This window comes from Bdellovibrio bacteriovorus (assembly GCF_001592735.1).
GTDB classification, from domain to species: Bacteria; Bdellovibrionota; Bdellovibrionia; order Bdellovibrionales; family Bdellovibrionaceae; genus Bdellovibrio; species Bdellovibrio bacteriovorus_D.
Genome location: NZ_LUKE01000001.1, coordinates 230,556 through 286,267 on the forward strand (window position 1 = coordinate 230,556; position 55,712 = coordinate 286,267).

The 55,712-nt window shown below is 45.5% G+C and carries 62 protein-coding genes (2 of these 62 cut by a window edge); 32 read left to right on the forward strand and 30 right to left on the reverse strand.

Features of this window, described 5'->3' with window-relative positions:
• Window positions 1–873, reverse strand: the 5' portion of a protein-coding gene (locus tag AZI86_RS01080) for a MerR family transcriptional regulator (protein WP_081111738.1). 42 nt of this gene lie to the left of the window's left edge; only the first 873 of its 915 coding nucleotides appear in the window; the start codon lies at window positions 871–873; the stop codon falls past the left edge of the window.
• Window positions 874–988: 115 nt separating this feature from the next.
• Between AZI86_RS01080 and AZI86_RS01085 the strand changes: the two genes are divergently transcribed.
• From AZI86_RS01085 to AZI86_RS01115, 7 genes are all read left to right on the forward strand, one after another.
• Entirely contained in the window at window positions 989–2,026 is a 1,038-nt protein-coding gene (locus tag AZI86_RS01085; RefSeq protein ID WP_061833244.1) for a polyprenyl synthetase family protein, read from the forward strand.
• Window positions 2,027–2,210: 184 nt separating this feature from the next.
• Window positions 2,211–2,768 carry a sterol desaturase family protein gene (locus AZI86_RS01090; protein ID WP_172797988.1) on the forward strand — a complete coding sequence of 186 codons (558 nt, stop codon included), beginning with the start codon at window positions 2,211–2,213 and terminating at the stop codon, window positions 2,766–2,768.
• On the forward strand, window positions 2,765–4,249 hold the full coding sequence (gene crtI, locus AZI86_RS01095) for a phytoene desaturase family protein (RefSeq protein WP_061833246.1): 1,485 nt from the start codon (window positions 2,765–2,767) through the stop codon (window positions 4,247–4,249). The genes AZI86_RS01090 and crtI overlap by 4 nt, the downstream gene beginning before the upstream one ends.
• Window positions 4,246–5,127, forward strand: a complete 882-nt coding sequence (locus tag AZI86_RS01100; RefSeq protein WP_061833247.1) for a phytoene/squalene synthase family protein — start codon at window positions 4,246–4,248, stop codon at window positions 5,125–5,127. Before crtI ends, AZI86_RS01100 begins: the two co-directional genes overlap by 4 nt.
• On the forward strand, window positions 5,124–5,861 hold the full coding sequence (locus AZI86_RS01105) for a lycopene cyclase domain-containing protein (RefSeq protein ID WP_061833248.1): 738 nt from the start codon (window positions 5,124–5,126) through the stop codon (window positions 5,859–5,861). Before AZI86_RS01100 ends, AZI86_RS01105 begins: the two co-directional genes overlap by 4 nt.
• Complete coding sequence (locus tag AZI86_RS01110; RefSeq protein ID WP_061833249.1) at window positions 5,858–6,334, forward strand: sterol desaturase family protein; 477 nt, start codon at window positions 5,858–5,860, stop codon at window positions 6,332–6,334. The genes AZI86_RS01105 and AZI86_RS01110 overlap by 4 nt, the downstream gene beginning before the upstream one ends.
• Window positions 6,335–6,472: 138 nt before the next feature.
• Window positions 6,473–8,077: a tetratricopeptide repeat protein gene (locus AZI86_RS01115; protein WP_253715566.1), complete on the forward strand. Its 1,605-nt coding sequence runs from the start codon at window positions 6,473–6,475 to the stop codon at window positions 8,075–8,077.
• On the opposite strand, the gene AZI86_RS01120 is transcribed toward AZI86_RS01115, so the two are convergent.
• Entirely contained in the window at window positions 8,078–8,464 is a 387-nt protein-coding gene (locus tag AZI86_RS01120) for a VOC family protein (RefSeq protein ID WP_061833251.1), read from the reverse strand. It lies immediately after the preceding gene.
• A gap of 23 nt (window positions 8,465–8,487) precedes the next feature.
• Window positions 8,488–9,492 carry an NADP-dependent oxidoreductase gene (locus AZI86_RS01125; protein ID WP_061833252.1) on the reverse strand — a complete coding sequence of 335 codons (1,005 nt, stop codon included), beginning with the start codon at window positions 9,490–9,492 and terminating at the stop codon, window positions 8,488–8,490.
• Window positions 9,493–9,669: 177 nt separating this feature from the next.
• On the opposite strand from AZI86_RS01125, the gene AZI86_RS01130 reads away from it, so the two are divergent.
• Window positions 9,670–10,668, forward strand: coding sequence for an alpha/beta fold hydrolase (locus AZI86_RS01130; RefSeq protein ID WP_061833253.1), 999 nt, complete (start codon window positions 9,670–9,672; stop codon window positions 10,666–10,668).
• Between the two features lie 136 nt (window positions 10,669–10,804).
• Entirely contained in the window at window positions 10,805–11,824 is a 1,020-nt protein-coding gene (locus AZI86_RS01135; RefSeq protein ID WP_061833254.1) for an alpha/beta fold hydrolase, read from the forward strand.
• Here AZI86_RS01135 and AZI86_RS01140 read toward each other — a convergent pair.
• The 4 genes from AZI86_RS01140 to AZI86_RS01155 form a co-directional block, all read right to left on the reverse strand.
• Window positions 11,821–12,195 carry a lipocalin family protein gene (locus AZI86_RS01140; RefSeq protein WP_061833255.1) on the reverse strand — a complete coding sequence of 125 codons (375 nt, stop codon included), beginning with the start codon at window positions 12,193–12,195 and terminating at the stop codon, window positions 11,821–11,823. The two genes, AZI86_RS01135 and AZI86_RS01140, sit on opposite strands and share 4 nt — an antisense overlap.
• Window positions 12,192–13,544 (reverse strand): hypothetical protein, encoded by a 1,353-nt coding sequence (locus AZI86_RS01145; protein WP_061833256.1) that lies wholly within the window; start codon window positions 13,542–13,544, stop codon window positions 12,192–12,194. The genes AZI86_RS01140 and AZI86_RS01145 overlap by 4 nt, the downstream gene beginning before the upstream one ends.
• Before the next feature lie 49 nt (window positions 13,545–13,593).
• Window positions 13,594–14,001: a hypothetical protein gene (locus AZI86_RS01150; protein ID WP_061833257.1), complete on the reverse strand. Its 408-nt coding sequence runs from the start codon at window positions 13,999–14,001 to the stop codon at window positions 13,594–13,596.
• A 203-nt stretch (window positions 14,002–14,204) separates the two neighbouring features.
• Window positions 14,205–14,552: a DoxX family protein gene (locus AZI86_RS01155; RefSeq protein WP_061833258.1), complete on the reverse strand. Its 348-nt coding sequence runs from the start codon at window positions 14,550–14,552 to the stop codon at window positions 14,205–14,207.
• Between the two features lie 76 nt (window positions 14,553–14,628).
• Between AZI86_RS01155 and AZI86_RS01160 the strand changes: the two genes are divergently transcribed.
• Window positions 14,629–15,084 (forward strand): DUF2062 domain-containing protein, encoded by a 456-nt coding sequence (locus tag AZI86_RS01160; protein WP_157684597.1) that lies wholly within the window; start codon window positions 14,629–14,631, stop codon window positions 15,082–15,084.
• Complete coding sequence (locus AZI86_RS01165) at window positions 15,050–15,880, forward strand: DUF1295 domain-containing protein (protein WP_216635880.1); 831 nt, start codon at window positions 15,050–15,052, stop codon at window positions 15,878–15,880. The genes AZI86_RS01160 and AZI86_RS01165 overlap by 35 nt, the downstream gene beginning before the upstream one ends.
• A 48-nt stretch (window positions 15,881–15,928) precedes the next feature.
• On the opposite strand, the gene AZI86_RS01170 is transcribed toward AZI86_RS01165, so the two are convergent.
• Window positions 15,929–16,375, reverse strand: coding sequence for a hypothetical protein (locus AZI86_RS01170; protein WP_061833260.1), 447 nt, complete (start codon window positions 16,373–16,375; stop codon window positions 15,929–15,931).
• 182 nt (window positions 16,376–16,557) lie between these two features.
• Here AZI86_RS01170 and AZI86_RS01175 point away from each other — a divergent pair, with 182 nt between their 5' ends.
• Window positions 16,558–17,310: a hypothetical protein gene (locus AZI86_RS01175; protein WP_061833261.1), complete on the forward strand. Its 753-nt coding sequence runs from the start codon at window positions 16,558–16,560 to the stop codon at window positions 17,308–17,310.
• On the opposite strand, the gene AZI86_RS01180 is transcribed toward AZI86_RS01175, so the two are convergent.
• From AZI86_RS01180 to AZI86_RS01205, 6 genes are all read right to left on the reverse strand, one after another.
• Window positions 17,307–18,110 carry a polyphosphate polymerase domain-containing protein gene (locus AZI86_RS01180; RefSeq protein ID WP_081111740.1) on the reverse strand — a complete coding sequence of 268 codons (804 nt, stop codon included), beginning with the start codon at window positions 18,108–18,110 and terminating at the stop codon, window positions 17,307–17,309. The two genes, AZI86_RS01175 and AZI86_RS01180, sit on opposite strands and share 4 nt — an antisense overlap.
• Window positions 18,110–19,330 (reverse strand): hypothetical protein, encoded by a 1,221-nt coding sequence (locus AZI86_RS01185; RefSeq protein WP_061833262.1) that lies wholly within the window; start codon window positions 19,328–19,330, stop codon window positions 18,110–18,112. The genes AZI86_RS01180 and AZI86_RS01185 overlap by 1 nt, the downstream gene beginning before the upstream one ends.
• Entirely contained in the window at window positions 19,327–21,090 is a 1,764-nt protein-coding gene (locus tag AZI86_RS01190; protein ID WP_061833263.1) for an HlyD family secretion protein, read from the reverse strand. The genes AZI86_RS01185 and AZI86_RS01190 overlap by 4 nt, the downstream gene beginning before the upstream one ends.
• Before the next feature lies 1 nt (window position 21,091).
• Window positions 21,092–21,775: a DUF4956 domain-containing protein gene (locus AZI86_RS01195; RefSeq protein ID WP_061833264.1), complete on the reverse strand. Its 684-nt coding sequence runs from the start codon at window positions 21,773–21,775 to the stop codon at window positions 21,092–21,094.
• Between the two features lie 123 nt (window positions 21,776–21,898).
• On the reverse strand, window positions 21,899–23,197 hold the full coding sequence (locus AZI86_RS01200; RefSeq protein WP_061833265.1) for an alpha/beta fold hydrolase: 1,299 nt from the start codon (window positions 23,195–23,197) through the stop codon (window positions 21,899–21,901).
• Between the two features lie 143 nt (window positions 23,198–23,340).
• On the reverse strand, window positions 23,341–23,844 hold the full coding sequence (locus AZI86_RS01205; RefSeq protein ID WP_061833266.1) for a hypothetical protein: 504 nt from the start codon (window positions 23,842–23,844) through the stop codon (window positions 23,341–23,343).
• A gap of 269 nt (window positions 23,845–24,113) precedes the next feature.
• On the opposite strand from AZI86_RS01205, the gene AZI86_RS01210 reads away from it, so the two are divergent.
• The 5 genes from AZI86_RS01210 (at window position 24,114) to AZI86_RS01230 (ending at window position 27,332) form a co-directional block, all read left to right on the forward strand.
• Window positions 24,114–25,262 carry a hypothetical protein gene (locus tag AZI86_RS01210; RefSeq protein WP_061833267.1) on the forward strand — a complete coding sequence of 383 codons (1,149 nt, stop codon included), beginning with the start codon at window positions 24,114–24,116 and terminating at the stop codon, window positions 25,260–25,262.
• 74 nt (window positions 25,263–25,336) lie between these two features.
• Window positions 25,337–25,669 carry a KH domain-containing protein gene (locus tag AZI86_RS01215; protein WP_061833268.1) on the forward strand — a complete coding sequence of 111 codons (333 nt, stop codon included), beginning with the start codon at window positions 25,337–25,339 and terminating at the stop codon, window positions 25,667–25,669.
• A gap of 92 nt (window positions 25,670–25,761) precedes the next feature.
• The gene (locus tag AZI86_RS01220) at window positions 25,762–26,373 is read left to right on the forward strand and encodes a hypothetical protein (RefSeq protein ID WP_061833269.1); all 612 of its coding nucleotides are present in this window, start codon (window positions 25,762–25,764) and stop codon (window positions 26,371–26,373) included.
• Window positions 26,374–26,377: 4 nt separating this feature from the next.
• On the forward strand, window positions 26,378–27,073 hold the full coding sequence (locus AZI86_RS01225; RefSeq protein ID WP_061833270.1) for an RluA family pseudouridine synthase: 696 nt from the start codon (window positions 26,378–26,380) through the stop codon (window positions 27,071–27,073).
• Window positions 27,074–27,143: 70 nt separating this feature from the next.
• Window positions 27,144–27,332, forward strand: a complete 189-nt coding sequence (locus tag AZI86_RS01230; protein WP_061833271.1) for a DUF1328 domain-containing protein — start codon at window positions 27,144–27,146, stop codon at window positions 27,330–27,332.
• A gap of 33 nt (window positions 27,333–27,365) precedes the next feature.
• Here the strand turns inward: AZI86_RS01230 and AZI86_RS01235 are convergent, their stop codons facing one another.
• Window positions 27,366–28,259 carry an NmrA family NAD(P)-binding protein gene (locus AZI86_RS01235; protein WP_061833272.1) on the reverse strand — a complete coding sequence of 298 codons (894 nt, stop codon included), beginning with the start codon at window positions 28,257–28,259 and terminating at the stop codon, window positions 27,366–27,368.
• 91 nt (window positions 28,260–28,350) lie between these two features.
• Window positions 28,351–29,487 carry a patatin-like phospholipase family protein gene (locus AZI86_RS01240; protein ID WP_061833273.1) on the reverse strand — a complete coding sequence of 379 codons (1,137 nt, stop codon included), beginning with the start codon at window positions 29,485–29,487 and terminating at the stop codon, window positions 28,351–28,353.
• Between the two features lie 216 nt (window positions 29,488–29,703).
• On the opposite strand from AZI86_RS01240, the gene AZI86_RS01245 reads away from it, so the two are divergent.
• The 3 genes from AZI86_RS01245 to AZI86_RS01255 all read left to right on the forward strand — a co-directional run bounded on the left by AZI86_RS01245 (window position 29,704) and on the right by AZI86_RS01255 (window position 32,845).
• Complete coding sequence (locus tag AZI86_RS01245) at window positions 29,704–30,630, forward strand: hypothetical protein (protein ID WP_061833274.1); 927 nt, start codon at window positions 29,704–29,706, stop codon at window positions 30,628–30,630.
• Window positions 30,631–30,734: 104 nt separating this feature from the next.
• Window positions 30,735–31,673, forward strand: coding sequence for a hypothetical protein (locus AZI86_RS01250; protein WP_061833275.1), 939 nt, complete (start codon window positions 30,735–30,737; stop codon window positions 31,671–31,673).
• 68 nt (window positions 31,674–31,741) lie between these two features.
• Window positions 31,742–32,845 carry a calcium:proton antiporter gene (locus tag AZI86_RS01255; RefSeq protein ID WP_061835009.1) on the forward strand — a complete coding sequence of 368 codons (1,104 nt, stop codon included), beginning with the start codon at window positions 31,742–31,744 and terminating at the stop codon, window positions 32,843–32,845.
• Between the two features lie 27 nt (window positions 32,846–32,872).
• Here AZI86_RS01255 and AZI86_RS01260 read toward each other — a convergent pair whose 3' ends face one another.
• A complete protein-coding gene (locus AZI86_RS01260; RefSeq protein WP_061833276.1) occupies window positions 32,873–34,666 on the reverse strand; it encodes a methyl-accepting chemotaxis protein in 1,794 nt (597 codons plus the stop codon).
• A gap of 80 nt (window positions 34,667–34,746) precedes the next feature.
• Window positions 34,747–35,151, reverse strand: coding sequence for an NUDIX domain-containing protein (locus AZI86_RS01265; RefSeq protein ID WP_061833277.1), 405 nt, complete (start codon window positions 35,149–35,151; stop codon window positions 34,747–34,749).
• Between the two features lie 155 nt (window positions 35,152–35,306).
• Between AZI86_RS01265 and AZI86_RS01270 the strand changes: the two genes are divergently transcribed.
• The 5 genes from AZI86_RS01270 (at window position 35,307) to AZI86_RS01290 (ending at window position 38,826) form a co-directional block, all read left to right on the forward strand.
• A complete protein-coding gene (locus AZI86_RS01270; RefSeq protein ID WP_061833278.1) occupies window positions 35,307–35,960 on the forward strand; it encodes a DUF3943 domain-containing protein in 654 nt (217 codons plus the stop codon).
• Between the two features lie 3 nt (window positions 35,961–35,963).
• A complete protein-coding gene (locus AZI86_RS01275) occupies window positions 35,964–36,620 on the forward strand; it encodes a hypothetical protein (protein ID WP_061833279.1) in 657 nt (218 codons plus the stop codon).
• Window positions 36,621–36,633: 13 nt separating this feature from the next.
• A complete protein-coding gene (locus AZI86_RS01280) occupies window positions 36,634–37,206 on the forward strand; it encodes a phosphatase PAP2 family protein (protein WP_061833280.1) in 573 nt (190 codons plus the stop codon).
• Complete coding sequence (locus AZI86_RS01285; RefSeq protein WP_061833281.1) at window positions 37,203–37,931, forward strand: phosphatase PAP2 family protein; 729 nt, start codon at window positions 37,203–37,205, stop codon at window positions 37,929–37,931. Before AZI86_RS01280 ends, AZI86_RS01285 begins: the two co-directional genes overlap by 4 nt.
• 109 nt (window positions 37,932–38,040) lie before the next feature.
• Complete coding sequence (locus AZI86_RS01290) at window positions 38,041–38,826, forward strand: hypothetical protein (protein WP_061833282.1); 786 nt, start codon at window positions 38,041–38,043, stop codon at window positions 38,824–38,826.
• A 1-nt stretch (window position 38,827) separates the two neighbouring features.
• Here AZI86_RS01290 and AZI86_RS01295 read toward each other — a convergent pair whose 3' ends face one another.
• The gene (locus tag AZI86_RS01295) at window positions 38,828–39,595 is read right to left on the reverse strand and encodes a class I SAM-dependent methyltransferase (protein ID WP_061833283.1); all 768 of its coding nucleotides are present in this window, start codon (window positions 39,593–39,595) and stop codon (window positions 38,828–38,830) included.
• 198 nt (window positions 39,596–39,793) lie between these two features.
• Between AZI86_RS01295 and AZI86_RS01300 the strand changes: the two genes are divergently transcribed.
• The gene (locus AZI86_RS01300; RefSeq protein ID WP_061833284.1) at window positions 39,794–40,465 is read left to right on the forward strand and encodes an SWIM zinc finger family protein; all 672 of its coding nucleotides are present in this window, start codon (window positions 39,794–39,796) and stop codon (window positions 40,463–40,465) included.
• A complete protein-coding gene (locus AZI86_RS01305) occupies window positions 40,462–41,166 on the forward strand; it encodes an alpha/beta fold hydrolase (RefSeq protein ID WP_061833285.1) in 705 nt (234 codons plus the stop codon). The genes AZI86_RS01300 and AZI86_RS01305 overlap by 4 nt, the downstream gene beginning before the upstream one ends.
• Here AZI86_RS01305 and AZI86_RS01310 read toward each other — a convergent pair.
• The 4 genes from AZI86_RS01310 to AZI86_RS01325 all read right to left on the reverse strand — a co-directional run bounded on the left by AZI86_RS01310 (window position 41,144) and on the right by AZI86_RS01325 (window position 44,571).
• Complete coding sequence (locus AZI86_RS01310; RefSeq protein ID WP_061833286.1) at window positions 41,144–41,893, reverse strand: endonuclease I family protein; 750 nt, start codon at window positions 41,891–41,893, stop codon at window positions 41,144–41,146. The genes AZI86_RS01305 and AZI86_RS01310 overlap by 23 nt on opposite strands.
• Window positions 41,894–42,012: 119 nt before the next feature.
• Window positions 42,013–42,834 carry a protein-glutamine glutaminase family protein gene (locus tag AZI86_RS01315; protein WP_061833287.1) on the reverse strand — a complete coding sequence of 274 codons (822 nt, stop codon included), beginning with the start codon at window positions 42,832–42,834 and terminating at the stop codon, window positions 42,013–42,015.
• 81 nt (window positions 42,835–42,915) lie between these two features.
• The gene (locus AZI86_RS01320) at window positions 42,916–44,034 is read right to left on the reverse strand and encodes a hypothetical protein (protein WP_061833288.1); all 1,119 of its coding nucleotides are present in this window, start codon (window positions 44,032–44,034) and stop codon (window positions 42,916–42,918) included.
• A 129-nt stretch (window positions 44,035–44,163) separates the two neighbouring features.
• Window positions 44,164–44,571 (reverse strand): hypothetical protein, encoded by a 408-nt coding sequence (locus AZI86_RS01325; protein WP_061833289.1) that lies wholly within the window; start codon window positions 44,569–44,571, stop codon window positions 44,164–44,166.
• Window positions 44,572–44,730: 159 nt separating this feature from the next.
• Between AZI86_RS01325 and AZI86_RS01330 the strand changes: the two genes are divergently transcribed.
• The gene (locus AZI86_RS01330) at window positions 44,731–45,288 is read left to right on the forward strand and encodes a hypothetical protein (RefSeq protein WP_061833290.1); all 558 of its coding nucleotides are present in this window, start codon (window positions 44,731–44,733) and stop codon (window positions 45,286–45,288) included.
• Here AZI86_RS01330 and AZI86_RS01335 read toward each other — a convergent pair.
• The 3 genes from AZI86_RS01335 to AZI86_RS01345 form a co-directional block, all read right to left on the reverse strand.
• Window positions 45,285–45,716, reverse strand: coding sequence for an ankyrin repeat domain-containing protein (locus AZI86_RS01335; protein WP_061833291.1), 432 nt, complete (start codon window positions 45,714–45,716; stop codon window positions 45,285–45,287). The genes AZI86_RS01330 and AZI86_RS01335 overlap by 4 nt on opposite strands.
• Before the next feature lie 97 nt (window positions 45,717–45,813).
• Entirely contained in the window at window positions 45,814–46,263 is a 450-nt protein-coding gene (locus AZI86_RS01340; RefSeq protein WP_061833292.1) for a hypothetical protein, read from the reverse strand.
• Entirely contained in the window at window positions 46,263–46,913 is a 651-nt protein-coding gene (locus tag AZI86_RS01345) for a hypothetical protein (RefSeq protein WP_061833293.1), read from the reverse strand. The genes AZI86_RS01340 and AZI86_RS01345 overlap by 1 nt, the downstream gene beginning before the upstream one ends.
• A gap of 145 nt (window positions 46,914–47,058) precedes the next feature.
• Between AZI86_RS01345 and AZI86_RS01350 the strand changes: the two genes are divergently transcribed.
• Window positions 47,059–47,559, forward strand: a complete 501-nt coding sequence (locus tag AZI86_RS01350) for an OmpH family outer membrane protein (protein WP_061833294.1) — start codon at window positions 47,059–47,061, stop codon at window positions 47,557–47,559.
• A gap of 24 nt (window positions 47,560–47,583) precedes the next feature.
• On the opposite strand, the gene AZI86_RS01355 is transcribed toward AZI86_RS01350, so the two are convergent.
• Window positions 47,584–49,260, reverse strand: coding sequence for a hypothetical protein (locus AZI86_RS01355; protein ID WP_061833295.1), 1,677 nt, complete (start codon window positions 49,258–49,260; stop codon window positions 47,584–47,586).
• 131 nt (window positions 49,261–49,391) lie between these two features.
• Here AZI86_RS01355 and AZI86_RS01360 point away from each other — a divergent pair, with 131 nt between their 5' ends.
• Together AZI86_RS01360 and AZI86_RS01365 are read left to right on the forward strand one after the other, a co-directional pair.
• Complete coding sequence (locus AZI86_RS01360; protein WP_061833296.1) at window positions 49,392–50,825, forward strand: Ada metal-binding domain-containing protein; 1,434 nt, start codon at window positions 49,392–49,394, stop codon at window positions 50,823–50,825.
• A 1-nt stretch (window position 50,826) separates the two neighbouring features.
• Entirely contained in the window at window positions 50,827–51,318 is a 492-nt protein-coding gene (locus tag AZI86_RS01365) for a methylated-DNA--[protein]-cysteine S-methyltransferase (protein ID WP_061833297.1), read from the forward strand.
• Here AZI86_RS01365 and AZI86_RS01370 read toward each other — a convergent pair.
• A complete protein-coding gene (locus tag AZI86_RS01370; RefSeq protein ID WP_061833298.1) occupies window positions 51,290–51,982 on the reverse strand; it encodes a class I SAM-dependent methyltransferase in 693 nt (230 codons plus the stop codon). The genes AZI86_RS01365 and AZI86_RS01370 overlap by 29 nt on opposite strands.
• Before the next feature lie 261 nt (window positions 51,983–52,243).
• Here AZI86_RS01370 and AZI86_RS01375 point away from each other — a divergent pair, with 261 nt between their 5' ends.
• Complete coding sequence (locus tag AZI86_RS01375) at window positions 52,244–53,506, forward strand: hypothetical protein (RefSeq protein ID WP_061833299.1); 1,263 nt, start codon at window positions 52,244–52,246, stop codon at window positions 53,504–53,506.
• A gap of 6 nt (window positions 53,507–53,512) precedes the next feature.
• On the opposite strand, the gene AZI86_RS01380 is transcribed toward AZI86_RS01375, so the two are convergent.
• Window positions 53,513–55,156 (reverse strand): hypothetical protein, encoded by a 1,644-nt coding sequence (locus tag AZI86_RS01380; protein WP_061833300.1) that lies wholly within the window; start codon window positions 55,154–55,156, stop codon window positions 53,513–53,515.
• Window positions 55,153–55,712 carry the 3' portion of a hypothetical protein gene (locus AZI86_RS01385; protein WP_061833301.1) on the reverse strand. The gene runs 142 nt beyond the window's last position, so 560 of the gene's 702 nt are visible here — the last part of the coding sequence; its start codon lies off the right edge, out of view; its stop codon occupies window positions 55,153–55,155. The genes AZI86_RS01380 and AZI86_RS01385 overlap by 4 nt, the downstream gene beginning before the upstream one ends.

The following is a 55,712-nucleotide window of genomic DNA, read 5'->3' on the forward strand; positions in this document are numbered from 1 at the left end:
AAAAATATAAAAGGATCGTTCCATTTTTAGCGAGAGCCCTTGCCCGCCAGGACCTCCCACCCACAATGCGATAGAGGCAGGAATATGACGATCCACAAAGTTCAAATATTTAAGAATACTTTCCCGATAAAACTCTTGAGAACCAAAACTTGTCCCAATAATAACGTGCGTGGGACGCAGGCGCACGCACGCCTCGCTCAGCTCTTTTTTAGGAACATGACTTCCCAAGTAAACGCACTCATGCCCATGAACGTCGGCGATCACCTTGGCAATAAGCAAGCCCAAATCATGATGATCCCCTTCGATCGTCGCAAAGATCATCTTGAACTTATTTTTTTTGCGCGAAGGTTTAACGGACAAAGAGTAAAGGCTTTCTTTAATCAAAGACGTCAGTAAATGTTCCTGGATGATATCAATGCCATTGTTCAATGACAGAAGAGACATGTGCTGCGCCACCGGAACGATAAATGTATGGACAAAATCCGCGGCAGAAAGACGCTTTCGCTCTTCATTAAAAACAGATTTTAAAGATTCCCAGTCCGTCTTCGCCAGGCTTTGAAATACTTTTTGTAACGCCCCCGTCTTTTTATTCATAGCAACCTGAGGTGATTTTAAGCCGTGAGTCTTCACCTCAAGCTCTTGGAGTTCGCTTAAATTAAGCGAAGACAGCTGACTAATTTTAAAACCTTGTCTGGTGAGCTGCATGATTTTAGAGATTTTCATCACATCCGCATCTGTGTACATGCGGCGCCCTGTCTTTGTGCGCTTAGGACGCACGACTTTGTAACGCAACTCCCAAGACCGCAACAGGAATTCTGTTGCCCCCGTGAGATCTACCATCTCTGATATAGTGTATAGCGTTTGTCGCGTCATCAGCTTCACTTTCTGTCTATTAATATATCCATATTATGCATCATTACGTTTGTATAGATTTTTCTATACAAACTCGTTTTTATACAATAACTCTCTGGATACTGGAGGAATAGCCATGCTTAACGAAGCCCCCTCAGCGGACAGCTGGAACCAGATAAGTTTTGAGTCTTATGCCTCTGTGGTGAGCGAGCTCATGGATGCGACTATCGAGGCCAATACTCTCGGGAGCTTTCGAAAAATAGTGCAAAGTCACTTCACCGCTCCGGGCAAGATGATCCGGCCCTATTTGGCATATCGCTTAGGGCATATCTTACAAACCCCTTATAATCATTCCACCGCGTGGGCGACGACTTGTGAGCTTTTGCATAATGCCACCTTGATTCATGACGATGTGCAAGACCGCGACGTTCAAAGACGCGGGAAACCCACGTTATGGACCCAGTTCGGGGATGCTCAAGCAATTAATGCCGGCGACTTTCTGATGATGTCGTCTTTTCAACCAGTACTTTTAAGTTCTGCGTCCGCCGAAATCAAAAACAAACTGATGATGCTCTTTTCAAGAATGACCTGCAAAATCGTCGGCGGGCAAAGTCTCGAACTAGAATTAAACACCCTCAAGTTCCCGGAAGTGATTTACCAACACTACCTTCATTGCATCGGCCTTAAGACGGCGGCTCTTTTTTCGGATTTGGCAGTGGGTCTTAACATGCTCTCACCTCACTCCCCTTACGCGCACGAAGATATCGATCAGCTTTTTAGCAAGATAGGGATTTTGTTCCAAATGCAGGATGATATTATAGATCTTTACGGTGATAAACAGCGTGACGGTCGTGGGTGTGATATCAAAGAAGGCAAGACCAGTTTTTTGGTGGCCACCCATATTCAAAAAAATCCTGAAGACTTCGGTATTCTTAAAAGTATTTTGGAAAAGCCGCGAGCCCTAACTACCGACGAAGATATCTTTTGGGTGGAAGAACTCTTTGCCAATAAAGGTACATTACGCACTTGCCAGATCAGGGTGTCTGAACTGAAAAAAGAAATTCTAAGTTTCGATATCGTGCGCCACTCAAGCGGAATGCAAAATTTGATCGCTGAAATGTTAAACATGATCTTTTCAGGCAAAGTCGCCGTAAACCCTGATGCCGGCCGCTAACCATTTTGAAAAAATAGAATCCTATCTGCCTTTAAATTTTTCTGCCCCGCAGGATTTTTTGATCGCCTTTGCCGTGGTCCTGGCTTTTCTGATCGTCCGGTACTTTCTCGCGGTCTTTCCGTTTTATTTTTTCTTTTGGATGAGGAATTCTCCTCCAACTCCTTTTTCAAAGGCCCAAGTTAAAATGGAAATCAAATATTCCATTTTTTCCAGCGTGCTTTTTGCCTTAGCCGGCGTGTTCATGGCCTTTTTATGGCAAAAAGGATTCACGCGGATTTATTTAAACTTTGATCGGTACGGGTACGCATATTTGCTTGGAAGCATTATTATTGTTGCCGTCATTCATGAATTCTATTTTTACTGGACGCATCGATGGATGCATCAGCCTGCCGTGTTCAAACGGGTTCATTTGGTGCATCACCTCTCGCGCGACACAAGCCCGTGGGCTTCATTTTCATTTCATCCTTTAGAAGCCGTCATCTTGGCCGCGTTCTTACCTTTGATCGTGATTTTGTTACCACTCCACCCCGTCGTGATCATCGCTTATATGGTATTTATGACGATCAGTGCGATCTCGAATCACCTGGGTGTTGAAATGTTAAAAAATCGCTGGGTTTTACAGCATTTTATTTCGGGCACCCACCATTCAGCCCACCACAAAAGAATGAACGCGAATTACGGACTTTATTTTTGTTTTATGGACCGACTGTTTCGCACTGAACATGTGACGAGGGAAAAATGAAAAAAGCCATTGTTATGGGATCCGGCTTTGGAGGATTGGCCTCTGCCGTTCGCTTGTTAAAAAAAGGTTACGACGTGACGATCCTTGAAGCTCGCGATCAATTAGGAGGCCGCGCTTCGGTTTTTAAAAAAGACGGATACACTTTTGATGCGGGTCCCACCGTTATTACGGCGCCATACTTAATTAACGAGCTTTTTGAAATGCTGGGCGAAAACCCGAAAGAATTCTTTGAACTTTTACCTATTGATCCCTTTTACCGGATTATCTTTAACGACCGTTCGGTCTTTGATTATGTCGGCGATGAGGATCGTCTGATTGAAAATATCCGCGCTTTAAACCCCCAAGATGTGGATGGGTATAGAAAACTTGCCAAGCATGCTGAAGAAATTTTTGATGTGGGTTACACCCAACTGGCCGACCACCCCTTTGATACTTTAGGCAGCATGGCGCGGGTGATCCCTGAGATGATCCGTCTGCAAAATCATAAAAGCGTTTATGCCTTGGTTTCAAAATACATCAAAGACGAAAGACTGCGCCAAGCATTTAGTTTTGAACCCCTATTAGTCGGCGGAAATCCCACCAAGATCACCTCCATTTATTTGCTGATTCATTGGTTAGAACGAAAATGGGGCGTGCACTTTATTAAAGGCGGTACTAATGAACTGGTCCGTGCCTTTGAAAAACTGTTGATTAAGCATGGAGCCAAAATTCTTAAAAACAAACCCGTTCAGCGCATTGATGTTAAGAACGGTCAAGTCCAGGGAGTCATCACCACGGATGAAACTTATTATCCTTGTGAGGTCTTAGTTTCAAACGCCGATCCGGTGCGGGTCTATAGGGATATGATTGATCCAGCAGAGAGAAGTGCCAATGCCAACTGGAAGTTAAAGTTGAAGTCCCAGTCGATGAGTTTATTTGTGGCTTATTTCGGAACTAAAAAACAGTTTCCCGATATTAAGCACCATACGATTTTAATGGGTCCTCGGTATCAAGGACTTTTAGATGATATCTTTTCAAAAAAAGTTCTACCCCAAGATTTTAGCCTTTATCTGCATGCGCCGACGCGCACAGATGCCAGCATGGCTCCGACGGGTAAAGAATGCTTTTACGTGCTAGCTCCGGTTCCGAATAACCAAAGCGGTATCAACTGGAAGCATGAACAAAATCAATTCAAAGACCGTGTGTATAACTGGCTAGATAAAAACTATCTTCCCGGAATGATCGAAAATCTAGACGTGGATTTGCATATCACACCGGACTATTTTGAAAAAGAGCTGCGCAGTGAACACGGTGCGGCCTTTGGAATTGAGCCTTCATTAAGTCAATCCGCTTATTTCCGCTTTCATAACCGCTCTAAAGACGTCGCAGGTCTTTATTTTGTGGGCGCAAACACTCACCCCGGCGCGGGAGTTCCGGGCGTTTTAAGCTCGGCTAAAGTGATTGAAAAAGTCGTTCCTGCTGCGGGGTTGGTGATGGCATGATGGAAACATCTCATTCTGCCGTCGCGGTCTTAGCCCAAAATGGTAAAAGCTTTTATTTTGCCGGCGTATTTTTACCCGCCGACCGACTCAAAGTTATTTCGGAGCTTTATAGCTTTTGCCGATATGTCGATGATTGCGCCGATGAACTTTCGCACGATCAGGCAAAGACCGCGGTGGCCCATATCAAAGAAGTGATTTTAAATTCTGATTTATCAGATCCTTTGCAAGATCAGGTGCGGCTTTTAGAAAAAAACGGCGTCGCGCGCACGCTGCTCTTGGACTTAGTAAGAGGTGCTGAATGGGATATCCACGAAGAACCCATCCACACCGCCGATGATCTGGATAAATATTGCTATCACGTCGCGGGCGTCGTCGGCTTGATGATGAATCCCCTGATGAAAGTGACTGATCCTGCAGCCGCTTCTTATGCGGTGAGCTTAGGAAAGGCCATGCAGCTAACAAATATCTGCCGCGATATTCTGGAAGATGCCCAGAATGCCCGAATATATTTACCCGCCACAGAAATAAGGTCTTTAGGCCTGGGATTAACCGCCCTTGCCACCCCGGGGGCCGCCCCGACAGAGCTTAAGACAGTTCTAAAAAAATATTTAAAACTTGCCGATGCATCCTATGAATTGGGCCAGCAAGGTCTTCCCTATATTCCGCTGCGTTGCCGTTTTGTGATTCTCATTGCGAGCGAAGTTTATCGTCATATCGGAAAGAAAATAATTAAAAATGATTTTGAAGTTTTAAAGGGGAGAATCTATTTGACGGTTTTTGAGAAAATAGTCGTTCTTTTTAAAACATCACCCAAAATGCTAAAGCCCGCATTTTGGTTAAAGCCCCTCCGCCCCAACAAGCAAGTGGTGATTTCATGACATACGCTCAATTCTTACTTATTTTTATCGTGCCATTGACCGTGCTGGGGATGGTTTACTTTTACCGGTCCTCTTATCCGCAAAAGAAAACTCTTAAAGAAGCTATTTATCTGTTGATATTTTTAGCGGTGACTTACACCACTCCTTGGGACAATTACCTGGTGATGACCGGCGTTTGGAATTATGAAGATCATAATATCTTATTTCGCATCGGTTATGTGCCATTTGAAGAATATTGCTTTTTTATTCTGCAGACGATCATGACTTCTTGTTGGGTTTTGTGGATCCTTAAGCACACCCAGATTCGCAAAGCCTCTGCTGCCGGACTTTCAAAACACCTGGGCACGTTATTGCTCTTAGGACTTTTAGCGGCCAGTATCATGATGCTGCAAAGTGAAAAGACGCGGTATTTGGGGTTGATCTTAGTTTGGGTGACGCCGGTGTTTTTATTGCAGTGGGTATCGGGGGGAGAGCATCTGCTGGCGAATTTAAAAACTTATGCCCTTTGTCTTTTCCCTCCGACTTTTTATCTTTGGATCGTGGATAATTATGCCATTTACCGCAATATCTGGGCTATTTCTGAGACTCAAACTATCGGCCTTAAGGTTTCTTATTTACCTTTTGAAGAGGCGGTCTTTTTTCTGGCTACAAATATCATGTTGTGCCAAGGTCTTTTACTGTATTTACTTTTAAAAGATGATTTCTTGCTTAAACTTAAAAAGAGACACACATGATTTCGTCAACCACTTACGCCCTTATCGTTATTGCCACGTTTGCTGTCATGGAGTTTAACGCCTGGTTTTTACACAAATACGTTATGCACGGTTTTTTGTGGAACTTGCACTATGATCACCACAACCCAGATCCGACACGTTCTTACCAATACAATGACTTTTTCGCTTTAGTGTTTGCGGTACCCAGCTTTCTTTTTATCCTGTTTGATAGCATCTATGATCTGCCCGTTTTAGGAGCGATTGGATTTGGGATTATGGCCTATGGGGCCGCGTACTTTTTTGTGCACGAGATTATCATTCATCGTCGCTGGAAATTTATGACACCTAAATCCAATTGGTACACCCGAGGTTTGAACTCGGCCCATAAAATTCATCACTCCAAAGGACATAAAGAAGGCTGTGAAAATTTCGGCATGCTCATCGTTCCTTTAAAATATTTCAACAAAAGAGCTTCGCTCAGCAAAACCAACTAGATCTCAGATTTCTTTGAACAATGATATCGCGCTGAAACCCGTTCTAGGACTAGATTTCACCGCGCTTGAACAGGATCTTCACCTAATTCATGCATATTTTGTAAAGCTTTAGGGATGCAATCTGACAAGGAGAAATCATTGAGCCGATCCTTATGCACCACCGGAAGTCTAGCTTTTCTTATGACTTTGACCGCTTGCGGAACATTGCCCGCTAACTCTAAGAAGAACCTCGCGGTGTCAAATCAAGCACGAAATATCTTTGCCCCCTCAATGACAGAAGACTTCAGCGATCGCATGCGGGCGGACTCGTTATTTATTGAAGCTGACATATACAGCCGCGAAGGAAAATCCGCACGTGCCATTGAACTTTTTGAAAAAGTGGTCACCTTGGATCCAGCCCCTTACGTGCGCCTGCGTTTAGCGGCAGAATACTATAAAGTAAATAAAAATTCCGCGGCAATCGCTCATGCCGAAAAAGCCATCAAGCAAAACCCGCAAGATGTGGATGCGTACATTCTTTTAGGCGGTTTGTATTCTGCAGATAAAAAAGACGACTTGGCGATAGCTCAATATAACCAAGCTTTGCACCTGGATCCAGAAAACGCAGAGGCGACACTTTCTTTAGGCTCTCTTTACACCCAACTTAAAGCCTATAAAAAAGCAGCGAAGCTATTCACCTCGCTTTTAAAAAACCCTGAATACAAAACCCCGCACCTTGCGCACTATAACTTAGGGCTGATGTATGCCCATCAAGGCGGCGCTAAGAATCAATCAGCAGCCATCCATGAATTTAAAAAGGCCTTAGAGTTGAGATCATGGCACACGGACTCTTTGACTTCACTTGCTAACATCTATTTAGAACAAGGGAATCAAGAGTTGGCACTTGAGATGTATGAGCGCCTGGAAGAAAACTCAGACCTTTCTATCGAATCGCAAATGAAGATGGTGCTTATTTTAATCGAACAAAAACGATTTAATCTAGCCGCTACAAAACTGAAAGACATTGTGACTGAAAACCCCTCAGCCGATGGCGCTCGTTACTATTTAGCCGCGGTTCAAGAGCAAACCGGGGAACTGGATGAAGCCATTAAGAACTACATGAAAGTTTCTGCAAAAAGTGAGAACTTCAGCCAAGCTGTCGTGCATGCTGCTTATTTATTAAAAAGCATGGGTAAAATTAAACAGGCCCTGGTGATCACCGAAAAAGGCCTTAAAGCCAACGCCGATAAGCCGCAAGTTTATACCATGCACGCCTCCCTTTTAGGGGCTAAAGCGGATTATTTGGGGGCGGCAAAGATTCTTGAACAAGGTTTGACGAAGCATTCTCAAAATAGTGAGCTGCTGTTCCAATACGCCCTGGCCATGGATCGCTTAGGCAAAAAAAATGAGATGATGGCCCAAATGAAAAAGGTTTTAGAACTAGAACCAGATCACGTGCAAAGCATGAGCTATCTTGCGTATTCAATGGCGGAACTGAATCTGCAATTGCCCGAAGCAGAAAAGCTCGCTCGCCGGGCGGTGGAACTTCAACCTCAAGATGCTTATGTCTTAGACACATTAGGTTGGGTTTTATTTAAGCAAAATAAAGTAGCGAGTGCGATTGAAGTCCTAGAACAAGCCCATCAAGCGCAGCCGAACGCAAAAATTATTGCCGAGCACTTGGCACAAGCTTATGCCAAACAGGATTTGGCGGAAAAATCCGCAGCGATGTATAAGATCGCCGCGGAGTTAAAACAGAATTAGTTATTTTGTTTTAGGTTCGTCATATCCCATCATCCAACAAACGCCGTATTTGTCGGTGACCGAGCCAAAGTAGGAGCCCCAGAAAGTATTATCAGGCTTCATCTGGTCTTGGCCGCCTTCGCCAAGACTGGTGAAAAGCTCGTCGACTTCTTGACGGCTTTCGCAGTCGATATAAATTTGCGAATTGTTTCCTAAGCGATAGTCCTTGGAATCCCAATCTGAAGCCATGATCAAAAAAGAACCTTTTTGGACACTGGCATGCATAACTCTGTTTTCATCTTTTTCTGACGGAATAATCTTAGCCTCGGTCTTAAAACACTGAGCATAATGTTTGATGGCCTCTTTGCAGCTTCCATCAAACATCAAATAAGGGGATGCGGTTTTCATAACACGTCCTTTCCGCGTTTTAGTCATTCACTGACTTGGATGACTATTTTACCCCGGGCCCGGCCCGATTCGGAATACTCAATCGCTTCTTGGCAATCTTTTAATGAAAACACGCGATCCACGGTGGGCTTGATCTTTCCTTGCATGATAAGGTTGCTAATCTGCATGAGCTGCTCGCCGTTAGATTTCATAAAAATAAATCGATAATGGGCCTGCGCCGCTTTTGCCTTCAAATTGGCCTTGAGACCCACCACTCCCAATATCAGGGTTTTAATAAAACCGAGCTGCAATTCTTGACCCGTGCGGTGATCTGGCGAGCCAGAGAGAGACACAATGAAACCGCCCGGCTTAATCACCGAGAAATCCTTCTCTAGCGAGTCACCGCCCAGCGTATCAAAAATCATATCAAGATCTTGAACCACCTCGGTGAAATTTTGTTTTTTATAATCGATCACGTGATCCGCCCCTAAGGATTTCACGAAGTCGACGTTTTTGGTGCTAGTAGTGGTCCACACCTCAGCCCCTATGTGCTTCGCCAATTGAATGGCAAAGGTCCCAATCCCGCCAGAGCCTGCCTGAATTAAAACCTTCTGCCCTGGTTTTAAATGTGCAACACCATACATGGCCTGCCAGCTGGTCAATCCCACCAGCGGGATGCTGGCCGCTTCATGAAAACCAATATTCGCGGGCATCAAGGCGACATCAGATTCATCGATGGCGATAAACTCCGCAAAAGTTCCAATGCGCTCCGTGCGAGGCCTAGAAAAAACCCGATCACCTATTTTAAACTTTTTAACCTGCGAGCCGATCTGGATCACTTCACCCGAACAATCATGACCTAATATTAATGGAAACTTTTCTTGTCGAATAAAGCGAACTTTTCCATCGCGCACTTTGAAATCAATCGGATTCACACTGGCTGATTTAATTTTTACTAAAACGTCCTGAGGTCCCACCGTCGGCATTGGAAAATCGCCGATTTTTAGTTTTTCTTCATGTCCATACTTTTCGATATAAGCAGCAATCATGCCTTATTATGCGCTTAGCATTTTGATTTAGTCACCGGCATTTCCAAGTGCTTAGTAACAATCAAAAGGGCTTAATTTGGCAGGCTGACTGTTCGCTGGACAGTCGACCCCACTTGAGACCCATTTTATTTGATCTAAAGCGGCCTAGGCCGGCACAGAGACTGCAATATATAGCGTATGAAGCTAACGCGCACTATCTGCTTAAAAATCATAGTATTTTTCCAGTTTCTAAGTCTCGTAGCGTTTGCCGAGGCGCCGGTGTGTGCGGCCGTCTTTGACTCTGAAATATTTGGTCGCACTGTCTGGATTCAAAACCCAAGATCTGCCCCGAAGCTTTTCCCCTCAACTCCGCACCTTCAATTTTCTGATTTCAACGTGAAAGTTGTCGGTGACCTTAGCTCGGGTAAAACTCCCCTGGTGCTGATTCATGGTGCGAACTCTTCGATGGAAACTTTTCTTCCCCAAGCTCAAAATTTTTATAAAGATCGCGCCGTGGTCCTTTATGACATGCGCGGATCAGGAAATACAAAAGAGCCCGGTGCTGGATATGACCTTAATGTCATGGCCGATGATTTACTAGTCGTGCTTGATGGATTAAAAATTCAAAAAGCCGTTTTACATGGCCACTCTGCGGGCGGCTCTACCGCCTTGTTATTTGCCGCCCTTCATCCTTCCCGAGTCAAAGCACTCAGCCTTGAAGACGTCTCGGGTTTGCCTTATAAAGCACGACATGACCTAAACATGTATGACACAAGCTCGACCATTCAGTTCTTGCGTTCGATGAAGAGTTCTTACAGTTCGATAGAAAATCTTGTCGCCGATGCCTCGCTCATTTTAAAAGGCCGCCCTGCCCAGACCACCGATCATCTTTTAAAGAAAAGTCGAAGGGGGACTACATTTAGCCCTCACAAGGCCGCCAGCATTGAAGAGTTGATGCTGGATGTGGGAACTCGCGATCTTTCTGAGGCTTACACTCAATATAACGGTCCTATTTTAATCATGAAAGCGGAATACACTTCGAGATATTTAAGCGAAGAACACATCAAACGAATTCAGATTCTGAGGCCAAACGCAGAAATGGTCGTGATGACCCAATCAGGTCATTCCATTCATAACGACAATCCTGTTTTGTGGGAACGAGCATTGAAAGAATTCGTCGAACGTGTTGCACCTTAGATATCGACAGGTCCCATACTTTCCAAGTATGAGATTTCTCAATTCGCATCATAAACATTACATTATTTAATGTTGCCCTCTACTTTTTATTGTTTGTTTCCGTAAAGGAGTACGCTCTTAATATTTGGAGGCAAGCATGAAGTATTGGTTCGTCTATTTAGCTCTTATCGTTTTCTCTTTGGACAGCGTTGCAGATCAAACGCTTTTCGTAAACGCGCAGCTGCGCTCAACGGCATCAGCGCAAATCAAAGTACAAATCTTAGAAAATCCCTCACCCGTGGGCAATGGAAAGAATGTCTTGGTGGTTCATGGCTTAGCCCACACGGGCAATGCGGTGAAGCCCCTGGCGCAAGCAATCTTTGCGGATGCTTCTTTAAAAAACAAAGTGGCTAATGTTATTGTTTTTGACCTTCCCGGCCATGGAGGCAGCTCGTTACCCCAAGGACTTTTATTTGGCCAGATGTCACTTGATGACTATGCCAATACTTTTTTGTCGCTGCTGGGGGAACTGCATGATCTCAACATCAATGTTGATGCCGTGGTCGGACACAGCATGGGGGCGGTCATCGTGCAATTGGCTCAAACCAAACTTTTAGCTTTGGGCGCTGATCTTAAAAATGATTTTGGTGTCAATAACGTGGTCCTTTTGGCATCGACCATGCCTCGACAACTTCCATGGGTGCTTGCAGATTCAGGACTCACGACTCTTTTAGCAATCCCAAATATTCGCCTGAGCCCTGAGCTTGGCACTTATGTGGACGTGCCGACTTTGCTTTGGCAGAACTTATGGTTCACCAATCGCCTTTATTTAATATATGCCCCGGGAACACCTTCGATCTCTAGCATTCATAACTTAGGTTATATTTCTAAAGAAGCCTTACAAGCCGCCGGCGAAGTCATTGGCCTTGTAGGATTTCATCGGGCGTCCATTCAGCAAGGGGCTTTTGCTTCGGCCAGCGGTCCAGATTTACGCCTAGTGGCGTTTAGCGAAGACCGAAACATCTCTGTCGGCGAAGAGCGAAACCTTTATCGATACTTAAGCAACGATCCCACCGATCACAAATTCACGGTGGTCACCCGTTGGGACGCGGTTCATGATATGTTGATTTCAGCGCCGAAAGCTTTGATTTCTGCCGGCGCTTTTGCGGACTTTTAGCGCACCGGCGCGTAAGGATCCCAAATATAGGTGATGTCCTCTTCACCGAGTTTTAGTTGCATGTGGATCTTGCCGTCTTTTAAAACCACCGGGGTTTCACTGACGGCACCCATCTGCATATCGGGATCTTTATCGCAGAAGTCGGCGTTACCCTCATGCACGGCCGTGATTGTTTGATGAAGCGTTTGGCCATCATAGGTATAGGTGGCCGTGCGTTCACAAAAACCCGGTTGATTCTTGCGATAATAATGCAAAACACTTTCGCTTTCAGAAAATTTAAACGTCATCATCAAATCCGGATTCGGGCGAGGTGCAGGAGTGTCGTGATAAATAATCGAAGTAAAAAGCCAAAGACCAATTAAAGAATTCATTGTGGCACCTCTCGGGTTTTTAAGATTTTTTGGATACTGTTCAATTCCTCAGGGGTGAGGTATTCAGTAAGAGCCGATCGCAACTCTTTTGCAAAGTCGGAAAACTGACTCAAAGGACTCATTCTTGAGAGCGTCTTTAAAGAAACTTTAAGAATTTTATCTTCTGGTAAAGCTTGACCCAGCTCCCATAAAAGACCGCTGACGATAAGACTGTCATTGTAAAGCCCCCCGGTCTTATCACGCCATTTTTTTGAATTTTCCAAAGTTCTTTTAAACTCTCCTTGCAGATAAGCATTTTCACCCAAGCGGGGGCGAGCCAAAAGATGAGCGGTGAAAAAATCCGCAAAGGCCTCATTCAGTGAACCGCCTTCACCTTCCGTGGGCAAATGCCCCACGAGGTCTATTAAGGCGTGAAAAATTTCATGCGAGACGATCGAAGGATCTTGAGGAATTTTACTGTAAACAACATCGTCCCCCTCTCCTAAACGCACCTTACCTTGATAGTAAAAAGCGGCGTTGGTTTTTTCGGGGTACCCCACGTGCAGTTGAACTTCTAAGGGCCGTTGCAAAGAAATACCCAGCTTATCCTGACACCAGTCAAGAACACGTTGCACGTAATAATAAACTTGCAACTGATCAAATCGTGCGTCGCTGGTGGGAAACTTTAATATTTCGTCAGATTCCGCAAAGTCCATCGGGTTTTGCGTGAAAATTGAAAATCGCTTGTTTGAAAGCGGGGGCGAAAAACTCAAGTCCCGCATGGACAGCTCTTTAAGTTCACTCAGCTTCGGCCCCTCGGGGTAAAGCACCGCGGGTCGTTCAAACCACCCGATTCCCAGTGGTTTTTTTTGGAGTATTTTAAAATCCTCACTGAAACGATACTCATAAGGACGGCCAGAATCCGGGAATCTTGTTACGACCCAAACAAGCTCTGGCTTTTGAGTGATCAACGGTTTTAAAGACTCAAGATCTTCCGAACTTAAATAAGGATGTCTTTTTTTTAATTTTTTCCGGGCCTCGGCGACATCATTAAATTCTGCAAACGGCAACGACTTCAACGCTAGGGGATTTGATAAATAGGCCGCCTGCACTGATAAGAGCTGCCCCTGTTGATGATTGATTTTTTTTACAAAACTTCCTTCAACAGCGATGTCTTTGAAAGTCTGATAAGTGTATTCTTGAGTTTCGTTGAGCACCTGCAAAGTGCTCGGCAGCGGAGCTTCAATGGCGTTCATGAATTTTAGCTCGCGGATGTCATCACCCGCGTGCCATTGAACTTCTTTGAATTCTGATTTCGGCGAGCAGGCGACTAAAAAAGCCACCACCCCGCAGATTCCAAATATTTTCATAGAAACCCTTTTCACTTAAGCTTCCAGAAACTCACTAAGCACTATGATGTTACTCAATTTTCAAAGTTTTTTCGATGTAAGTGCCGTCGCCATTCAAGAAACGCAAAGTGTGCTCACCAGAAGCAAATTTACCCAAACGCACTTCACTTTGGAATGGAACTAAGACCATGATACACATTCCTTGACTCACTTGAGCAATGGATTTGACCTCATGATGAAAGGCATCGGTGTGCGAAACTTCGGCACGTCCCCATTTATAGCAACCGCTTGGAAAAATCCCATTTACGATCACAAAAGCATCAGAGTTTGAGTCAAAACCGCCCGGCACGTAAACAGAGTTCACGCCAATTTGCATTTCTTTTGCTGGGGGTTGTTGAGCCGGTGGCTGACCTTGATTGGCTAAAGCCGGAGCAGATAGACACAAGGATGCAAGTACCGCAACGATGATGGTTTTCATAAAGATCTCCTTATCTCAATGATGATTAACAAATTTTTTTACGACGTCGGCGACTTCGTATTTTGAAAAAGAACAGAAAGCAAAGCAGGTGCCATCACGAGGCACCAGTAGATTTGATTTAATTGATCTGGTCGGGTCGAAAATCCCGATGATGAAAACTTTTGAGGCACAACGGTATAGGCAACTCGGCGCGGCAGTTTTTTCTACGTGTATAAGTAGGCCAAAAAAATAAGAACGAACTGCAATGGCAGACGCGCAATAATAATCAGGTTAGGAATTTTACGAAACACGGTGTTTCGTTCCTGATACATATAAATGTGGACTGAAAAAAATATGATCAGCATAAAGATGAGACTCCACGCCGCAAAGGATCGGGCTGGAGGCCACAATAACAAGGCTCCGAAAACGATTTCGGCCAAACCGCTAAGATAAATCATGCGTTTGGGCCCGGGGATGTAAGGGGGCATCATCGGCATATAAAAACCCGGAGCGCGGAAGTGGTTCAGCCCCGCTAAGATATAAAATGCCGACATCATATAAAGCAGAATCATTCCCACTAAAGCTCACCTCTTTTTTAAAGGTGACGGCCATTTCTTATTCCGTCAAGGCATGGTATACGATTCTTGGATGAAGAAATTTAAAGAAGTCGTTCTTAACCAGCTTACCCAAGGTGTCAGCCCGCACAGTCTGGCCCTGAGCTGCGCTTTGGCTGTGGCCCTAGCCACCTTCCCCGCGTTTGGCGTGACGACCATCATTATCTTCTTCACCGCTTTGTATTTGAACTTAAATCAGCCCATCATGCAGGCCTTAAATTACGCCATGACTCCCGTGCATCTCTTGATGCTGCCGATCTTTTTAAGAATTGGTGAATGGATTTTAGGGGAACCGCCGGTCCCGATTAATCCCGTAAAGATCGTCAGTGATTTTAACGGGGATTGGGGTTTGTTTTTCTCTCAATACGGTATGGCCGCCCTGCATGCGATGTTAGCATGGGCCTTGATAGCCCCTATCGCCGGGATTATCATTTTCTATTCGTTAAGACCGCTCTTTGAAAGGATTCAAAGAAGATACCGCTTACGTTAAGGAGTTTTTTGTGGGGGCTTACATCGGGGCTATTTTAGCCGTCGCCATTTTAATGCATGCCACTTTTCTGATCGCTTGGCGTATACGCCGCAATGACTTAGCCGACATCGTCTGGGGACCCGGCTTTATGGTCGTCGCCTTGGGCGCAATGCTGGGCCAATATCAAGCCACCGGCGAACTTGCCCTTCATTTTCGCGAAGCCGTGCTTCTAGGATGCGTGAGCCTGTGGGCTGTGCGCTTATTTTATCACATCGGATTTCGGGCTTTAAAAAAGTCTGAAGACATTCGCTATCACAATTGGCGCATCGCCTGGGGCAAGACCTGGGTGTGGCGATCTTACTTACAAGTTTTTGTTTTGCAGGGAATTATCATGCTGATCATTTCACTACCCATTATCTGGGTCGTTCGCCACGCCCCTTCGCCGGCTGACTTTAGCGTGTTCTTAGGGGCCGCGATTTGGGTGTTTGGATTTCTTTTTGAAAGTGTCGGCGATGCTCAGCTTAAAAAATTTAAAGCCGATAAAAGCAATAAAGGCAAAATCATGGATCGCGGTTTATGGAGCTGGACACGTCACCCTAACTATTTTGGCGAGGTCACTCAGTGGTGGGGGATTTTTGTGATGGTGGCTTTGTTGCCTGCGGGATGGATCACCGTCATCTCTCCCCTTGCCATCACCTATTTGATCCTTAAAGTTTCAGGCGTCCCGATGTTAGAAGAGCTTATGAAAGATCGCCCCGGGTTTTCGGAATACGCCCGCAAAACATCCAAGTTTTTTCCCTTACCACCAAAGCCTTAAATAAAAAAACCGCCTTTCGGCGGTTTTTCGTTTCTTCGCACTTCTATACTAAGAAGGCTTCGCAGCGCCTTTGCCACCTTTTTTAGCGGCAAGTTCTTCAGGCGACATCCCCCAAGGAGATCCGCCTTTTTTATCACCTTTACCACCGCCCTGACGGCCTCCTTTACCTGCAGGTTTTGCATTTTTATCAAATGCTGGTTTTGGTGCAGAAAGGAATTCTGGGATGTAGTGGTGTTCTTCGACTTTTACAGATTTAGCTGGGATGTTTTCACCTTCAGCCAAAGTTGCTACGAAAACGCGTTTCAAGTTTGCAGAGTTGTCGTTCGCGACATTTAATGCATTCACGAAATATTTTAATTTATCACCTTCAAGTTTGAAAGTTTCCCCTAAGCTGGCTTCGATTTCTTCGGGAGTTTTGCCCGCTGTTGTAAGAGCCGTTTTGGCCGCCAGTGCTTTCATCAATGTGTAGCTTGGAAATTCTGTTACTAATTTCATAGTGATAATCCTTATTTGGGGTTTGAAAACCCATATTTGATGGATACGCCTTAAGTGGTCAAGAACTCCGATGTTTTATTCTTAGTTAGACGCGTCAAACGGCCAAATATTGCAAGAACACCTTGATCAAAGCCTGTGGAAAATAAAAACTTATACTAGTTTACTTTATCTTGGAGCGGCCTATGAAACTTATCTGGATTCTGCTTTTTATACTCCCTTTGCAAGTATTTGCCGAAGGTCCCCCCTCAGGCAGATTTGAATTTATCGCTTTTAAAGATTCCCTGGTGGCTTTTGAGCTGCGGGAAATGAAGTATATCGGTGATGAGGGCAAGGTCACTTTGTATCAGCTGGATGCTAAGACTTGGAACCTGTCTGTTATTGATCAAAAGACCTATGATAAAAACTTCGGTTCAGCCAAAAAACACATGGCGATTTCGATGGACCATGTCTTCGGCTCACCTGAAAAGACGATAACACTCACTTCAGGAGATGTCCTAAAGATTAAATACGAGAACTGCAAAACCATTGAATGGTCTACGACCTGTAAAAAGCAGATCTTAACTTTTAATAAAGAGACATTCACGCTCACTCCGCCCTGCAAACAAGATGAGTGCAATATTTTGGTGGCGGCCAAATGGGGTCAACAATTATGGCTGGGACAAGCCGTCCTTGGCGAGCTTCAGTGGTACGGGAAAGGCTTTCGAGTCGAGGACCTAAATACCAAAAAATCTGTTTTTAACTCAGATAAAATCATGAAAGACCGAACGCTGATCCATATTCTGGCGTTAAACCCCAAAGAAGACCAAATGTGGGCCTTTAGCGATCAGGGCATCTACGTCTTTGATAAATCATTTAAAGAAATCCACCACTGCCCCCTGGTCACCCCGATGGATGCCTCGGGCAGCTTTAAGTTCCGTTGTGGAGATAAGAACTAATAAGGTCCAAAATGAGGGATGCGGCCTAAAACAAATTCCCCAGCATGATCGATGGAAAAGCATTCTTTCATGCTGCCTTCAAATTTTGAAAAACCGCCGCGCACCAAGTTAAAACGGCGGATCAAGTCCACAATCCATACCGGAATTTTGCGCTCGCATTTAAGTTCTAAGACAACGTTCATCCCCGGTTGCCCAAAAGCACCGGGATGGTCATAATTCAACATCGGTGCCGCTGCCGGGTTGACATTGTATTCAGTTTCTTCGCGATAGCGCATAAAACGATCAAAAGTCACCCGAGCATAATCATCGATATTTGAAATATAGGCCTTGCGGCGATACTGAGTTAAGATCGTGGGGTTTGCTCCATAAGTGCGGGTCAAACCTAAAAAATACTGCAAGTGCGTGTCTTCCTCGGGATCAAAGCTTTGAGGCTTCGAAGGATCTGTGATGATCTCACCCCAGTTTTCAATGGGAACTTTGCCTCGGCGCTTTTTACTGAAGTCGCCGATTTTCTCTTTGGTTTCAAAATAATAAGGTGCTTTCGGCTGATCGCCATAAGAGCGCACGCGCAGACTGTACCTTCCCGTTTGGTTGTCTTTGTGTCTTAAGAAATAAAAGCTGGGCGTTTCAAAATAAAGACTGTTTATCGTGTAGAAACCATCGTGAGAAATCTGGGAATAGTAATCTAAATCACAAAAACTTTCGACATAACGAGAAATCGGTTCCACCATGGAAAAGGGAATCAAGTATTTGAGCTCATAGCGCTCTAAAACTAAAGGTGAAACCGGTTTTACGGACATTACAAAATCCTTTTTTGGGATTTCGAAAAATGATTCACTTCGGGCTGATTTACCAAGGTCGCGGATTCATGCAAGTACACGATATACAAAGCCCGAATGCGGTACTCTAAGTCTAAAAGCTGTTCGCGGCTTTCATACCAACCACGCTGCAGTTCTAAGGCTAACATGGGATCGGTGGCCGCAATGGACTTACTCGCTTTGCGCATTTGCTCTGGACTCATTGCCGATAAGGAGTTTTGTAAAGTCTCATGCACCTTTAACAATGTCTTAAGCTCAATCACGGAATTTTTAAATTCCCTTTCAGAGACCTTCACGGTTTCAATCAAGCTGGCCTTGTCACGAAGATCACGGGCTTCTTTGCTGACGCGACTTAAATTGGGTGCCGAGGCAAAGGGCAAGTTAAACGCAAATTCAAAACCATAGATGGTTTCTTTTTGGACGTCAGATATGGACACTTCCAAATGATCAAACCACTTTTCATCACGGGCTCGTTCGTAATTCATTCCCGCGCGTGAAGCGATTAAATCCATTTCGGCGGTCTGAGCAGAAAGAGTTTTTGAAGTGTCAGTGTCCGCGGCCGCGTCGAGCTTTTGTTTTAAGTCTTGAATACTTGCAAAATCACTGAGATCAAAACTTTCAATATTACCTAAAGAAAGATCTTTGAGTTCGGCTTGCAGTTTTTGATAATCCCGTTCGCTGTCGGCGATCTTGATATTGATTTTATCAAGGTCCGCTTTGTTTTTTAGGTAAGATTTTAATTCGGCCCGATCTTTTTGCGCACTGTAAGACAACGCCCGCGACGCTTTCTTACCGACCTCCGCAAAACGATCTGATATTTCTTTTTTTTCTTTAAACAACGCAATCCGCGCTAAAAGATCATAGCGGCTTGATAAAAGCTGTGACAACATCGCGGCTTGTGCGGCTTTTTCATTTTTCTCTAAAGAGCTTTGGAATTCTTGGGTGGTGCGATGCTCAGTGTATCCTTTAGGATAAAACCGCAACGCGTATTTCACGTCGTCTTGTTCAAGCTGACCACGGTCAATGCGCAAATCCGCTTTTTCGAGCGGATTTATACTTTTGGCATCGCTGACAATTTTTACGGACTCTTGATGTAGCTTTAAGCGCGGGTCTTTCCATACCGGACGTAAAGCGTCCTCGGGCGCTGCCGCCAAAACAAAGCTTGGCAGAAGGCTTAAAACAAAAAAACCTTGGCGGATCATTTGACCTCTACCTTAGCAAAAAGAGCCGTGTCATTTTTTTCATCAAACGTCACCATCAATGATCGTTGGTGAGTATTAAAGGCCAAGCCTTCAGGCTTAACACCTTTAAAGAATTTGATCTGACTTGAGGTCAAGGTGCCGTCCTGGTCACGCAGCATCCAGATCGCTCCACAGTCTTCTTGAGGGCACACGGAAGCTGCGTAAAGCTTGCCATCATGATGGATCAAATCACTTAAACGATGCACTCCTTCATCCGTTTCAAGTTTGACGGTGTGCCATAGGCTGACCTGTGAGGCCTTTAATTCAGACTTATCAAACAAACTGGCAAAGTCTTTAACTTTTAGGATGATGGCGTGCCCCTCTTTCAAGGGACCCTTCAGGCCTAAGATCAAATCTTTACCCATAACAAAGTGACTTTCGATTTCAAAATCTTTTCCCGCTTGCGTTAGCTTTTTAAGATCTTTATCGGTCGAAGAATTTAAAGCCGCAAATAATAAAGGTTTGAATTCCACCACCTTGGTATCAGAGAGGTTGAGGCCAGAACGTTTGACCCGCACCATTTGATTGCGATTCTTTTTGTCTTTGCCTTTTTTATTAAGACCTTGAGACGTTAAAAGATAAATATAACCATCCTGCTGACTGATGGATTCTAAGTCAGAGATTTTCTTAACACCGGGGACGGTCAAAACTTGCGTTTCTACCGAGCCATCGGCGTTCACTAAAAATAAAGTCGCACTTTTTTCTTCATCAGTGTCATCGCTGACAACCAAAAACTTTTTAAGATCTTCTAAATAAATGGCGCCCGAAGGCTCAAACGAGAAGCGCTTGCTAAGTTCCTTTGGAAAATTCATTGGCAACGGATCTACGGATACGCCCACCGGGCTTGTCTTAGTTGCCTCTGCAGCTGAAGCGGTCGCTTGAGGCAGGCTGATAAAGTCAAAACGGGGTTTGATCTGAACCTTTTCTCCTAACAACAATCCGTTATGCGGCGGGATTTCAATCACGACTTCCCGCCCGTAAACTTGCATATTGGGATAATGGGCTAAACGCGGTGGAATCAGAATAATGCGCGAACCGACGCTCACGATCTTACCCTCAAGAGCGGCGGTCCCGCTTGAAAGCGGCGTGATACTGACGGTTTTACCCACCTCCAGTTTCGTGCGCAGGCTTTCGTGCAAAAAGCCTTCAACATAAGTCGGACTGTCCGGAGAAAGGGTCAAAACACTGGTGAATGCCGGAACTTTTTCACCTCGGCGAAAGTTCACACCGCCAACCACGCCATCCACTTGGGCAAAGACGAAAAGATTTTTACGTTGTTCTTCAAGGTCCGCGAGTTGTTCGTTTAAGTCTTCGATATCCACGTTTAATGGATCGGCCAGATCCCCCGCGGAGGAATTGCTGACGATCAGGTTTAATTGCGATCTTAAGGATTTTTCAGAGTGCAGACGTAAAAGCTGGGCTCGCACCAGGCGGATTTTTTCGTTAAGTTCGGATTGATCAAGTTCCATCATCAGATCACCCTTGCGAACGGTTTGTCCTGAAAGAACATGCAGTTCTTTGATGGATACGGGATATTCAAAACTGACTTGTTGTTCCCGAGAATCTGCAACCCCTAAAAAACTGCGAGTTTCCGAGTTTAGGTACAACCCCAAGATAATCAGACCACTCAAACAAGCAAACCAGGCTATCGCAATAAAGCGATTTCCGGTGCCGATGACGTCATGTTGGATTGTTTCAATGATTTTTTTAACTGTCTTCATGCTAAACCTCGATGATTGATTCTTGCATCATCAAATTAACCCCGCGAGCATCGGGAATGCCTCGCAAAGAATTCATGACGGACTGATGGGATGCTTGGGGCTTGAACTTCAATTGATATGCGTAATCTAAAAGATCCCCTTGGCCGATTTCACGAACGGAGATCATGGCAAAGTGTTTACAAGCATCACCCAAGACTTGTTCGACTTGGCGTGTGCCGTTGCCGTCGCGGACCACCTGCAATCTAAGTAAAGCATCAAATTGCGGGCCGTGGGCAAAAGGAGTTTTAGCCAAAACCAAAACGGCCGCGGTAAAACAAAAAGTTCCGATCGTCGCAATGGAATACGCATGGACACCAGCGGCTAAACCAATGGCCAAGGCGGCAAAGATAAAAAACATATCGCGTGGGTCTTTGATATTCGTTCTGAAACGTAAAATAGAAATGGCCCCGATCATACCGATACCGCGAGCGACGTTGTCCCCGATCGCCTGCATTGCCGTCGCCGTTAAAATAGGGCAAAGGACAATACAGTGAAGAAAATTGCGCGAGTACGAAAGACCTTGGAAAGTTTTAACGTAAAGAAGGGCGATGGCCGTACCTAAAACAAAAGAAAGCAAGAATGCGTAAAAAACAGAAAGCAATGTGGGATTTGCCATGGATGTGCTAAGAACCGTAAAATCTAACATCTGAATTCCTTCGGGTACTTTGAGAAATGCTGTCTATGAAACAGAAAGTCTTTGTGCCAAAAAAATCCTCTAAGTGCTAGCTTTCACTCTAAAAAACACATTCTTGTGTCATCTTTGTAATTTTCATTGGGATTTAAGAAATTTTTCCATGATTTTATAGAATTCCAGAGGGTGATTTTGGTGGGATTCGTGACCTCCTCCTTCGATCAAAATCACTTGAGAATTCGGTATTGAACGCGAATTGCGAAGGACCGCCGACGGCACCTGGAAAGGGTCTTCCTTACCACCAATTAAAAGTGTGGGTCCCTTAATTTTTCCTAACCATTCCCGCGATGGCGGCACATCGAAAAAAGCTTTCACGCCAAAACAAGTGTCTTGAGAAAAGTTAACGCCCTCTAACCACAATTCCTGATTCATTTCATCGTGAGTGATGCCTTCGGAGCAAATCACCGCCGTTTTAATCCAAGTTCCCCGCGTCAGTGTCGGAATAGAATAATTATTCGGATCAAATTTTATCGCCGTCATTTGGTCCACTTGTTCCTTTACGTCCACCGGCAGATCCGTAATGCGCTTTTGCCAAAGATCTAAAACCTCCACCACCCGGCTTGAGCAGCCGGGATCATTTTCAATCGCCATGATCATATCGACACGGAAGTCCTTAAGATAAAAACGACTTTGCAGCCGTGGCGGACGGATGTTTTTTATTCTTTGTAGTTTTAAGACATTGCGTAAGAAAAATTCAATGCCTGCTTGTTGATCTTTTAAGTTTTTTGCAATGGGGGCCGGACAGGTTTTCAGGTATTCATCCCAATAAGAAAAATCTTTAGCAAAAAGACGTAAATTAGATTCTCCAATTTCACGGGTATCAATCGAAGCCGAATACAAAACCAAACCTTTTACGCGATCAGGAAAAAGGGCGGCGTACTTCGCCGCTAAATCACCACCCGCACTGTGAGCGAGCAGGTAAACGGGTTTTTTTGGTGAAACCGCGTCCACCACTTTCTTTAAATCATCCACTTGCAGGTCCGTTGAAAAATCAGCTGGTGTATAAAACTCTGCGGATTGTTTTAATAACGACTTTCCGGTGCCTCGAGGATCGAATAGAACCACGTTCATATCCATGTGCGCCCACATAGCATCCATGATGCCTTTTTTATTGAGACTTAAACCAATGGCTTGCGCATCTGTTCCCGGGCCACCAGGAATTAATATCACGTTGTCCTTTTCTTCCACCTTGGAAAGCTCTTTGGTCAGCTTCACCGCCGAGATAATAAATTCTTCGTTTTTATTTTTTTGAGGTATGCGATAGCACTGGCTTTCCGCCAAGCTATTAAACGCAAATTTCACGTCGCAAGGGTCATAGGCCCAACTATTTTGACTTAACAAGACGGCAAAAACTAAAAATCCCCAGTAAGTTTTCATTTGAGTGACCTCTAAAGAATATTTTCAGCAAGAGCTAAGCCAAGGAGTGCGCTTGTAAGAAGCACCGTGATGGGTATGGCCGTTTCATATTGAGATTTTAGGACAGTAAAATGTCGATGTTGCCACTAAAGGGCTGCGAGAGCTTAGCTCTTTTTATCTTTGTTTAAAATCCCCATAAGAAAATTATTTTCGCGTTTCTTATCGGCCTTAACGGCAGTGGGCATTTTTTTATTCTTAGCTGTTTTTTCTGATTTTTCTTTTGTGACCGGCGCCATTTTAACGGGGGTGCCTAGTAAAGGATTGTGCTTGGTGATTTCGCGCACGAATTGTTTTACTTCATCTTCGAAGTTTTCAGAATCTGCGGGTATATAAAGCCAATCTTTATTGGCTGGATGATTTTCCAAAAATGAAAATTTTAAAAAAAACGCACTTTGTTTTTTGTATTCCACGGGCAAGATGCAACCATTCCAAATCTCGAAGGGATAGCTAACCCCTTTGTGTTCATACGTGCCGGGCTTTTCCACCAAGATCATGATCATCTTCATATCCAGATAATAGGCCATCCCCCCATGCTTAGGGGCGGATTCGGTTTCTAAAGGTAAAAGTTCTTCAATCCAAAGAAGGTTATTTAAAACATGATCAAACATGGATCTAAAAATACCTAACCCAGCCACAAAGTTCAATCTTTGGGTGTCACCGAGATGACGATGTCTAAGACCTAGTCAGTTGTTCAAAGCTCATCATTAAACCCAGTAACTACGCGACTTACAGATTTTAGGAACAAAAATGGAGCCCAAAACTTCAACACCGAGTACGGGTCAACTGGTCTCAGTTGATTTTAAGCCGCGGGAACGACCCTTGCTTTGTTAGTCAGTATCGACTTGTCTCAAAAACAGTCGGGCGTTTGGGGGGAGATATGAAACGTACGTTTAGAAACTCCATTATAGTGGCGTTGTCTTTGATGCTCATGCTGGCATTCCAGAACTGCTCAAAAGCGGGCATCCAAGTAGAAGACACCCTTCAAGCCTCTACCGCTGATGTGGGCGCCCATGGCAGCGCCGACAATAATGATGACGGGAACAACAATAACAACGGAAATACCGAGCCTGAGATTCCCACTGAAAAAGCCAGCCAAAGCTTTTCAAGCATTTCCAAATATAAAGCTCTGGATATGGTGTGGGTTATTGATAACTCGGCCTCCATGACTAAAAACGTGACTCAGACCAAAAACAATATCTCGGCTTTCTTTAGTTCTTTACGCCAAGAAATGGATATCAACTTTACCTTGATCACCAAAGAAGATGCGACAAACTTAAATACCAGCTTTAAACTTTCCGATTATACGAGCCTGGGATCACAGATCAACTTTATGGTGCACAGCTACAACCCCATGTTGGTGGCGGCGGCATCGACCTGCCCTATCGCTCCCGAGGCCTCGGATGTCTTTTGTAATCAGGTTAAAAATAATTCGCGCTATAACATGATTTACGGTGCTTTGAATTCATTCTTCCGCAATGATTCTTTAAAAGTTTTTGTCTTCGTAACGGATGACGATTCTTCAAGTCCAGGCAAGTCTAGCATGCAATATAACGGTGCCTCCGGCCTCGGGTACGTCACTGAATCAAAACAAGTCGTGGAAAATGATGACTTTATTACGGCCAAAGGCTTTAGACAGCGCATGGCTTCGGCATTTGGCAGCTCGTCTTCATTTAAAAGTTTTGGCTTTGCCTCACTCTCTAACAGCGCTAGCTGCCGTGCCCGCGTCAGCCAAGCCTACATGGATTTAAATACACAAAGTGGTGGCGACTCTTTTGATATCTGCGCTGCGGACTGGTCCGCAAACTTTGACGCTTTGACATCACGAGTGAGCGAATACGCGGCGACGACATATGTGGTCAGCGATGCTAAGTTTGTCTCCGTTGAAAGCGTCGTCTTGGGGGGCGCGACCTTAACCAAAGGGCTAGATTATACAGTGAATGGCAACGTGGTGACTTTAAAAAATTCGCTGGTCCAAGCCGTGGGTAGTTATCAAATCACAATCCACTACAACCGAAAAGTTCAATAGTTCGGTTGCACACGGGGTGAGTGATAACACAATAAAATTTCCATTTGTGAGGTAAATCCACTTATCCTTTATCCATGGATGTTTATAAAAAACTGCGGAAACCCAAAGGCAGCATCGAAAGCGAAGCTTCCGAATTTGCAAACCTCATAAGTCTTGTCTGTAAAAAAATCACCGTCGATCAAAATCCAGAAAGCTCGTTTAATGTGTCTGTCGAAATTGGCGAACAAAGCATTTTGTTTGTGATTGATCCCCCCCCGCAAAGCATGGGCCGTATTCTGGGATCCGGTGGAAAAACGATCAATGCCCTCCGTGTGATTGCCAAGGCGATGTGCGCTCCTCATGGATTTCGGGGCGTTATCGAAGTCGTTTACCGAGAAAAGGATCAAGTGCCTCTCTCTAAAGTCTAGGGTTTCTGCACCAATGTCCCCATTTGCGCAAACCGGTCTTGTTCGAAATTCCTCCGATTTCCACAATGGAAGTGACGACATCGGAGGGATTCGTGAAATCAGGATTGTTGGTTCTTTTAGGTACACTTGCTCTCTCTCTTTCAAGCTTTGCCGCCCCGGAACATGATTTCTTAGCACAAAAGAATATTCTCATCCAAAGCCAAGATCCTCTGCAGGTTTTTGAACGAACCGCGGATAATCCAAAGGCTCTTTTTCAGCGCTACAAACCAAAGCTTGATTCCGGCAGCAAGATCACCTCCCCCCTTCAAGTCGGAGGCACCCAAACACATCCCACGGTGAAAGTTTCAATCCGTAAGTGCGTCGCCTTTATTTGTCAGACCGTGGATCTAGATGCGGAAGTCACGATCCGCGAAGTTTCAGGTTCTTGCAAAAAAAATTACGCGATGTATGCGGATTTACGCCGGTCGAGTGCCACTCTGTCCGACACCTATGACCGTTTAGATGTCACTATCTGCTACCAGCAATCAAAAACAAATGAGGCGCAATTGCAGTTGGCGGCTTACGCGCATCGCGCCCCTCAATATTCAGGCGGCGTTGTCCAAAAAGAAATCATGGACTTTTTGCAACTGCAGGTTCAACCTATCACGCAAGCGTTAGCAGAAACTTTACGTTCCAACGGATCAACCGCACCGCTAAGCCAGTAAGCCGATGAAAAAAATCCCCAAAAAATACCAACCTCGTGGTTTTGATATCCTTCACGAAGATATTGATATCATCGTCGGAAATAAAGCTCCCGGAGCTTTAACTGTCGCGGCTAAATGGAATGCCGATGACACGATCCACAGCGCGCTAAACCAATGGGTGCGTAAAGGGAATCCTCGTTCTAATAAATCAGTCTACGTCGTGCATCGTTTAGACCAAGCGACATCCGGAGTTTTGATTTTTGCAAAAAGCGAAGAGGTGCAACATTTCCTTAAAGACAATTGGAAATCGACCACGAAAAACTATTACGCGATAGTCCACGGTAAAATGAAAAAAAAGAATGGCACGATTCAGAGCTATTTGGAAGAAGATGAAAATTACGTGGTTCATTCAAGCCAAGACTCAGAAAAAGGAAAGCTCGCGATCACCGAATATGAAGTCTTAAAAGAAACCGATCAGTTCAGCCTCGTAAAAATAAATCTGCTGACCGGTAAGAAAAATCAAATCCGTGTGCACCTTTCAGGCGAAGGCCACCCCATCGTGGGTGATGCAAAATACGGCAAAGGCCCTTCTAAATACAAAGATCTGTGCCTGCATTCGGCCGTGTTGGAAATCACTCATCCTTTTAATAAAAAAAGATTGCGCTTCACCGCCCCGGTGCCCGCCTATTTCAAAAAACTGATCCCGTTTGATTACGATTAGGAAGGCTTGTGTTCTTTCACAGATTGAAGGGCCTTTGAAGTTTTATTAAGATAAGACGTAGGAGGTCCACATGCTTTATTGGTCGTTGGTATTTTTCTTAATCTCTTTAGTTGCCGGCATTCTTGGGCTGAATAACGTCGCCGGGCTCAGCATGGATATTGCGAAATTTCTGATCGCGCTTTTCTTAGTATTGGCTATCGTCAGTTTTGCGATCGGAATTTGGACATACAAGAAGGCTAAAAATTTACTGAACAAATAACTAAAAAACCCGCCGGAAAGGCGGGTTTTGTTTTTAAAAGCTATTTGAAAGTTCCTGAATCATCACACCTTTTTCTTCGATCAGCGCGGCGATGTGATCATTGAGAGAAATCCTACCTCGGTCGGGCGCTCGCGGCTTTTCAAATTTATTATTCAACACCACGTCCGTCATCGCCGCCATGGAGGCTGCGGATTCTTTTGAAAATCCTTGTTTCATCATGGCTTCTATCCACTTATCTTGAGGAATCGTGACTACTTTCACCGGACGGCGCAAGTGCTCGCTAAAAGCCACCGCCACATCAGCGGGCGTATACTCCTCGGGTCCTTCAATGTAATGAGGACGATCCATCCCTTCTTTATCTAACAAAAGCTCGGCCGCAAGTTTACCGACATCCTTGGGTGAAACCATGGGGATTTTAAACTCCGCCGGAAAAAAAGAATACACAACACCTTCTTCCAAAGCCGATGGCAATGACGAATCCCAATTTGTCATATAGTAAGCGGAGCGCAAGATATGATAAGGGCGGAAAAGATTTTTAAGTTCTGTTTCCATTTCATACAGAATGCCCAAGTCCCCGATGCCATTTCCGGCCTGAGCTCCGTAAGTCGAGGCAGCTACGATACGTTCAATACTTGAGTCTTCCAAGGCCATCAGGATGGAATGCAAAGTTTCACGCTCTTCTTCAATCGAGTTTTTTGAAGGATCTCCGGGTGGGTTTAATAAAAAAAGACTGTGGCCCCGATCAAACACATGCCTAAGAGCATCCGTGTCTAACACGTCCACGGACGCGACCTTCGCCCCTTGTCGTTCCCATTTTTTGGTCTTGTGAGAATCGCGCGTGATCAAAAGAACATTTTCTTTTTTCTTAAGAAGGTTTTCAGTCACTTCAGATCCGACATGGCCGGTAGCGCCTAAGATAATATGCATAGATGCCTCCATAGGCCATTTTAGGACAAAGCCCCCCATCTTTCACCGAAATGGGTTTAACCTGTGTGATCTAACAAGTACTTATCGATTATTATTTTGAAAGGAGCGTGATCAGTTCATCTTTGCGCGAAAGGCCATCTTTATAACCGATCTCTATCAGGTCCGCACAAAAGCTAGATTCAAATAAAAGATAGCTAATAAGTTCGCTCGCATCGTGCATGGACCCAAGACCTTTTAAAAGGAAGCGCACCATCCGTGGGAGCTTATGCGCCTTTTGCACGGCCATTTCGCCAATGTCCACGGACGGAGAAATAAAAAGATAGTCCAAGGGGCGTAAAGCAATTCTTTGATGCTGATCTGCGGGAATCGCATTGGCATAGTCATTAAGACGTCGCAAACGATCAATATCTTGTTCAACCGCATCCAGCATCACACCGTTCATGATGGTATTCACGACACGGGCGACACTCGGAGCTAAGATATTTTTGTGGGCACGTTCTTCATAAGCGGTGGCGCCTTGCATGCGCACTCCGATCACTAATAATTTCTGCGCGCCTAGGTAAATCACGGGACTGCAGGGAGCATGGTTACGAACAGCCCCATCCCCAAAAAATCTGTCATCGACTTTAACCGGTGGAAATAAAAGGGGGATCGCGGAGGATGCTAAAATATGTTCTGTCCCGATCTGCGCCCGTTCACTGCGTTTTCGGCCCTTGTCCCACTCTGGTAATTCAGGATGCCCTTGCACGAAAGTGGTGGTCGCTGATTTTACGTAATCAATCGCCGTGATGGCTAAGGCTTTTAAATGGCCCTGCTCAATATTCATGCGCACTTTCTCGTAATCCATATTGCCGTGAATAAGCTCACGCAAAGGAGACGTATCCATTAAAGCCTTACCAGGCGTTGTTCCAGTAAGACCTCCGATAGACAGATCACTTAACCACTGCCAGCCAATGCGGCTCATGGTTAAAGAGTTTGTCGAGAAGACTTTTTCAAAGGTGATTTCCGTCCAAAGACGGCTTAGGTTTGTGACGGCAAATTTAAAATTCTCAGCATGACACGCCAGGGAGCTGGCATTGATCGCTCCGGCACTCACTCCCGAGAGATAATCAAAACGAAAGGGCACGCCGGAAGTTTCGCTCACTTCTTGGACAGCTTTTAATACACCCACCTGGTATGCGCCGCGCGCCCCGCCACCAGAAAGCACGAGTCCCATTTCTTTACTCATAAGCCGCCTTTATATTTGATCTTATTTTATCTCAAACCGGGAACTTCGCCATCAAAGCTTCGGGAACTAGACCTTTCTCAATAGTACACAGAAATCCTAGACAAACTTTTAGACTGTTTTTTTAAGTTCGACAGAACTTTGCCATCCCAAGCACTTTAATTGATTTTAACTGTGTACACCTTTTGCTTCTGTCAATTCGTAGGGCATGGGGGAAAAATGAAGGCATCTAAAATCGGGTTGTTTCTAGTCATGGGACTTACAATTATCACTTTCCAAAACTGTTCCAAAGTTGGACTTCAAGTTCAAGACATGGCAAAGCTTCAAGGTGACGATAATTTTGAGGCCGGCGTTGACGTCCCCGTTGTGGATCAACCCGACCATAATGATGATTCTGATAACAATGATGGTGGTCCCAAAGACGGCGGTCCCAAAGCCGGGATGCCTGATGATACCTCCTCCACACCACCAGCCGCACCTTTAGATGCGACTTGCAAAGGTCTTATATCTAGCAGCACAGCGATTGCTTATGACTCTGTGGCGGCCGCCAATTCAGTAGAGAAAAATTATGCGATCCACTCATTAGAAGAAGCCATCAATTATGAGACTGTGGGTAAGGTCAGCAATGGCTCCGCCAATACCGTATCGGTCACCGCTCGGTCCATTGCTCAGGTCAGCAACTTTTCGGTGAACAAACTTTTCTTAAATGCCACAGCTATCGGAAAGATTTCTAGTTTTTCGTCCTCACAAGTCGTCGCCGTCGCCAGAAGTATTGATCAGATCTCTAGCTTTTCAGCGAATCTGTGCTTAAGCCTTCAAGAGCTTGGCACATTGAGCAACCTTTCATCGGATCTTACCATCATGGGACGCGGTGAAAACGGAGCGCGTGCAAAAGTTAAAGAGATCGAACATATCTCTGCCTTGATGAGTTTGCATAATGTTGACGTGGAATCCATCCAAAGTGGTTCGATCCGCGTGCGAGCCGAAAACGTAAATATCGGAAGTATTTCTTCGGGCTCGGGCACTATTTATCTGGTGGACTCGAAAATCGATTCTGTGTCTAAATTTTCTGGCACCATTCACCTTTACGGGAACTCTTCGGTGGGTTCAAGCGTGTCCTCTTCAGTTCGCATCGTAAAACACTAAGAAATCTTTGATGGGGGGACTATCTGTCCCCTTGCTTAGGTCCAGTCAAATTAAAAACTTCCAAAGACTTGTCCCTTCAAGAGAGAATGACTCTTAAGACATTCATGAGAGTTATTCTGACATTATTCATTTTTATTTTGCCCCTCACCGGTCAGGCTAAAACCTGGCTTTGTGAAACCTATGATATTTGTCGAAGTGGTTCTCGCCCTAATTCATCCGCGCCCGCTCAGCCCACCACCAATAGTACGATCAATATCAACCCAGCGGCCGTGCCCACGACAAAAACCACCGGCATTGAGGCTTTATATTACAAGGGTCTTTTTGATTTTGCCTTGGTAAAAGGTTTAGGTCGTGTGGGTGCCGCGATTTCACCATCCAACACGGAAGAAACTTTTTTTGGGGCCCCGGGCTTTGAAGTACCCGAAGAGTACGCCGAACGTAAATCTGAAGGCAATAAACTCCCGTCGCAGAAAGTCGCTTTGGCGACCGCATTTAACATCTTTAGCAATAAAAGAAATGGCCTCAAAAAGTTCGAACTGAATTTAGGCGTGATCGGAAAGTACAATAAAATTTCCTATAAGGTTTCCCCCGGCGGGGGTGTTAGTGGTATCGCAGGTCCTTTCACTTTCGGGTATTCAGCTTATGCGGATTCTTTCATTTGGAATAAAGACGCCTTTGATGCCGATCCGAACTTAGAAATTCTTTATAACGTAGAAACCTATTCGGCCGGGATTTTTTTAGACAGTGTCGCCTTAGATTATTCAGAGCTTAGGATTTACCCCAAGGATGCCCGGGATTCAAAAGTATCCATGCTGACGGGGTCTTTACTTTTAAAAGATGGCATCATCACCTTGTCTTGGCGCAAAGAGACTTCGGATCGGTACGCTTTTAATTTCACCACCCACATGCTTGAAGAGCGCCGAGACAAAGAAGACCTATTCGGTGGTGTGCAAGTGGCGGCAACCAAAAATATCATGATCGGCGCCTTCTATAACTACTATTTACTTCACGAAATCTCTCTAGGCGTCACAGCATTTTTTTGACGACGAGCCCGTGATCGCGCATATTAAAAAAAATTAATATCTTTTAGGAGCTCTTAGTGACAAAAGGAATGGCCGCTCGTGTGACGGTGTCTTGGTTAACGGTTTTAAGTTTTTTCTTTTTCCTTTCAACTTGGCTGCAAGACTTAAGTTCTCCCCTGGTTTTGACCGGTCTTTTTGTTTGGCTCTTTGCCGTTATCATGTGGGCTGCATTTGGCGTGGTGCACGAGGCTGAAGAGCTTGCCATTCTTTTAGGGGAACCCAAAGGAACCTTAGTACTGACGCTTTCTATCGTGATTATCGAAGTGGCGCTGGTCGCCGCGGTGATGCTGGGGGCTCAAGGCGCCCCGACATTGGGGCGCGATACGATGTTTGCCGTTTTGATGATCGTACTGAACGGTGTTGTGGGTTTGGGACTTCTTATCGGGGGGCTTAAGCACCGCGAGCAGTCTTACAACCTTCAAGGGGCGGCTTCTTATTTATCTATTCTGGTTCCCCTGACTATCGTTGCCTTGATTTTGCCGAACTTTACCACGTCCTCAAACGCGGGGACCTTAACGAACTTTCAGGCCGGGATGTTTTCTTGTTTCACGGTAGGCTTGTACGCCGCGTTCTTGATCACACAAACAGGACGTCATCGCTCTTACTATGTTCACGTCAGGGATGGAGAAGCTCCCGTCGCCGTGGCGATGGCTCCGATGCCTCCCCCACCGCTTGATCGAAAAAAAGTTTTCACCCATACTATTTTACTTTTTGCGAATATCCTGCCGATCGTTTTGCTAGCAAAAGGCTTAGCTAAAATTTTAGATTACGGAATCACCTCGCTAGAGCTTCCCGCCGCTTTGGGCGGGGTGGTTATCGCGGCCATCGTTTTTGCGCCTGAAGGTATCAGCGCCCTTCGCGCCGTTGCGAGAAATGACTTACAGCGCACCATCAATCTGTGCTTGGGAGCGGCCACATCAACCGTCGGCCTCACCGTTCCGGTGGTTTTAGCTATCGGAATTTTTACCGGTCAAACGGTGATCCTGGGTCTTAAGCCCACCGAGATGACATTGTTAGTAATGACTTTGATTTTAAGTTCGATGACGTTTTCAAATCGTCGCACGACTTTGCTTGAAGGCGCCGTGCATATCGTTGTTTTCTTAGTATATCTGGTTTTAGTTTTTAATCCTTAAACCAAACATTGGCTTTGCCGGAGGCTTTTAAGCGCCTCCGCGAAGGGCTTTAACGGTTGAATCCATCACGTGAGATTTGGATTCAATTTCGGCTGCCGTCGCCACGATTTCTTCGGCTTGCGCGGCATTTCGTTGTACCAACTGGTCTATTTCACCAATCGAAGTTGAAATCGAAGTGATCCCCGTCGCTTGTTCCACACTGGCTTGGGCGATTTCGGTATTTAAAGTCGAAACCTTATCCACACTGCCAGAGATTTTTTTAAGGAACTCGCCATTTTCTTGCGCGGTCACGCGACCCTGTTTGATTTGCTGAACACTGGTTAAAACCAAAGAGCCAATATCTTTGGCGGCGATCGCGGATCGTTGCGCTAAGGACCTCACCGCTTCGGCCACCACCGCAAAACCTTTGCCATGTTCACCGGCGCGAGCGGCCTCGACAGAAGCATTCAAAGCTAAAAGATTGGTCTGAAAGGCGATATCATCAATGATCGTGGTGATCTCTTCAATGCGTTTTGAAGAGGCTTCCATTTCGCTCATGATGTTGATCAGTTTTAACATTTCAGCTTCACCTGATTTTGCTAACGTCGCTGATTCTAAGGAAAGGCCCGCAGCGGTTTGCGCATTATTAGTATTTTGTTTCACCATCGAGCTGATTTCTTCTAACGAGGCGGCGGTTTCTTCCACTGACGCGGCGGCATGGGTCGAAAGATTTGCAAGTTCCGAACCATTCGCATGAAGCTGTCTTAAGCTTTCAGAAATACCGCCGGCAGAGGAAGTAAGATCCGAAGACAGGTTTTGAATTTTTTTAGAGCTGACCCGGGCTCCCAGATATACGGTCAACAAGATCAAAACCAGCCCGCCGAGGGAAAATAGGAATTGATGAGTAAGAGCTTTGTACGCGGGAGCTAAAATCGTTGAAACCGGAGTCTCAATGATCAGGCTCCATTTTTGTTTTAAATTAAAGATTTGAATTGGCACCACTAAAACCCAATGGTCTTGGAGTTTTACATACGCCGTTTTATATTCATCAATCGCTTTAAGAACTGATTCGTCGGCTTGGTAAGGCTTCATTTCTTTTTCTTTATCCGGAGAGGAAACCACCATTTTTGTATCTGAAACCAACGTGACGCGAGAGTCTTCAAACGGGCGCATTTTTTCTACCACGCTGCGAACCGTGTCTAAACTGATATCAACACCTAAGACGCCTAGAAACTTTCCATCTTTCACCACCGTGTATACGGCGGAGGTCATAAATACTTTTTGTCCATCCACGATGTCGCTGTAGGGCTCAATCAACATGTTTTCTTTGGTTTGCTGGGGCTTCAAATACCAGTCGCCAAGATCGGGCGTTTCCGGATTTAAAATTGTTTTATAAGTGATTACATCCCCTTTACGAATCCACCACGGATAAAACCTTCCCGTGTGTTCGTGTTGAGGAGCATTGACGAACTTGGCATCCATGCCGTCGAATCCGTCAGGTTCAAATCCAGACCAGGTGCCAAAATAATTTTTATTTTGTTTTAAAATTTCACCCAACTCTAAAATTGTGCGTGCGCGACGTTGTTCGCCGATCTGCATTTGGGCTAATAAGTTAATCCCTAAGGTTTCCATTTGTACGAAAGGTTTTTCGAAATACAAAGTGATCTCTTGCGAAGAATGTTGACCGACTTCACGCAGTTGTTCTAAGGCTTTTTCTTGAACCAGCTGAAATGAGTTCTTGGATTCCCAATAACCTAAAATCAAAAGCACTAAGAGAGAGACAATCGCGATAGGCAAAGTGAGTTGTTGAGTGAAAGAAAGACGAGAAAAACGTGCAAACATGCCGACGACTCCGAATAAAAGGCTCAATTCAGTATCGTGATTAGTACGCAAAAACGAAAGGACTTTGAGGTCTAGACTCGCTAAAGATTTTGCACAGCCCAGTTGAGAATTTTGAGCAGTCGATCATTTAAAAGACGTGAGGCTTCACTTTCAGTCACCCATCGATACTCGTGATGTTCAGGCCGGCATAATTCAGGACTCAACCCGAGGACTACGTTTAGTGAATTTACTTCCCCCAAATAATATCGGGCCACTTTGCCGTTAGCATAGGGCTCTGTTTCCACAAAGATTTTTCCAACGGGAAATTCCACATCTTCGATCCCTGACTCTTCTTTGAGTTCACGAAGGGCTGTTTGAAAAGGATCTTCTCCTTCCTCCACAGTTCCTTTGGGAAAATCCCAATATTTATAACTGCGCAGGATAAGAAATAAGGTCTTTCCTTGCTTTCGATGTATCGGAATTATACCGGCAGACAATGTTCTCATCACCGACAGAGACTATTTTTATTTCCATAATCCTTCAATATTTTCGATAGCTTCGACGCTGCTTTGGGGGGCGACCTAAGTAATTGATTGATTACTTATTTGTAAATATGCTACATTTAGTATGTAATTAGTTACTTACTTAAAGAGCGGTTTTCATGAAATTCTTAAGTAAAAACAAAGACTTATTTTTTAAAGTGCTTTTAGACGTGAGAGTTGTTCTAGTCATTTTAAGCATCTTAGCCTCCATTCAATCTTTTGCAAATAATGACTTCAGCATCTCACGGCCGGCAACTGAGTATGCACAAAATTTTGGAATCATGTACAGCGCGCAATGGGCGTTTTATGTCCTCTCTCAAGAGGACACGATCGATAAACATGGTTCATTTAAGAACTGGATCGAGTACCCGACCCAACCCGACTTCGATAAAGACAGCTTTGACTACAATATTTTTAAACACAGCCTTGCGGGGAATTATTATTACTTATTTTATCGGCATCAAGGTTACAGCGAAATGGAAAGTTTCGCGTGGACCTTTCTTTCGTCTTTAGCTTTTGAATTCACCATCGAAACGGTCACCGAAAAACCCAGCTTTCAAGATATTTATCAAACGCCCATTTATGGAACGATTGTGGGGATGGGCAGCGAACGCTTAAGCCAATATCTCTTAGACAGTGATGCGACATGGATGCGTGTCTTAGGTTACGTAGTGAATCCATTTAATCTTTTAGGCCCACATCCTTTAGATGTTTCTGCGCTTCCTATTTTTGATGCAAAGGCACCGGGATTTGTTATGTCCTGGCGGTTTTAGTTTATGAAAACTTACTACATCACACTGATTTTATTCTTATTTCACTTCAGCGCTCGCGCCGACGACTTCTCCCCCGCATCTTGGCAACCCGGACTTCACCTTTTTGCCGGAGGCGGTTTGAATTCTTCCCTTTACACCTCGGACACTGAACGTGTCGAAGGTGGAGTGGGACTTAATATGAAAACGGACTTGGTGTATTTCTTTAACGACACGTGGGCCGCCGACTGGGGTTCTTCCGTCAAATTTGCGCGCATTGATGGTTTTCTTTTATGGGACACGCAATTCACCTTAGGTGTGCGACGTCGTCTTTCAAGTATTGATATTTGGGATCTAGCCAACCCTTACGTTCGCGTTTTCGCGGGAAAATCACCAACGGTGATTTTTTTAGACGGCAATGAGTTGCCGGGACGAAATCAAGATGGCGACGTGAATCGCATGCAGTTTGATGGCACTGTTTATGGCGTCACTTTCGGTAGCATGACTAAGACCGCCGCTGGGACCACGTGGTTTGCCGAACTCAGCCTTTCCCTTCAACAATTTGAACGGGAAAGTGAAATCAAAATGGACGGAGAAGTTCCGGTCGTAACTCACGAAGGACCCGTCCAAGCAAATGCCAATATGTATACGGTTACCTTTACTATCGGTGCACTGATTTTTTAATAAGAAGGCCCTTATGGAAACACTGATTCAGTTAGACCAAAAAATATTTTATCTGATCAATCATGTGCTTACGGCCCCGTGGGTAGATTTCTTTTTTATTCAGCTGACTGATTTTACTAAAACGCCGGCGTTCTATGTTCTATTGCCGGTGATCTTAATCATTGTCTTTCGTCAATTTGGCCTCAAGGGCTTAACGGTTCTATTTTTGGCGGTTTTGTTTTCTTCGTTGGCGGATGTGATTTCAAGCTCGTTAATAAAAGAATTTGTCGCCCGTCCCCGTCCCGAGTTTTCATCCCTGCCCTTCGAGGTGATCTTGCGACGTCCGTCTGAAGGAAGCTTTTCCTTCCCCTCTAGTCACGCCTTTGATGCTTTTACCCTGGCCAGCTTCATCTTTTATTTTTGCCGATCTTGGGGCGTCTTCTCGCTGACACTTGCCGCGCTTATTGCTTATTCTCGCGTGTATGTGGGCTTGCATTTTCCCGGAGATGTTTTCGCGGGCGCGGCTTTTGGAAGTCTGTTGGGTTTTGTGGGTGCCGCAGTAGTAACGAGAATTTTAATCACCCCGCAGAAAAGAGTTTTAAAATGAAAAATCTTTTTTTTGCTTTCACCGTTTTTTTAGCGAGCTCTGTTTCTTACGCCTTCGACGACCTTACGGGAGGAAAAGATTTATTTACCTGGGGTTGGGAAGATCAAATCCAACCGACCATCAACAGATCTTATGATACAAAAGGCTTAAGCATTTTAGCGGCCGGGGCGGCCTCGACCGCGATGGCCCATCAATATGACGATACGGTTCGCCGTCATAATGACGATATCAACCGCCGCATCTTTGATCGCGACACGACGGACCTGGGGGGCTATCTTGGCAGCGGAGGCCCGGGCATTGCGATTGCGTTGGCTCAACTTTTTTGGGACACCGAAAATGGCTTAGCTCATTCCCGCGCGATTGCTTTAACGGCGGCAAATCACATCACTCTCGCGGCTATCATTCATCGCGAGCGCCCAAATAAACGCGATTCTCTTTCCATGCCTTCTGGTCACGCCTCCTCCTCATTTGCGACCGCAACTTCATTGGCTTATGCCTATGGATGGCAAGTAGGTGTGCCGGCCTATCTGGTGGCAGGATTTATTGCCGCGACTCGCGTCAGTGAAAATATTCATTGGACCAGTGACGTCGTGGCCGCTGCGGCCTTAGGCATTTATTGGGGCCGTGCCAGCAGCCTGGTCGCAGAAGATCGTAAAAACTCTCCGCAGGTGATGCCCACCTTCACCCACGAGGGAGCGATGCTGACCGCGACTTGGGATTTCTAATTCCGCCTATTTTGTCACCGCTCAAGCAAGTTTTTCTAAAGCCCCCCTACGCCCCCCCTTATTTGCATATCAGATTGAAGCGCCCGCCCCTTTGTCTTAAACTGCGCCCATGAAATTCCTAATCTCTTCCATCACTATCCCTCTTATCATTTCGGCTTTCAGTTTTTCCGCCCGCGCATTTGATGCCCCCGTAAATTGCACGCCGTTTGGAAATTCAGAACAGCCCTTTGAAAGGGATTATAAATTTCTAAATTCTAAAGAAGCCATTGATCAAGATGCGCTGGCGACTTATCAGGGCGAACATCGCTTAAAGGGACGTGCCTATTGGGATCAAAACCAGCGCGCTTATGTTTTACCCTATTCTCAAAGCGGCGTGCCCCTGACTCAGAATTTTATCAAAGGCTTAAGCGCGCATTTTGCCAAAGCATTAGAAAACCGATATGCGGATGCGATCATTTATCCTGACATGGGACATGCTCATTTAGTTTTACCAACGCAAGAATGGATCGATACTAAAAAATCAACTGAAGACATGACCGCCCGAGTGAATGCGGCCCTAGCTTCACCGCGCATCAAAGCTCTTTATCATACCGCGGAAATGGTCCATATCAAAGAAGGCGATTTTGCCAAAGGCCGTATGCCTCAAGATCCTTGGAAGTTGTGGCGTTACTTTTCAAGAAACCTTTTGGGCAGTTTCGAAAGCCTTCCTTCCCTGGAAGTCCTTTGGGCGGGTCCAAAGGCTGTCTATAACACCGTTCGTGAGGTTCCCAGTATGACCGAAGTCACCACGGTGTACTTTGTCGCTCATAAATCAGGCTGCTTCCCCTTTAAGGCCCCTGAAGGCGAAAAGTTCTTTGACATCACTTTCGAGACAATTCCTTATAAAAAGAACTAACTTACGCGGCCTTAGTTAGAACAAGTTTAATGACACCCCGACATTGACCGGGCACGATCTCCAACTCATCGGATAAGATCTCAAAGCCCGCATCTAAAAGTTCGCGACGGATCCGTTCTGCGGGAGCCAATTTTTGTGAAGCCGTCCAAGATTTTCCCTCCATTTGTACGACTCCTTCAACATCGGATTCCGGAGTTTGTCTCCATAAGATGTAATCTTGATCTAACGTCACGGACTCAAATGTCTCTTGCGGATTAAATTCAGCTGTGAGCACATTTGTCACCAAAACAAATTTTCCGTTTTGCGCCAAAGATTCTTTCACTGATTTTAGGAACTGTTTTCGTTCTTCCGTATTTGTCATTTGCGTAAAGCACTCGCGATCATGGATCAACTCGAATTGTTCATGCAATTCGTGGATATGCAAAGGATCACCCACGCGCAATGAAATATTCAGATCTTCTTTTTGGGCCAGCTTTCGCACCACGGAAATCGAAGAGCGAAACACATCCAAAGCGGCAACTCGGAACCCCATTTCCGCCAAAGCCATTGCCGCCACCCCACGACCCGAGTTTAAGTCCAGGGCTCGGTACGGAGGGGTTTGATCATGGCTTTCTTCATAAAAACGACCGATCACTTTTTGTAGATGATCTACACAACCACGCTCGTCCAATGCGCCCAGGCTTAAAATATGGCTCATCGTATTTATCACGGGCGGACGTTGGATTTTACGAGCGGGAGAATGTGTATAATGGCGATATTGAGTTTTCATGGCGGCCTCCTTAGTGGCGTCTGCGTTAAGGGTATTGCATCGACAGTGCCACCGCATATACCTAGCAATTTCAATAAGTTAAGACGAAACCAGTGTGCCGAAAACTCGGCATATACCGGGAGTCCGGCAGGCGGCTGCCGAGATCTCGGCAGAGTAAAAATCAAAGACATTTCAAGATATCTGCCATATAAATTTCTTATGAAATCTCGCGAACACTGGCAGCAGTTTTTTAAACCAGAAACTCAAACTTCGGGTGATCAGTTAGTCACCGAAAAAAATGTGGTTTTGACGGTCACCTCGGACACCGCCATCAATGGTTTTGTGCGTGGCGGAGGCAATGCAAAAGTCAGCTTCGTGAGTTCGAGCATCGCTGCAGAAAAGTTCACGGCCACGTGCTCCTGTTCGCGAGCCGCTAAAGGGGTTTTTTGTAAACACATCTGGGCCGTCCTTATGGCGACGGAAGAAAAACATCCCGATTTTTTAGATTCTAAATCCGTGGTTGAAATGGGCCCGGCGCCAGCCAAGCCCACCACCTCGGCATTTAAAGAAAAACAGAACGAATTTAAAAAATTGCAGGCCGAGCGCTTAAGAATTCGCCATAAAGAGATGCGCCAAGCAAAAAAATCTTTAAAAACCAAAGAGGCTAAACCCTCCAAATTCAAGGTCTCCTATCCCGCTGATGTGCAGGAAGCTTTGGATTTTTTTAATTCTAATGGGTTTAGCTTTGAAGCCCACATGGACGAAGAAGGTCTTAAGGAAGCCCGTAAAGTTCTTTCGCGCATATTTCATCCCGACAAGGGCGGAACTCATGAAGAGTCGCTTTTATTAAACCAATATTATGACACTTTGTTAGAGTACTTGGGTTCATGAGTATCGTTTTCTTACCTGGATTTCTTTGCGATGAACGAGTTTGGCATCACCAAGTCAAAGCGCTGTCGCGCGAAATGAACACCGAAGTTTTGGATTTACGTCATTGTCTTGATCTTGAAGGGATGATTCAAAAAGTCGTCAACGCTTCATGGTCTCAGTTTCACTTGGTGGGTTTTTCCATGGGAGGTTATGTCGCGCAAGTCTTTGCGACAAAACATCCAGAACGCCTGCAGTCCCTGTCGATTATTGCTTCTAGCGGCTCTAAACTTTCAGAAACAGACCTTAAGGGCCGCCAGCGGATGGAGTCTATTTTAAAAAATGCGAAGTATCGCGGCATTTCCCCTAAAGAGATGGCTCGCTATATTCACCCGAAGCATCTGGAAAATCGTGAGATCACGGACCTCATCGTCGCGATGTCGGCCGAAAACACATCTGAAATGTACTTAAATCAAATGCGCGCCACCCTTCATCGACACGAACACTTCGCCGAGCTTGAAGCTTTGGATTTTCCGATTTTAATTGTTGGCGCTAAAGACGATCGTGTGGTGACCCCGGAAGAAATTCAGAGTCTGGTTAAAGGTATTCCGCGAGCCGAACATCACATGATCGCCGAATGCGGGCATTATATCCCGTTAGAAAAACCGGTCGAATTAACCGGCTTGCTGCATGATTTTTTAACTAGAAATCAGAAATCTGGCTGATGAAGTCCGGATGATCAATAAAGACATTGCGATTGCCTTGAATTTTTTCGATGGCATCGTTCCGAGCCATTTCTTCCTCATCAATAGGGTCTTCTTGATGCCAGCGGCGTAAGACTTCTTCTTGAACAGGATCAATCGATAAGTTGTAGCGCACGGAAAAATAAAACATCGCCCGCGCAATATTGCCTTTGTGATTTAGAGGCGCTTCGAAAACTTTATCGCCTTCGGGATTAAGTCCCACTTTAGATACGGGGCATTTCAGTCTTTGCGTGCTTTCAACCACATCCCCAAAATCAAGATTCGCGCGAGCGGCATTCATACGAGTGTCGGCGGGAAAAAGATGATGAAGGTCATCGCGTTGCATGTCATCATCGTATTCACTGGCAAATTTACTTTGCGGCCAAGTGTGCTCAACATTGATGATATTGCCACCAGGAACAAGATTTGGTCCGGGCGTTTGGCCTTTTTTAAACTCTTGAGAGACTCTGGTTTTATCGCAATACACGTCTTTCACCGCGTAAGTACCGTTATTGGCGGCGGTCAGATAAAACTGACCGAACATAAAGAGGCGCGCACGATCGTACCCGGCATCGGAGTGATGTTCTTCCATCTGGGCCCGTAAAGAGGCTTTTAGAGCATCGTCTTGAGTGGGCGCTGCCGGGGGAGAAGCCGCTAAGGCCAGTTGAGAAATCAGCAGAATGGAAAAAAAATGCGCTAAGAACTTCATCCGGTCAGTTATGAAGGGCCCGACTTAAAGAGGCAAGTTCTTTGGTTTTTTAGAAGGAAATTGCAAAAAAGGACTGTCGAAGTTTTTGATACTGCGGGGGGATTTAGGTCAATTTTTCACTAGGGTCTTGGCTTACGCATGAGGCGCTCATCACGTTGGGCTTTTTCAATGGCTTCATGGGCTCGTTGGGTGTTCATAAAACCATTTGGATCATCTTCATGTCGATCCGACTGACCAAATGCCCTACTGCTCGTAACCCACGAACTGGCCGAAGGATCCTGACTCTTCACCAAGGCTTCCCACTGATTTAATGGCACCGCTTTATCAAAAAGAATGGGATCAATCACGTAGGGTTCTGCCTGGCCATTTTTTTCAACGTACACCACATTCGCTACATGGAACTCATCCCAGCGAAACTTTCGACCCTTGGCTTCGACCCACAATGAGTTTTTAAACATCCAAAGAGTCGCCGCCGACCGTGAAGGACTCACGAAGACCTTGCCACTCTCCACTTTACAATCTTTCGCGATATCATCTGCGATTAAGTGGGACCTCGCCGCGCAAACTCCGGTAGCAGCCCAGCCGTCCTTGATAAGGTAGCGACTTTTTTGTTTGTTCACGTATTTAAAAACATCCTGCACGTCACTTTCAGTTAAGCGACTGACGGGGAATTTTTTTTCAGAATAGCTGGTCATTTCGGTCTGAGCCGGAATATCGGCGCGGGACGAGTCGCAACGATTTAAGTTTTTTGCTTGCAAGGTTTCTTCGATGGGGGCCTCTGCCGCGGCGGTCTCAACAACGGCGGACTTCTTGGGTTTGAGCTCCTTATGAACCTGGCAGGTTGTTTTAGGTTTATTTAGCTTATCGCAGGCATCGACAACATTGCGTTGAATAAGTTCTTCGATGGACAGCTCTTCGGCCCGCGCAAATTGCAGGCTCAAAATGAGACAGACTAGGGATAGCACACGCCATAACGACATGCTGAACACATCGGAAATATCTAATTTGGACTTTAAGTGGATTTAGTTCGTACCGCGACGAGCACTTTGATTGCTGCTTCCCCCGCGACTGGCGCTGGTAATAAACGTCGTGGAGCCCAAAAGGAAATCAGGACGCGTGATTTTCAAATAGGAGGGCACGTTGTTAGCCATGTCATAAATATCGGTCATCGGAACGATTTCGCGATCTTTGAATACGTATTTCTTAGCAACGCTTGCAAGCTCCGTCTTTGAAACCTTCATTTCTTTTACATACAGTAGGCTTCCGAATGAATAACACTCAAGGCCCTTTGCGGTTAAAAGGATAGAGGTGCACTTTTTATCCGTGTCTGGTTCTAACGAACATGAGGGGCTTAAGTCATTTTTTCCCTGATCGTTCGTAATCACTTCAATGGGGGTCGCACCAACCCCTTCAAAGGATTTTTTCTTACCCATAAATATCCGGTGAATGAAAGAACTTTTACGACGTTCCGCTGCTATGTCCGTCAGTGAAATCGAGCACAGGTTCACCGCAAATTTATCGGCAGCTTCACGCACATTGATCGAAGCCCTACGTGCTTTTTCTAAATCATCCACATTTAAAACAAATTTTTTATTACCGCGAACACAGGCGACTTTGCCTTCACCAGCAGCTTGAAAAGAATCACAGTCTAATGACTCTCCGTCAGCAAGAATATCGCCATTTTCATTCATCAAAATAGCGCCGTTATAATAACTGCTTTTAGCCACGATCAACTTATGATCGGTATTATTGTCATCAAGATTGGCCACGACATCATAGGAGCGATTCGTGATAGTATTACCCGTTTTGCGATCCATAAGCTTAAAGTTTTTATCATTCGGGGCCCAGCACTCCACGTAGCCCGAAATGACGGACGCCGTGATACGACTGCATCCCAGGCGCTGCTCATCAGTGCACTTAGCACCGGGCATTTCACAGATGGCTTTTTGTTGGAATTGGAGATTCGAGAGTGTGTTGCCTCCACCGCCCGAAGCGACACCCGCAAAAGGACCTCCCTTATTGTCTAATATTCTTTCGAAGATGTTACAGAGTTGACCGCGCGGGCAATCAGCCGCCAAAGAATGCAATGGGAAACCAACAGCTAAAGTTAGTACAACAAATCGAAATAATTTGGAGATCATGTATTTAATTAAGCCACAAATTCGTTCAAATTGAGCTAATTTTTAATTCAAGCCAGCCTTTGGACAGCTTAAATTCTTATTGGTTTTTTTTAATGTCTCACCTTGAGAATATCTCCTAGATCAGGCACTTTAAGGTTTCTTTTGCCGGTCTTCAATTCGCCCGGCAAGCTCGCGAATCTGCTTTTGTAATTCAGGACTCAGGGTCTGTAAAAATTTTTGCGGATCTTTTTGCGCGTTGGCCAGGGCTTCTTTCAAAGCCGCCGAATCATTTCCCTTCACCTCACCTAAGACCTGAGAAGCCAGCTTATAGATGGCTTCTTGGTCCATCTTATTCCCGCCCGTCACATCCTGTACTTGGGCCGCCGCCTCTTTCGCTTCGGGCGTGGTAATCATCTGCTGGCGTTGGGTGGCGTTTATCAGGTCTTTTTGAGTTTTTTCTACAGCCTTGGTGTATTCCGCCATTTCATCGTCGGCTAGGGAGATGTTGGTGGAAAAAGTGATACCAAGAGCTAAAAGAAAATAAAGAAGTTTGTTCATGGATTTATTGTCCCAACATACCCTGGTTTGGTCTATTTCTGAATAAAGATTTCCTAAACTGAAACAAAGATCGGGGTGGCCGAAGGCCTTCTTGACTTCATTTCCAGGCCTCTGTTATTCCCATTCCACAATTCTTAAAGCATTTGTTCCGGAGGGGTTATGAAGCTTTTTTGGGGTCTATTATTTCTTGGGTTTTCATTTGTTTCTGGAACCGCCCTAGCCCAAGTTCCAGGATGCTTAACTAACAATCCGCATTCATTCGCCTGCCAACAAGGAACCTTCTTTGGACGTATTTTTCCCTTAGTCCCGGCGTCTTCTAAAGCCCTTACTGGTAACTGGCGAGCTTTCGTGTACGCTCCGGCGCCAAGACAAGCCGCCCTTTTCCGGCCCCGCTTTTCACCCCGCAATCCTCGCATTCCGACCGGAATCGTCAATAGCGATAACAGCTTAGTGGGTTCTTTATTTTGGCCAGGTACGAAGGGTTTGCGTTTTCCAAACTTCCGCGTGGCGGGAAATAACTTGCAACAAATTGGCGACGTTCGGCTTTCTGACCAAATGACCGCACAGGTCCCGTTCTTTAATCCACGTGAAGGCACTCGCGAGCTTTTTATTTGCCGCGTGTTTGTACGCAATCGCACGGAACATCTTTTGTGTCAGTGGTTACGCAATAGCAGCCAAGGTTTTACCATGATGGGTTATTTCGGTTTCATCCGCTAAGACTTTCGTTTCATCCCGCGGATGGTGACCTTAAAAGGGTCTTTCCACTCGCGAGTCCCTTCAGGCAAAAGATCCAAGACACTTCTGCGCCCAAAAAGCTGAGCAAAGTCCATCACCGTCAAGTCGCGGTGATTTTTTAGCGACGTATCAGCGCCTGAACGCAAAAGCACACGAACCACCTCTGTATGCCCTTTAAAAGCCGCACGCATTAAAACCGAAGTGCCCGAAAGGTCCACCGTATCTACGTCAGCCCCTTGAGATAAAAGATATTCTGTCGCCGTGGAATGTCCGTTGTACGCGGAAAGCATTAAAAGAGAATGCCCGCGATGATTTCGCGCTTCGATATCTCCACCACCACTTAGATAGTTTGAAAGCTTCGATATGTTGCCATAACGAGCGTCTTCAAAAACCGCTTCCCAAGGTGCCACGTGCCTTCTCCTGCTTTTTGTATCGTAAGCATAAGAAAGCAGACGCCGCGGATGGCATTTGCATTTGTGTAATTTGTTAAAATAAAGGAGCGAGGACTTATCGGCCTTTATTTTTTGGCAGCTTCGAAGTGGTGGGCCCCTCTTCGCCCTCTTTCATAAAGTCGCGGGAAAATTTCATTTCTTTTTTCAAAGACTCACGTTGATCTTTCGGCAGATCTTTTAAGGCTTCAGCAAATTCCTTAGGGTGAGAGTCTTCGACGGCCACCAGATAATCTGGAAGCTCGCCATGCGCGTCGGTTTTTAGCATAAGCATGGTCGCAGTTAAAAGGCTGCGGATTTCTTCAGAAAGATTTTTTTTGTCTGCAGAAAGCTTTTCATTCACTTGCGCCAAGTAGTCATTGTACTGGTCGTAACCTTTGGCCTCGTCTTCTTCGTAAACCTTGGTCATCTTTTCAACGTCGGCACAAATGGCGCAAGTGCCAGACACGGCGGCTTGAGCCGTCAGAGACAAAGACAAAAATGTTGCGATGATAAGAGCTGATTTCATTAATCCACCCCCGACTGTTGTTTCTTCTTCACGCGGATTGGTTTGTAACCCACGCTCGGGCAACTCCCGATAGGTCCTTGAGAGATTTTATCAAAGTCTGGATAATAACACCCCGTCAAAATGCGTCGACCCGCATTATACACGTTTGCCGGCGTACTTGTGGACATAAAGTGATGATACATTCCATCATCCCCCACAACTTCGCTGTGCCCGTGAATATCCCCCTTCGAAGCGGAATAACCACGACGAAGAACGCCCTTATAAATACGCACCGCTCCCGGAGTTTCGCATTTAGAATTATCTAAAACAAAGCCCACTTTCAAGAGATCTGAGCCCCCATCTTTGGCCGATATTTGGGACATATGGGATTTCACGCACTCCCGATTTTTTCCCATGGCATCGGCGATAATAAATTTGACCGAACGGTAGCAATAGTTTTTTCCGGCAGAATAACCCACACCCGCGCTGGCACTTTTTGCCATACGCATGCCGATATCATTAGGTGGTACAAATCGCGAAGGAGATTGCAGGGCGTCGCCCGTGGATTGAGACTCTCCGTCAATATTCACCCGGCGCGTGAAAGCGTCAGAAGTTTGAAGGCCGGCAACCAGAATAAGACCCAACAGTGAAAACAGTTTAAGTGCTCGCATATATAAAGTGTACGTGGTCGAGACAACACCCTGTCCAGCTTCAATTCTTCGAACCTAGACAAAAGTGCTTATTGATTTACGACGCTCCGGAAATCTTTGAAGTCCCCCAGAAGCAGCGTAGGATTTTTTAAATAAAGGTGGTTCCATGAAAAAGTCTTTCGTGATCGGTTTGATGTTGTTAACAACGAGTTTTGCCCAAGCCGACATTAAAATTGCAATCGTCGACATGCAAAAAGTTGTTCAATCTTCATCTGCGGGTAAAAAAGCCAAAGCAACGCTAGAAGAAGAATTCAATAAAAAGAAAAAAGAATTAGAAAAAAAAGAAGCCGAACTTAAAAAAATGAACGATGACATCGAAAAGAAAAAAGCCGTGATGTCCGAAGATGCTTTGCAAAAGCGTCATCAAGAATTCCAAGGCGAAATGATGAAGTACCGTGAGTTGGTCAATAAAAGCCAAGGTGAAATTCAAAAACGCCAAAGTGAACTCGCTGCCCCCATCATGGAAAAAATCAGCAAGGTTTTAGATCGCATGATGAAAGAAAAGGCTTATGATTTGATTTTAGAAAATAATCCTGGGATCTTGCGTTCTGTCAGCAGCATGAATATTTCAGATGAAGTTTTAAAAGAAATTGAAAAAGAAAAGTAAGAGCTGATTTGAGGGAAAGCGCTCCTAAAGAGCGCATCCCATTCGTTTTTCATTAAGGCTTGGTTGTAATTTAGAAAACATTCCTGACTTTTCCTGAGGGTTGAGCCAATAAGAAGCTCGGTAAGAATCCTCCACCAATTCCATAAATTTCGTCTGCACGGGGAATTCATTCCAGTTGGTGCACATCACCGCGCCTGCAGAATTTAGGGCCTGACTGATAGAGCTGTGGGGATTTCCTAAGTTATAAAGATATGACCACAGCGAAGTTTGATCCCGCGAATCTTCTTTATTGTTGATTTCTGACCAATCCCGATCAAAACCAAAAAGTCTTTTAGCAATCCCTTGAGCAAAAACACTCTCCGCACCTTGGCGGGTGATGTATAAAACATTCTGACAACCCGCCGCCTTTAAGACTTGCACCGGATGTAAATCAGACCACCCCCCAGCCGAAACAAACTCCTTACCGGCTTCAGTGGTAAATTCGCGTAACGGTGATAAACCGGGTTCAGCCGGAGATAATGCAAGCACCTGTCTCCAGGTCGTTGAACCCAAAGAAACAAAACGACGGCTTTTTTCGTCGTTCATATTTAAAGCATCTTCGATTCCTTGCAGATCTTCAGCATCGCCCCAATATCCAAAGCGCACGTCATCGGGGTTGGTGACGTAAAATTTCGCCCCAAACTGAGGACTTAATTGGCGATGATAATCCAACTGTGCTTCACGAAATTCCGAAACCGCAACACCCGTTAAGATCGCCGTTGTTGGATAGACCTGGAACTGGGATCCGATGCGTTGTTCCTCGTAACCTTCTTTTGGACCGCGGGAGAATTCTTCACGGAAAAGTTCACTAAAATGGGCCGCGCATTTAGGATTTTTTTGCACGATCTGTGTCCAAGAAAGACCCATGGAATCTTTTTGGCAGGAATCAAAAAACTTCTGCCAGTTTTTCACTTGCGCCCCGCTGCCGCTGTTTAATGCGTAAAACCCCGCTATCGAACCAAATGTTTTAGCTGCTTGATCAAAATTCACGATCCCTGCACGGAAAAATAAATTAGGCGATTGCGCATTAAAACTTCCGAAAGTTTGCACTGAATCCATCAGTTCCCTAATATAGAACTGCGAAGTTTTAACATCGTTCTTTTGCAAGGCAATAAAAAGAGGCCTTAAAGAATTCACATCAAACAACCCCAACTGCACGGCATGATTGATCACGCTTCGGGCTTGTTGAAACTGTTTCGCCGAAACCAAAGATAAGGCGTTATTTAAAACGTCCCCTTCTTTTAAGTTTTTGGCCATGCCAAAGAGAGTTTTAAAATCATTCCAGGAATCCGTGCGTTGAACCTCGCCAAAAAATCCCACCATGCTTTTCAAAAGCAAAGAGGCTCTTTCTTTTTGTACCTGAATATTTTGGCCCCGCACCATCGGGTGAGACGCCATAGATTCTAATAAGAACATTGAAATCGTCGCGGAACTTCCCCCCGCCATGGCGTTTGGTAATCCCAGTTGCTCCACACTGCGAGCCAAAGCTCCCCAATGGGCTGGTTGGGCTTCGCCATTACCTCGCAAGGCGATACAGTAACCCGCATTAGTGGAGGCGGGGTTGCGTTTATCTTGATTTGGTTGAGTTAGTGGAAAAAAGAAATTCCAGACAAAAAATCCGGCCACCAAAAAAAGTGCTAAAAACAGTCCCTGTTTTTTCATGCGTTTTCACCTCATGTGATAGGCCCTATTGCACCTTGCCTTGCCGCGAAGTTCAACCGCTATTTTGACATGGCAGGATGAGGTCCGAAAATGGCCAGATTTTCATATTCACCTGGGGTATAGTCGTTTCCATGAAGCAGGACGACATTTTTTACCAAGCCATGCTCGCGCGCGATCCGCGCTTTGACGGTAAATTCTTCGTGGGAGTTAAAACCACCGGAATTTATTGTCGTCCTATTTGTCCTGCAAAACCCAGACGCGAAAACGTCGAATTCTTTTCATCCCCGTTTGAAGCCGAACGTTCTGGATATCGACCTTGTCTGCGCTGCCGTCCCGAAAGTGCTCCGCGATCTCCCGCTTGGATTGGCACTTCGGCAGTGGTGCAAAGAGCACTTAAGGTTTTACATGCGCAAGAAAGTTTAGACTTTAACGAAGATGATTTTGCTAATCAATTTGGGGTGACAGCTCGACACTTGCGTCGTCTGTTTATTAAAGAAATCGGCAAAACCCCCAAGCAGCTTTCCTTTGAAAATCGCTTGAATTTAAGCCGCAAATTGATTTCGGAAACTTCACTTCCTATTTCTGAGGCTGCTTTGGCCGCGGGATTTAAATCCATTCGCCGATTCAACGCCGCCTTTAAGGATCGCTTTAAAAAAAGTCCTCGTGACATTCGCCGCAGTAAAATTTCTAAAACTGAAAATCTGCGTCTTAGCCTGTCTTACCGCCCCCCGTTTGATTTTGCCGGTCTGCTAAAAACCTATAAAAATCATCGCATGGGGCATTTAGAGTGGTTCACGGATGACACCATGTTTCGCGTGGTTCACCACAATGGCCAGGTGGGCACGGTCTGCATCAAAGACCACGCGGATTCCAGCTGTTTGATGGTGGAAATTGAATTTCCGGACAGCTCGGCCGTGATTTTTATCTTATCCAAAATCCGAGCGATGTTTGATTTAGATTCTGATCCCGTCATTGTGGCTAATGCCTTAGAAAAAGATCCGGATTTAAAAAAGATTTTAAAAAAATACCCCGGCATTCGTTTGCCCTCCGGCTGGGATGGTTTTGAAGTGGCGATAGCTTCTATCCTGGGACAATTAGTCAGCGTGGAGCGCGGTCGCGCCTTGGTTCACGATTTAATCGAGATGATTGGCACCGATTCAGGATTAACAAATGAACTGGGGCCCATAAAACTTTTCCCCACACCAAAACAGATCGTGGACGCGGATTTAGAAAAATTAAAAACCACACGTACCCGCAAGCAAACCTTAAAAGATTTCTCGAAGGCTCTGATAGACGGAAAAATATCTTTAGAGCCCACCCAAGACGTGGATGCATTCATAAAACAAGTTCTTAAAATTCGGGGGATCGGTCCGTGGACGGCAAACTATATGGCTCTTAAAGTTTTGCGCAGCACAGATACTTTTCCCGGAACGGATTTAATCTTGGCCCGCGCCTTAGACAATCATCACCCCGAACTTTTAAATCGGGTGCGCCCTTGGCGCGGATATGCGGCGGCTTTGTTTTGGCGTGGCTATACCGGAACTGTGGCAAAGAAAGGAAAATAAAATGTCTTTAGCACAAATCCAATTTTCGACCCCTTTTGGGCCCATGTTTGCGGTGGCCTCTGAGAATGGTTTACGCAGTCTTTATTCTTTTGAAAAAGAAATTCCCGCCCCGAACGCCGGATCGGCACAGGCAAAAATTCTTTCGCAGCTCGTGGATCAGATGGAACAATACTTCTCCGGAAATCTCACACAGTTTGAGGTGCCGCTAGATCCTGTGGGGACGGAATTTCAAAAGAAAGTGTGGCGGCAGCTTTCACTGATTCCTTATGGCCAAACAATCTCATATCTGCAGCTTGCAAAAAATATCGGCAACTTGAAAGCATCACGCGCCGTGGGCAGTGCGAACGGTAAAAATCCTTTATGGGTCGTGGTGCCTTGCCATCGCGTGATCACCTCCAGCGGCGCCTTAGGGGGCTATGCCGGAGGCTTACATATGAAAAGTTTTTTGTTAGATTTAGAAAATGCTAGTCTTTCGAAAAATGCCAAATTCTAATCATCGGTTTTCCTAAGTGACGCGACCACTGCGGTTTGATTTTTTCTAAATCCGCGTCACCCAATATATCTTCAGCGCGAATCAAACTCAGCCCCGCATTGCCGGCGCCCAGAACAAAATCTTCTTCTCGATGCGGATGACTGGTCAGATGAACTTCGGTGTCTTCATTCACTTTGAAATGGGCCATCACCCCTTGTTCCGTGCGCGAAGGATGAATTTCGGAAAGATACAGATCCCCTTTTGTTTTTAGAGCTCGGGCGGCTTTTTCAAAAAAAAGATGTAAATCGCTTACGTGTTCTAGAACCAGGCTTTCCAAAACCACATCGTAATTTGTTCCCAGCGAAGTCTCTTTTATAAAATCGGCCTCTTTAAAAGTGACTAAAGGACTCTCGATTTTCTTTTTCGCCACGGCGAGCATTCCCGAAGATAGATCTAATGCCGTAACTTGATTACCGTTAGCAACAAGTTTTTGCGTGTGCCGACCCGTTCCGCAGCCAATTTCTAAAATCTTTTTCCCGGTGTGATGTCGCCAAAATGCCGGAAAGTTTTTTTCATCCATAGCCACTGTAGGATTAGGATATTGATCGTAAAATGCGGACCATTGGTCATACCCGTCTTTGTTGCTGGTTTTGTTAGAGCTGGTTTTGTTCTTTGTGAAAGACATAGATACTCCTTATTGAGGTCTGCCTGACCACGTGAGGAGCATGAATTTTTTGAACTCAAGGGATGAGTTCGCAGCGCCACTGCACCGTCAAAGTACCAAAGCTCTGTTCAGGTTTCAACGCTTTTTCTCGACGTAAGTCCCCAGCATAATGCCCAGAATATAGGCATTATGGATGAAGATCCTGCAAACAATTTCAACGTTCCACCTAAGATTAAATTCCTCGCGGCGAGCGGCCGAAAGGTCCTATGACGGAGGTCTTATATGATCGGAACCACTCCAGCCAGAAAACTTGTGGTACTTAGTTGTTTGTTAACTTTGATGGCTTGCGCTCCCGGTGCAAATCTTCCCAGCATCGATGAATCAGGCTCAGAGACAGCCACCGAAGTTCGTGAGCCCGCAGGTAATGAAGATTCCAGTTTTGGCTCTGAAAGTCCTTCTCTATTAGAAACCAGTAAAAAGCTTTTACTCAACCAAGCCATGACCTTACGTTATGAAAAATCCGGCGTGCTTGAATCTAAGGTCGAGCTTCCGGAAGGCACGCAAATCGAAATCCCACAAAACTTTGAAGTGAAGTATTTGGACTATCGCACTTCTTCAGGGGCGATCGAAAGATCCAGCACAGGTTTCGTCTATCCAATAAAAGTCCTTAGTGTGCAGTCTAAATACCAATCCAGCTTTCCCGCATCTAAGATCGCTTCTATCAATGCGACGGCAGGGGGTTTATATATTTCTGCTTCCATCGTCGGCAACATCGAAGGTACGACGGGAAATTTTGCCGTCATCGCTGCCGCTGCGCCAGGCGCCGGTTTTGCGACTTATTACCAAACAACCGGCAAACCAAAAGTGGGCTTCACCACTTCTGCGAAAAAACGTTTCGGTGATAAGCTCAATAAAGGTACGGATCCGGCAAGTCTTTCTTCGGCTCAACGTCAAAAGTATCAGTCTATTTATAATGAATTAGTGAAAGCCGTAAATCGTAAAGTCGCTACCCCCAAATCTTACTTGATGATGGATAAAGCCAAGGCGACCCAAGCCTCAATCAACTTTGAAAAGACCGGCACTATCTTAACCGGCGGCGCTTGGACGATTGCGACCGAAGCCACGGCCGTCCGTCACGGTTTCCCGAATGTTCCCTGTGCAGAATTTCAATCCGAACTTTTACGTCAAGCCTACCAACGTGCGGGTTATCGTGTGACCGATGACTTTAGCAAGGCTAAAGGAAACCAACTGATCTGGTCCAACACCGCCGCGGTTGTTAATTTCTCAATGGCTCTTTATAAAGCGGGCTGGACCGCTTGGGATCCTCAAAGTTATCGCCCGATTGTGGGTTCTTTCTTGATGCATGGTTCTGGTTTGAGCCCCGGTCATACTTATATCTCTGCCGGAGATGACGGCATGGTGATCGTAGATAACGGCGCTCCGCAAGGCCGCGACCTTCGTAAATCGACAGCAAAATCGATCAGCATCCAGTTTCAAACCGGCGTTTTCTTTTTACCTCCCGGGGTGATTCCTCCGAAATGGTAAGATCAATTAGTTATATGTTTTCCAGGTTATGAAACAGGTGCCGTTATAATTGATACGATAAATTTCGTAAATCACTTTACTTGCGGCAGTCACGGCCGCATTTGCCGGACTGTAAACACTTGTAGAACAACTGCCCGAAAACGTGTATGTGTAAGCCGAAGCATTTAAGATGATTAACCTCTTCTTCATCCCGGCGTTAACTCCGTTCAGACTGATTGACGCCGAAGAGGCCGTCGGAAAGATCACGGTGTCTGCGGTCGAAAAATCGGCCGTACTGCCACTGCCCGTCGTTTCCGAGATCTGAGATCCACCGATATCGGTGTACATGGAGCCATCACACACTTGCATCTTGCCGGTAAAAAATCGCAGCACACCGATTCGCCCCGAATTACATCCCACACCATCATCGCCAAAACGAAGGGTCCCGTTCACTGACAAGGTTGCACTTGGCGTATTTGTTCCGATACCGACATTTCCACCGGCATCAAAGATCGCCGAATTCTGAAATCCAGCGCCATCAAATCGGGGCACCGAGTTCGCTGCCAGACCGGAAAATAATGGTGCCCAGGCTCCATCACCGCGAAGGAAGGTGGAGGTATTCGCTGATCCAATCCCTAAGCGAACGGGAGGAATCACGCCGGATGCGATCGCGGAGGCGTCTAAAGCTCCGATAATCTGACACTCAAACGTATCGGTCAGCGAAGACCACTTCACCGTTTGATTGGCCATGCATGCACCGGTATTAAAGGCACTGCCGCCCACACTATTTCGGATATCATTAAAACGGATGCCTTGGGCGACCCAGGCTGTACCGTTGGATCTTAAAACTTCACCTGCCGCCCCCGGCATGGGCATTAAACCATTAATCGCATTAGCGGAAATCGATACGACTCGCCCCTTTGGATCGACGGTAAGCACCGGAACCATATTCGACGCACCATAAGTACCCGCCGTCACGCCACTGTTTGCTAACATAGGATTCGGATAAGTTCCGACTAAATCCCCTCCCGCGGCACCCACCGGTCCACTTCCGCCCGCAGGCGCATACAAAGATGAGGTACCGGCGATAAGATTTGTTAACTCTGTGACTTGCGCGGGATTAAATGCAGGAACGCCGACAGGATTGTTCGAACCGTCCACGGCACGGAGAAGACTTTGGGCTTCAAAGGCACCGACCGTACGTGCCGTATCTGCCATTGGAACGGGATTGATCGTCAATGTGCCCACCACATCCGCCGCACCACCACCAACATAGATGGTCACCCGCATGCGGCGCACGTCATTAATTCCCGGCGCGTAAGTTGAACCCGTCGCGCAAGAAAGACCATTCATGGTACCGTGATTTTGGAAAACACGAAGGAGCGTGGGATAGCTTCCCATCACCGTGCCGGTTCCGACGTTTAAAGAAAAATACCCCTCTGAAGCCGACATATCCAAAGTATGTGATTCACGGAATAACACACAGGCTTCAGACCCTGGACTTAAAATCTCTAAAACAAATTGAACCGACGAGTTCGTCACCACATTGCCGGAAGGGTCCACCAAAGAACCTTCATAGGTAAATCCTGCATGGGCTTGAAAACCAAAGACACTTAAACAGATGCTCAAGGACATTCCTGCCAACAGGGACTTGAAAAGATTTTTTCTCATTGGCTGACCTTCCAGTTTTTAATCTTGTAGTTGGTTCCTAAAGTCTTTTCGTCATTGAAAGGACCGACTTTGGAATACACTTTATAATTCATCGGAGAAACCATCACGCTGGCCCCACTGACAACACGCCCGGCACGTTTAGGAGCGGTCTTGGTAGTTGCTAGGCAGCTTGCAGGCCAGGATTTTTGAACCGCGATGTTTTGCGACTGACTGGGGACTGTGAATGGAATTTCAACAATAACGTTTGGCTTTACATCGACGTTCTCAGCTTTGCCTAAATAATAAATTCGCTCGATAGGCCAACTCCATCCGGTTTTTGCCACCTTTGGGCAAGGCTCCGTGCTTTGCCTTAAAAAGGCATACAATTCAAAATTGCGCTCCATCCCGATTTCAACGTCCACCGACAATTCACCACCGGGGCCGATAGCGCCCGCGATAGTGCCACGTTCAACATCACACGTGGTGGCGGGAACACTCGCGATCCCAGGCCCATTGACGTTGACCGCAAAACACAGTTTTTGTAAATCGATTGATGACATTGTTGAAACATCCGACT

Bases quoted from the DNA above. Each gene is read 5' to 3' on its own strand.
- AZI86_RS01175 (WP_061833261.1), top strand. From the start codon at position 16,558: ATGAAACTTATCTGGATTCTGCTTTTTATACTCCCTTTGCAAGTATTT.
- AZI86_RS01230 (WP_061833271.1), top strand. From the start codon at position 27,144: ATGCTTTATTGGTCGTTGGTATTTTTCTTAATCTCTTTAGTTGCCGGC.
- AZI86_RS01200 (WP_061833265.1), bottom strand. From the start codon at position 23,197: ATGAAAACTTACTGGGGATTTTTAGTTTTTGCCGTCTTGTTAAGTCAA.
- AZI86_RS01190 (WP_061833263.1), bottom strand. From the start codon at position 21,090: ATGAAGACAGTTAAAAAAATCATTGAAACAATCCAACATGACGTCATC.
- AZI86_RS01180 (WP_081111740.1), bottom strand. From the start codon at position 18,110: ATGTCCGTAAAACCGGTTTCACCTTTAGTTTTAGAGCGCTATGAGCTC.
- AZI86_RS01140 (WP_061833255.1), bottom strand. From the start codon at position 12,195: ATGAATTCTTTAATTGGTCTTTGGCTTTTTACTTCGATTATTTATCAC.
- AZI86_RS01280 (WP_061833280.1), top strand. From the start codon at position 36,634: ATGGAAACACTGATTCAGTTAGACCAAAAAATATTTTATCTGATCAAT.
- AZI86_RS01370 (WP_061833298.1), bottom strand. From the start codon at position 51,982: ATGTCTTTCACAAAGAACAAAACCAGCTCTAACAAAACCAGCAACAAA.
- AZI86_RS01270 (WP_061833278.1), top strand. From the start codon at position 35,307: ATGAAATTCTTAAGTAAAAACAAAGACTTATTTTTTAAAGTGCTTTTA.
- AZI86_RS01325 (WP_061833289.1), bottom strand. From the start codon at position 44,571: ATGAACAAACTTCTTTATTTTCTTTTAGCTCTTGGTATCACTTTTTCC.
- AZI86_RS01285 (WP_061833281.1), top strand. From the start codon at position 37,203: ATGAAAAATCTTTTTTTTGCTTTCACCGTTTTTTTAGCGAGCTCTGTT.
- AZI86_RS01250 (WP_061833275.1), top strand. From the start codon at position 30,735: ATGAGAGTTATTCTGACATTATTCATTTTTATTTTGCCCCTCACCGGT.
- AZI86_RS01215 (WP_061833268.1), top strand. From the start codon at position 25,337: ATGGATGTTTATAAAAAACTGCGGAAACCCAAAGGCAGCATCGAAAGC.
- AZI86_RS01345 (WP_061833293.1), bottom strand. From the start codon at position 46,913: ATGCGAGCACTTAAACTGTTTTCACTGTTGGGTCTTATTCTGGTTGCC.
- crtI (WP_061833246.1), top strand. From the start codon at position 2,765: ATGAAAAAAGCCATTGTTATGGGATCCGGCTTTGGAGGATTGGCCTCT.
- AZI86_RS01240 (WP_061833273.1), bottom strand. From the start codon at position 29,487: ATGAGTAAAGAAATGGGACTCGTGCTTTCTGGTGGCGGGGCGCGCGGC.
- AZI86_RS01195 (WP_061833264.1), bottom strand. From the start codon at position 21,775: ATGTTAGATTTTACGGTTCTTAGCACATCCATGGCAAATCCCACATTG.
- AZI86_RS01155 (WP_061833258.1), bottom strand. From the start codon at position 14,552: ATGATTCTGCTTTATATGATGTCGGCATTTTATATCTTAGCGGGGCTG.
- AZI86_RS01130 (WP_061833253.1), top strand. From the start codon at position 9,670: ATGAAGCTAACGCGCACTATCTGCTTAAAAATCATAGTATTTTTCCAG.
- AZI86_RS01365 (WP_061833297.1), top strand. From the start codon at position 50,827: ATGTCTTTAGCACAAATCCAATTTTCGACCCCTTTTGGGCCCATGTTT.
- AZI86_RS01340 (WP_061833292.1), bottom strand. From the start codon at position 46,263: ATGAAATCAGCTCTTATCATCGCAACATTTTTGTCTTTGTCTCTGACG.
- AZI86_RS01125 (WP_061833252.1), bottom strand. From the start codon at position 9,492: ATGATTGCTGCTTATATCGAAAAGTATGGACATGAAGAAAAACTAAAA.
- AZI86_RS01085 (WP_061833244.1), top strand. From the start codon at position 989: ATGCTTAACGAAGCCCCCTCAGCGGACAGCTGGAACCAGATAAGTTTT.
- AZI86_RS01160 (WP_157684597.1), top strand. From the start codon at position 14,629: ATGAAGAAATTTAAAGAAGTCGTTCTTAACCAGCTTACCCAAGGTGTC.
- AZI86_RS01320 (WP_061833288.1), bottom strand. From the start codon at position 44,034: ATGATCTCCAAATTATTTCGATTTGTTGTACTAACTTTAGCTGTTGGT.
- AZI86_RS01330 (WP_061833290.1), top strand. From the start codon at position 44,731: ATGAAGCTTTTTTGGGGTCTATTATTTCTTGGGTTTTCATTTGTTTCT.
- AZI86_RS01225 (WP_061833270.1), top strand. From the start codon at position 26,378: ATGAAAAAAATCCCCAAAAAATACCAACCTCGTGGTTTTGATATCCTT.
- AZI86_RS01245 (WP_061833274.1), top strand. From the start codon at position 29,704: ATGAAGGCATCTAAAATCGGGTTGTTTCTAGTCATGGGACTTACAATT.
- AZI86_RS01305 (WP_061833285.1), top strand. From the start codon at position 40,462: ATGAGTATCGTTTTCTTACCTGGATTTCTTTGCGATGAACGAGTTTGG.
- AZI86_RS01090 (WP_172797988.1), top strand. From the start codon at position 2,211: ATGGAAATCAAATATTCCATTTTTTCCAGCGTGCTTTTTGCCTTAGCC.
- AZI86_RS01310 (WP_061833286.1), bottom strand. From the start codon at position 41,893: ATGAAGTTCTTAGCGCATTTTTTTTCCATTCTGCTGATTTCTCAACTG.
- AZI86_RS01350 (WP_061833294.1), top strand. From the start codon at position 47,059: ATGAAAAAGTCTTTCGTGATCGGTTTGATGTTGTTAACAACGAGTTTT.
- AZI86_RS01290 (WP_061833282.1), top strand. From the start codon at position 38,041: ATGAAATTCCTAATCTCTTCCATCACTATCCCTCTTATCATTTCGGCT.
- AZI86_RS01120 (WP_061833251.1), bottom strand. From the start codon at position 8,464: ATGAAAACCGCATCCCCTTATTTGATGTTTGATGGAAGCTGCAAAGAG.
- AZI86_RS01275 (WP_061833279.1), top strand. From the start codon at position 35,964: ATGAAAACTTACTACATCACACTGATTTTATTCTTATTTCACTTCAGC.
- AZI86_RS01380 (WP_061833300.1), bottom strand. From the start codon at position 55,156: ATGAGAAAAAATCTTTTCAAGTCCCTGTTGGCAGGAATGTCCTTGAGC.
- AZI86_RS01265 (WP_061833277.1), bottom strand. From the start codon at position 35,151: ATGAGAACATTGTCTGCCGGTATAATTCCGATACATCGAAAGCAAGGA.
- AZI86_RS01300 (WP_061833284.1), top strand. From the start codon at position 39,794: ATGAAATCTCGCGAACACTGGCAGCAGTTTTTTAAACCAGAAACTCAA.
- AZI86_RS01135 (WP_061833254.1), top strand. From the start codon at position 10,805: ATGAAGTATTGGTTCGTCTATTTAGCTCTTATCGTTTTCTCTTTGGAC.
- AZI86_RS01255 (WP_061835009.1), top strand. From the start codon at position 31,742: ATGGCCGCTCGTGTGACGGTGTCTTGGTTAACGGTTTTAAGTTTTTTC.
- AZI86_RS01210 (WP_061833267.1), top strand. From the start codon at position 24,114: ATGAAACGTACGTTTAGAAACTCCATTATAGTGGCGTTGTCTTTGATG.
- AZI86_RS01260 (WP_061833276.1), bottom strand. From the start codon at position 34,666: ATGTTTGCACGTTTTTCTCGTCTTTCTTTCACTCAACAACTCACTTTG.
- AZI86_RS01145 (WP_061833256.1), bottom strand. From the start codon at position 13,544: ATGAAAATATTTGGAATCTGCGGGGTGGTGGCTTTTTTAGTCGCCTGC.
- AZI86_RS01360 (WP_061833296.1), top strand. From the start codon at position 49,392: ATGAAGCAGGACGACATTTTTTACCAAGCCATGCTCGCGCGCGATCCG.
- AZI86_RS01185 (WP_061833262.1), bottom strand. From the start codon at position 19,330: ATGATCCGCCAAGGTTTTTTTGTTTTAAGCCTTCTGCCAAGCTTTGTT.
- AZI86_RS01295 (WP_061833283.1), bottom strand. From the start codon at position 39,595: ATGAAAACTCAATATCGCCATTATACACATTCTCCCGCTCGTAAAATC.
- AZI86_RS01100 (WP_061833247.1), top strand. From the start codon at position 4,246: ATGATGGAAACATCTCATTCTGCCGTCGCGGTCTTAGCCCAAAATGGT.
- AZI86_RS01105 (WP_061833248.1), top strand. From the start codon at position 5,124: ATGACATACGCTCAATTCTTACTTATTTTTATCGTGCCATTGACCGTG.
- AZI86_RS01110 (WP_061833249.1), top strand. From the start codon at position 5,858: ATGATTTCGTCAACCACTTACGCCCTTATCGTTATTGCCACGTTTGCT.
- AZI86_RS01375 (WP_061833299.1), top strand. From the start codon at position 52,244: ATGATCGGAACCACTCCAGCCAGAAAACTTGTGGTACTTAGTTGTTTG.
- AZI86_RS01235 (WP_061833272.1), bottom strand. From the start codon at position 28,259: ATGCATATTATCTTAGGCGCTACCGGCCATGTCGGATCTGAAGTGACT.
- AZI86_RS01205 (WP_061833266.1), bottom strand. From the start codon at position 23,844: ATGTTTGATCATGTTTTAAATAACCTTCTTTGGATTGAAGAACTTTTA.
- AZI86_RS01170 (WP_061833260.1), bottom strand. From the start codon at position 16,375: ATGAAATTAGTAACAGAATTTCCAAGCTACACATTGATGAAAGCACTG.
- AZI86_RS01150 (WP_061833257.1), bottom strand. From the start codon at position 14,001: ATGAAAACCATCATCGTTGCGGTACTTGCATCCTTGTGTCTATCTGCT.
- AZI86_RS01355 (WP_061833295.1), bottom strand. From the start codon at position 49,260: ATGAAAAAACAGGGACTGTTTTTAGCACTTTTTTTGGTGGCCGGATTT.